General features: G+C 59.7%; 59 protein-coding genes (2 of these 59 running past the window's edge). 27 read left to right on the top strand and 32 right to left on the bottom strand.

Annotated features, from left to right (window positions below; translation table 11 throughout):
- Positions 1 to 568: the start of a PQQ-binding-like beta-propeller repeat protein gene (locus JNM85_11290; protein MBL8088639.1), read on the bottom strand. Its footprint begins 1,481 nt before the window's first position; only the first 568 of its 2,049 coding nucleotides appear in the window; the start codon lies at positions 566 to 568; its stop codon lies off the left edge, out of view.
- A 313-nt stretch (positions 569 to 881) separates the two neighbouring features.
- On the opposite strand from JNM85_11290, the gene JNM85_11285 reads away from it, so the two are divergent.
- Positions 882 to 3,098, top strand: coding sequence for an ABC transporter ATP-binding protein (locus tag JNM85_11285; protein ID MBL8088638.1), 2,217 nt, complete (start codon positions 882 to 884; stop codon positions 3,096 to 3,098).
- Positions 3,098 to 3,571 (top strand): DUF1854 domain-containing protein, encoded by a 474-nt coding sequence (locus JNM85_11280; protein ID MBL8088637.1) that lies wholly within the window; start codon positions 3,098 to 3,100, stop codon positions 3,569 to 3,571. Before JNM85_11285 ends, JNM85_11280 begins: the two co-directional genes overlap by 1 nt.
- Positions 3,572 to 3,580: 9 nt before the next feature.
- Here JNM85_11280 and JNM85_11275 read toward each other — a convergent pair whose 3' ends face one another.
- Genes JNM85_11275 through kdsB form a run of 4 tightly spaced genes read right to left on the bottom strand, consistent with a single transcriptional unit; the run spans position 3,581 to position 5,979 of the window.
- Positions 3,581 to 4,087, bottom strand: coding sequence for a hypothetical protein (locus JNM85_11275; protein ID MBL8088636.1), 507 nt, complete (start codon positions 4,085 to 4,087; stop codon positions 3,581 to 3,583).
- A gap of 12 nt (positions 4,088 to 4,099) precedes the next feature.
- On the bottom strand, positions 4,100 to 4,993 hold the full coding sequence (locus tag JNM85_11270) for an acetylxylan esterase (GenBank protein ID MBL8088635.1): 894 nt from the start codon (positions 4,991 to 4,993) through the stop codon (positions 4,100 to 4,102).
- Entirely contained in the window at positions 4,990 to 5,229 is a 240-nt protein-coding gene (locus JNM85_11265) for an NIL domain-containing protein (protein MBL8088634.1), read from the bottom strand. Before JNM85_11265 ends, JNM85_11270 begins: the two co-directional genes overlap by 4 nt.
- Before the next feature lie 12 nt (positions 5,230 to 5,241).
- Entirely contained in the window at positions 5,242 to 5,979 is a 738-nt protein-coding gene (kdsB, locus tag JNM85_11260) for a 3-deoxy-manno-octulosonate cytidylyltransferase (protein ID MBL8088633.1), read from the bottom strand.
- Between the two features lie 114 nt (positions 5,980 to 6,093).
- On the opposite strand from kdsB, the gene JNM85_11255 reads away from it, so the two are divergent.
- The 5 genes from JNM85_11255 to JNM85_11235 are packed head-to-tail and all read left to right on the top strand — an operon-like array spanning position 6,094 to position 9,490.
- Entirely contained in the window at positions 6,094 to 7,053 is a 960-nt protein-coding gene (locus tag JNM85_11255) for a beta-lactamase family protein (protein ID MBL8088632.1), read from the top strand.
- Positions 7,054 to 7,078: 25 nt separating this feature from the next.
- On the top strand, positions 7,079 to 7,780 hold the full coding sequence (locus tag JNM85_11250) for an ABC transporter ATP-binding protein (protein MBL8088631.1): 702 nt from the start codon (positions 7,079 to 7,081) through the stop codon (positions 7,778 to 7,780).
- 1 nt (position 7,781) lies between these two features.
- A complete protein-coding gene (gene rimI, locus JNM85_11245; protein ID MBL8088630.1) occupies positions 7,782 to 8,261 on the top strand; it encodes a ribosomal protein S18-alanine N-acetyltransferase in 480 nt (159 codons plus the stop codon).
- Complete coding sequence (gene tsaD / locus JNM85_11240) at positions 8,258 to 9,265, top strand: tRNA (adenosine(37)-N6)-threonylcarbamoyltransferase complex transferase subunit TsaD (protein ID MBL8088629.1); 1,008 nt, start codon at positions 8,258 to 8,260, stop codon at positions 9,263 to 9,265. The genes rimI and tsaD overlap by 4 nt, the downstream gene beginning before the upstream one ends.
- 21 nt (positions 9,266 to 9,286) lie before the next feature.
- Positions 9,287 to 9,490, top strand: coding sequence for a hypothetical protein (locus JNM85_11235; protein ID MBL8088628.1), 204 nt, complete (start codon positions 9,287 to 9,289; stop codon positions 9,488 to 9,490).
- On the opposite strand, the gene JNM85_11230 is transcribed toward JNM85_11235, so the two are convergent.
- The 6 genes from JNM85_11230 to JNM85_11205 all read right to left on the bottom strand — a co-directional run bounded on the left by JNM85_11230 (position 9,487) and on the right by JNM85_11205 (position 16,220).
- On the bottom strand, positions 9,487 to 10,380 hold the full coding sequence (locus JNM85_11230) for a tyrosine recombinase (GenBank protein MBL8088627.1): 894 nt from the start codon (positions 10,378 to 10,380) through the stop codon (positions 9,487 to 9,489). The genes JNM85_11235 and JNM85_11230 overlap by 4 nt on opposite strands.
- A complete protein-coding gene (locus JNM85_11225) occupies positions 10,359 to 12,032 on the bottom strand; it encodes a phospholipid carrier-dependent glycosyltransferase (GenBank protein MBL8088626.1) in 1,674 nt (557 codons plus the stop codon). The genes JNM85_11230 and JNM85_11225 overlap by 22 nt, the downstream gene beginning before the upstream one ends.
- A complete protein-coding gene (locus JNM85_11220; protein MBL8088625.1) occupies positions 11,998 to 12,642 on the bottom strand; it encodes a hypothetical protein in 645 nt (214 codons plus the stop codon). Before JNM85_11220 ends, JNM85_11225 begins: the two co-directional genes overlap by 35 nt.
- A complete protein-coding gene (locus JNM85_11215) occupies positions 12,639 to 13,766 on the bottom strand; it encodes an HD domain-containing protein (protein MBL8088624.1) in 1,128 nt (375 codons plus the stop codon). The genes JNM85_11220 and JNM85_11215 overlap by 4 nt, the downstream gene beginning before the upstream one ends.
- A gap of 190 nt (positions 13,767 to 13,956) precedes the next feature.
- On the bottom strand, positions 13,957 to 15,042 hold the full coding sequence (locus JNM85_11210; protein ID MBL8088623.1) for a hypothetical protein: 1,086 nt from the start codon (positions 15,040 to 15,042) through the stop codon (positions 13,957 to 13,959).
- Positions 15,043 to 15,101: 59 nt separating this feature from the next.
- Entirely contained in the window at positions 15,102 to 16,220 is a 1,119-nt protein-coding gene (locus JNM85_11205; protein MBL8088622.1) for an acyl-CoA dehydrogenase family protein, read from the bottom strand.
- Between the two features lie 177 nt (positions 16,221 to 16,397).
- Between JNM85_11205 and JNM85_11200 the strand changes: the two genes are divergently transcribed.
- Positions 16,398 to 17,348 carry a metalloregulator ArsR/SmtB family transcription factor gene (locus tag JNM85_11200; protein ID MBL8088621.1) on the top strand — a complete coding sequence of 317 codons (951 nt, stop codon included), beginning with the start codon at positions 16,398 to 16,400 and terminating at the stop codon, positions 17,346 to 17,348.
- Between the two features lie 12 nt (positions 17,349 to 17,360).
- On the opposite strand, the gene JNM85_11195 is transcribed toward JNM85_11200, so the two are convergent.
- Positions 17,361 to 17,807, bottom strand: coding sequence for a hypothetical protein (locus tag JNM85_11195; protein MBL8088620.1), 447 nt, complete (start codon positions 17,805 to 17,807; stop codon positions 17,361 to 17,363).
- Positions 17,804 to 18,766 (bottom strand): hypothetical protein, encoded by a 963-nt coding sequence (locus tag JNM85_11190; protein MBL8088619.1) that lies wholly within the window; start codon positions 18,764 to 18,766, stop codon positions 17,804 to 17,806. Before JNM85_11190 ends, JNM85_11195 begins: the two co-directional genes overlap by 4 nt.
- Before the next feature lie 137 nt (positions 18,767 to 18,903).
- On the opposite strand from JNM85_11190, the gene JNM85_11185 reads away from it, so the two are divergent.
- From JNM85_11185 to uppS, 5 genes are read left to right on the top strand one after another with little or no spacing between them, the layout of a single operon-like run.
- A complete protein-coding gene (locus JNM85_11185) occupies positions 18,904 to 20,976 on the top strand; it encodes a serine/threonine protein kinase (protein MBL8088618.1) in 2,073 nt (690 codons plus the stop codon).
- 20 nt (positions 20,977 to 20,996) lie between these two features.
- Complete coding sequence (locus JNM85_11180; protein MBL8088617.1) at positions 20,997 to 22,391, top strand: Sapep family Mn(2+)-dependent dipeptidase; 1,395 nt, start codon at positions 20,997 to 20,999, stop codon at positions 22,389 to 22,391.
- A gap of 21 nt (positions 22,392 to 22,412) precedes the next feature.
- The gene (locus JNM85_11175; protein ID MBL8088616.1) at positions 22,413 to 23,147 is read left to right on the top strand and encodes a UMP kinase; all 735 of its coding nucleotides are present in this window, start codon (positions 22,413 to 22,415) and stop codon (positions 23,145 to 23,147) included.
- A gap of 6 nt (positions 23,148 to 23,153) precedes the next feature.
- Positions 23,154 to 23,708 carry a ribosome recycling factor gene (frr, locus tag JNM85_11170; GenBank protein MBL8088615.1) on the top strand — a complete coding sequence of 185 codons (555 nt, stop codon included), beginning with the start codon at positions 23,154 to 23,156 and terminating at the stop codon, positions 23,706 to 23,708.
- 28 nt (positions 23,709 to 23,736) lie between these two features.
- Positions 23,737 to 24,474 (top strand): di-trans,poly-cis-decaprenylcistransferase, encoded by a 738-nt coding sequence (gene uppS, locus JNM85_11165; GenBank protein MBL8088614.1) that lies wholly within the window; start codon positions 23,737 to 23,739, stop codon positions 24,472 to 24,474.
- On the opposite strand, the gene JNM85_11160 is transcribed toward uppS, so the two are convergent.
- Together JNM85_11160 and JNM85_11155 are read right to left on the bottom strand one after the other, a co-directional pair.
- On the bottom strand, positions 24,467 to 25,318 hold the full coding sequence (locus tag JNM85_11160; GenBank protein MBL8088613.1) for an HDOD domain-containing protein: 852 nt from the start codon (positions 25,316 to 25,318) through the stop codon (positions 24,467 to 24,469). The two genes, uppS and JNM85_11160, sit on opposite strands and share 8 nt — an antisense overlap.
- A 60-nt stretch (positions 25,319 to 25,378) precedes the next feature.
- Complete coding sequence (locus JNM85_11155; GenBank protein MBL8088612.1) at positions 25,379 to 26,230, bottom strand: HDOD domain-containing protein; 852 nt, start codon at positions 26,228 to 26,230, stop codon at positions 25,379 to 25,381.
- A 122-nt stretch (positions 26,231 to 26,352) separates the two neighbouring features.
- On the opposite strand from JNM85_11155, the gene JNM85_11150 reads away from it, so the two are divergent.
- From JNM85_11150 to JNM85_11135, 4 genes are read left to right on the top strand one after another with little or no spacing between them, the layout of a single operon-like run.
- Positions 26,353 to 27,426: a J domain-containing protein gene (locus JNM85_11150; protein ID MBL8088611.1), complete on the top strand. Its 1,074-nt coding sequence runs from the start codon at positions 26,353 to 26,355 to the stop codon at positions 27,424 to 27,426.
- Positions 27,423 to 27,827 carry a helix-turn-helix transcriptional regulator gene (locus JNM85_11145; GenBank protein MBL8088610.1) on the top strand — a complete coding sequence of 135 codons (405 nt, stop codon included), beginning with the start codon at positions 27,423 to 27,425 and terminating at the stop codon, positions 27,825 to 27,827. The genes JNM85_11150 and JNM85_11145 overlap by 4 nt, the downstream gene beginning before the upstream one ends.
- 13 nt (positions 27,828 to 27,840) lie before the next feature.
- Complete coding sequence (locus JNM85_11140; protein MBL8088609.1) at positions 27,841 to 28,668, top strand: alpha/beta hydrolase; 828 nt, start codon at positions 27,841 to 27,843, stop codon at positions 28,666 to 28,668.
- Positions 28,656 to 29,300 carry a Type 1 glutamine amidotransferase-like domain-containing protein gene (locus JNM85_11135; protein ID MBL8088608.1) on the top strand — a complete coding sequence of 215 codons (645 nt, stop codon included), beginning with the start codon at positions 28,656 to 28,658 and terminating at the stop codon, positions 29,298 to 29,300. Before JNM85_11140 ends, JNM85_11135 begins: the two co-directional genes overlap by 13 nt.
- Here the strand turns inward: JNM85_11135 and JNM85_11130 are convergent.
- The 11 genes from JNM85_11130 to rpsS form a co-directional block, all read right to left on the bottom strand.
- Complete coding sequence (locus JNM85_11130; GenBank protein MBL8088607.1) at positions 29,297 to 29,455, bottom strand: hypothetical protein; 159 nt, start codon at positions 29,453 to 29,455, stop codon at positions 29,297 to 29,299. The genes JNM85_11135 and JNM85_11130 overlap by 4 nt on opposite strands.
- 97 nt (positions 29,456 to 29,552) lie before the next feature.
- A complete protein-coding gene (locus JNM85_11125) occupies positions 29,553 to 31,484 on the bottom strand; it encodes a hypothetical protein (protein ID MBL8088606.1) in 1,932 nt (643 codons plus the stop codon).
- A gap of 108 nt (positions 31,485 to 31,592) precedes the next feature.
- On the bottom strand, positions 31,593 to 32,177 hold the full coding sequence (gene rplE / locus JNM85_11120) for a 50S ribosomal protein L5 (protein ID MBL8088605.1): 585 nt from the start codon (positions 32,175 to 32,177) through the stop codon (positions 31,593 to 31,595).
- Positions 32,178 to 32,183: 6 nt separating this feature from the next.
- On the bottom strand, positions 32,184 to 32,594 hold the full coding sequence (rplX, locus tag JNM85_11115; protein ID MBL8088604.1) for a 50S ribosomal protein L24: 411 nt from the start codon (positions 32,592 to 32,594) through the stop codon (positions 32,184 to 32,186).
- Positions 32,595 to 32,597: 3 nt separating this feature from the next.
- Positions 32,598 to 32,969, bottom strand: coding sequence for a 50S ribosomal protein L14 (gene rplN, locus JNM85_11110; GenBank protein ID MBL8088603.1), 372 nt, complete (start codon positions 32,967 to 32,969; stop codon positions 32,598 to 32,600).
- A gap of 34 nt (positions 32,970 to 33,003) precedes the next feature.
- Positions 33,004 to 33,276, bottom strand: coding sequence for a 30S ribosomal protein S17 (gene rpsQ / locus JNM85_11105; protein ID MBL8088602.1), 273 nt, complete (start codon positions 33,274 to 33,276; stop codon positions 33,004 to 33,006).
- Positions 33,276 to 33,482, bottom strand: coding sequence for a 50S ribosomal protein L29 (rpmC, locus tag JNM85_11100; GenBank protein MBL8088601.1), 207 nt, complete (start codon positions 33,480 to 33,482; stop codon positions 33,276 to 33,278). Before rpmC ends, rpsQ begins: the two co-directional genes overlap by 1 nt.
- Entirely contained in the window at positions 33,482 to 34,075 is a 594-nt protein-coding gene (gene rplP, locus JNM85_11095) for a 50S ribosomal protein L16 (GenBank protein ID MBL8088600.1), read from the bottom strand. Before rplP ends, rpmC begins: the two co-directional genes overlap by 1 nt.
- The gene (rpsC, locus tag JNM85_11090) at positions 34,062 to 34,868 is read right to left on the bottom strand and encodes a 30S ribosomal protein S3 (protein MBL8088599.1); all 807 of its coding nucleotides are present in this window, start codon (positions 34,866 to 34,868) and stop codon (positions 34,062 to 34,064) included. Before rpsC ends, rplP begins: the two co-directional genes overlap by 14 nt.
- Before the next feature lie 2 nt (positions 34,869 to 34,870).
- Positions 34,871 to 35,431 carry a 50S ribosomal protein L22 gene (gene rplV / locus JNM85_11085; protein MBL8088598.1) on the bottom strand — a complete coding sequence of 187 codons (561 nt, stop codon included), beginning with the start codon at positions 35,429 to 35,431 and terminating at the stop codon, positions 34,871 to 34,873.
- A gap of 56 nt (positions 35,432 to 35,487) precedes the next feature.
- The gene (gene rpsS / locus JNM85_11080; GenBank protein ID MBL8088597.1) at positions 35,488 to 35,775 is read right to left on the bottom strand and encodes a 30S ribosomal protein S19; all 288 of its coding nucleotides are present in this window, start codon (positions 35,773 to 35,775) and stop codon (positions 35,488 to 35,490) included.
- A gap of 311 nt (positions 35,776 to 36,086) precedes the next feature.
- On the opposite strand from rpsS, the gene JNM85_11075 reads away from it, so the two are divergent.
- Positions 36,087 to 36,353 (top strand): hypothetical protein, encoded by a 267-nt coding sequence (locus JNM85_11075; GenBank protein ID MBL8088596.1) that lies wholly within the window; start codon positions 36,087 to 36,089, stop codon positions 36,351 to 36,353.
- An 82-nt stretch (positions 36,354 to 36,435) separates the two neighbouring features.
- On the top strand, positions 36,436 to 37,602 hold the full coding sequence (locus JNM85_11070; GenBank protein MBL8088595.1) for an aminotransferase class I/II-fold pyridoxal phosphate-dependent enzyme: 1,167 nt from the start codon (positions 36,436 to 36,438) through the stop codon (positions 37,600 to 37,602).
- Here JNM85_11070 and JNM85_11065 read toward each other — a convergent pair.
- A complete protein-coding gene (locus JNM85_11065) occupies positions 37,578 to 41,126 on the bottom strand; it encodes a DNA polymerase III subunit alpha (protein ID MBL8088594.1) in 3,549 nt (1,182 codons plus the stop codon). The genes JNM85_11070 and JNM85_11065 overlap by 25 nt on opposite strands.
- A 262-nt stretch (positions 41,127 to 41,388) precedes the next feature.
- Between JNM85_11065 and JNM85_11060 the strand changes: the two genes are divergently transcribed.
- The gene (locus tag JNM85_11060; protein ID MBL8088593.1) at positions 41,389 to 42,543 is read left to right on the top strand and encodes a hypothetical protein; all 1,155 of its coding nucleotides are present in this window, start codon (positions 41,389 to 41,391) and stop codon (positions 42,541 to 42,543) included.
- 70 nt (positions 42,544 to 42,613) lie between these two features.
- Here the strand turns inward: JNM85_11060 and JNM85_11055 are convergent, their stop codons facing one another.
- The 3 genes from JNM85_11055 to JNM85_11045 are packed head-to-tail and all read right to left on the bottom strand — an operon-like array spanning position 42,614 to position 47,225.
- Positions 42,614 to 44,929, bottom strand: a complete 2,316-nt coding sequence (locus tag JNM85_11055) for a S9 family peptidase (GenBank protein MBL8088592.1) — start codon at positions 44,927 to 44,929, stop codon at positions 42,614 to 42,616.
- 46 nt (positions 44,930 to 44,975) lie between these two features.
- Positions 44,976 to 45,965, bottom strand: a complete 990-nt coding sequence (gene corA, locus JNM85_11050) for a magnesium/cobalt transporter CorA (protein MBL8088591.1) — start codon at positions 45,963 to 45,965, stop codon at positions 44,976 to 44,978.
- Positions 45,966 to 45,974: 9 nt separating this feature from the next.
- Positions 45,975 to 47,225 carry an MFS transporter gene (locus JNM85_11045; protein ID MBL8088590.1) on the bottom strand — a complete coding sequence of 417 codons (1,251 nt, stop codon included), beginning with the start codon at positions 47,223 to 47,225 and terminating at the stop codon, positions 45,975 to 45,977.
- A gap of 69 nt (positions 47,226 to 47,294) precedes the next feature.
- On the opposite strand from JNM85_11045, the gene JNM85_11040 reads away from it, so the two are divergent.
- Genes JNM85_11040 through JNM85_11020 form a run of 5 tightly spaced genes read left to right on the top strand, consistent with a single transcriptional unit; the run spans position 47,295 to position 53,603 of the window.
- Entirely contained in the window at positions 47,295 to 48,305 is a 1,011-nt protein-coding gene (locus JNM85_11040) for a C39 family peptidase (GenBank protein ID MBL8088589.1), read from the top strand.
- 57 nt (positions 48,306 to 48,362) lie between these two features.
- Positions 48,363 to 49,979, top strand: a complete 1,617-nt coding sequence (locus JNM85_11035; protein MBL8088588.1) for an efflux RND transporter periplasmic adaptor subunit — start codon at positions 48,363 to 48,365, stop codon at positions 49,977 to 49,979.
- A 1-nt stretch (position 49,980) separates the two neighbouring features.
- Positions 49,981 to 51,210, top strand: a complete 1,230-nt coding sequence (locus tag JNM85_11030; protein MBL8088587.1) for an ABC transporter permease — start codon at positions 49,981 to 49,983, stop codon at positions 51,208 to 51,210.
- 15 nt (positions 51,211 to 51,225) lie between these two features.
- A complete protein-coding gene (locus JNM85_11025; GenBank protein ID MBL8088586.1) occupies positions 51,226 to 52,194 on the top strand; it encodes a glycosyltransferase family 4 protein in 969 nt (322 codons plus the stop codon).
- 23 nt (positions 52,195 to 52,217) lie between these two features.
- On the top strand, positions 52,218 to 53,603 hold the full coding sequence (locus JNM85_11020) for a DUF4382 domain-containing protein (GenBank protein MBL8088585.1): 1,386 nt from the start codon (positions 52,218 to 52,220) through the stop codon (positions 53,601 to 53,603).
- A 32-nt stretch (positions 53,604 to 53,635) separates the two neighbouring features.
- Here the strand turns inward: JNM85_11020 and JNM85_11015 are convergent, their stop codons facing one another.
- Both JNM85_11015 and JNM85_11010 read right to left on the bottom strand, forming a co-directional pair.
- Positions 53,636 to 54,121 carry a DUF1579 family protein gene (locus tag JNM85_11015; protein MBL8088584.1) on the bottom strand — a complete coding sequence of 162 codons (486 nt, stop codon included), beginning with the start codon at positions 54,119 to 54,121 and terminating at the stop codon, positions 53,636 to 53,638.
- Between the two features lie 53 nt (positions 54,122 to 54,174).
- On the bottom strand, positions 54,175 to 55,194 hold the full coding sequence (locus JNM85_11010) for a glycosyltransferase family 4 protein (protein MBL8088583.1): 1,020 nt from the start codon (positions 55,192 to 55,194) through the stop codon (positions 54,175 to 54,177).
- 85 nt (positions 55,195 to 55,279) lie between these two features.
- Between JNM85_11010 and JNM85_11005 the strand changes: the two genes are divergently transcribed.
- Both JNM85_11005 and JNM85_11000 read left to right on the top strand, forming a co-directional pair.
- Positions 55,280 to 55,588, top strand: coding sequence for a hypothetical protein (locus JNM85_11005; protein ID MBL8088582.1), 309 nt, complete (start codon positions 55,280 to 55,282; stop codon positions 55,586 to 55,588).
- Positions 55,589 to 55,608: 20 nt separating this feature from the next.
- On the top strand, positions 55,609 to 55,702 hold the 5' portion of the coding sequence (locus tag JNM85_11000) for an isocitrate/isopropylmalate dehydrogenase family protein (GenBank protein MBL8088581.1). The gene runs 908 nt beyond the window's last position; the window shows 94 of its 1,002 coding nt (coding positions 1-94); its start codon is at positions 55,609 to 55,611; its stop codon lies beyond the right edge, outside the window.

Raw genomic sequence — 55,702 nt, 5'->3', positions numbered from 1 at the left:
GCTCCGCCTCATTGTCGATCATGATCGAGTCGCGCCCGACCCAGTGGTGGGTCGCGAGGATGATGGGAGTACCTGGCTCAACTTTCTCGAGTTCGCCGCGCAGCCACACAAGCTGCTTGGCCTCGAAGTGACCGTAATGCGAAAGTGGGACAGTGCTATCGAGCAGCGCGATGGCGACTCCCTCGTGAAAGATGACGCGCGTCGGGGGACCCAACGGCTCAGAAAACGCCTTCATAGCGAGCGGTGACCAGCGCACGTCGTGGTTCCCGGGGATCTCGTAGATTGGGAAAGACACCTCTTTCTTGAGCGCAGTGTAGTTCTCGTACTCACCGGCCCAACCGTAATCGGTGATATCGCCGCCGTTGATGGCGAACGACTGTGGCGCTGTCGCCATCTCGCGCAGCATCGCCCGGTTCTCTTCGATGTTCCGGTTCAAACTCACGTGCGTATCGCTGAAGTAGTGGAATCCGAAACTGCTCGGGCTGCGGCGTGCAAAACCCAATGTCGGGAGCACCGCCAGGGAAAACCCTGCGCCCAGTACTTCGCGACGACTTGGCCAAAAGCTCATAAATTTCAGCTTACACCCTCGGTGAGTGTTGAAATCGAGACCATGACTGAGGCAGAATGTGCGGATAGGACCCCGATAGGGACAGGGCGATACGCGCCCTAGGTGATCTGAATGATCATGAACCGATTACGCTGACACCACAACCACATTAGACACCGCGAAACTCGTGGACCTCCAACTTGGGAGGCGCATCGTGTCTATCTATGTCAGCCCCTAATCTATCTCTGCAGCTTTCTGGGCCGCGCTATCTCTGGCGGTTGATTGTTGCACCCGTCTTTGTGGACGCGCGCGTCCACCTTCATAAAGGAATTGCATGGAACTCTCAACAGAAAATAGTAAGGAACCTGAACAACGTTCCGCCGTCCTCGATGTCCTCGCAGAGCGCCTCATTGAGCTTGACGCGGACTTCGATGCCGACGGCAACTTTGGTCACCGAACCCTAGTCGTCACGGCGCTGGGCGTTTCGGTATTGGGCAGCGACGGTACCCAGCTTGAGCGGATCGACATGGCGGACATCGCCAGCGCACGGAACGAACCCCTCGTGGGTGGCGGTCGGTTGGAAGTCAAAACGAAGCTCGGGCAGATCCTCCCCATCATCACCTATTCGAACTCGCTGGCAGCTCGGTTCAGCGAGGCTGCGCGTGGTATCGAGCAACTTGCACAGGGCGAGCCGCTTCTCATAAACCTCAAGCGGGAACGCACTCGTTGCGCCAAGTGCAACCGGCTTCTGCCAGAAAAGGACGGCGTGTGCCCGAGCTGCGTGAACCGCGGTCGGACGATGCTCCGCGTCGCCCAGTTTATGAAGCCGTACAAGAAGCAGGCCGTGGGGTTGGCCCTGCTGTCTTTCGGCACGACAATCGTGAACTTGGGACCACCCAAGATCCAAGGCGCACTGATTGACGAAGTCTTCCGTACCCACCGGAACCTGCCGTTCCTGTATCAGATGGTCGGGATATGGCTACTCGTGGTCATCGCGGGCAACGTCATCAACATCACCCGCGACCGTCTGAATGCAAAGCTTGCCGGATGCATCGCGGCAGACATTCGAGCGACGGTCTACCGCGCGATCGAGTTCTTGCAGATCACGTTCTTTGACAAGAAGCAAGTCGGAGCGATCGCTAGCCGCGTCACGAGTGACACCGACCGCGTGTGGGGATTCCTCGTGGAGGGTATGCCCTACTTTCTCCTGAATGGCCTCACGCTCATCGGCGTGTCAGTATTCCTGCTGAGCACGAACCTGACCTTGGGTCTTGCGATCCTTGCGCCCGTCCCCGTCATCATCCTGATCGGTGTGATCTTTTGGCGGCCGATGTCGCAGATGTTCCACCGCGTCGGCCAAAAGTGGGCCCGGTTCTATGTCCACCTGAATGAGTCGCTCCAGGGGATCCGAGTCGTCAAGGCGTTTGCGAAGGAGGATCGGGAGTACTCCAAGTTCCAACAGCGCAACAATGAGCTTCGCGACGCGGGCGTGCGGGCCGATACGCGGTGGTTTACGATCTTCGGCGCGATGATGTTCTGCACCGGCCTTGGCAAGATCATCTGCTGGACAGTCGGCGGCTACATGGTGTACGCGCAGAAGCTCACGCTGGGCCAATTCTGGTCATCCGTCGCGTATCTCGAGCTCGTCTACGGTCCGATCCAGTGGTTCGCAGCGGTCAACAACTGGTTCAGCCGGGCGATGGCTGGCGCAGACCGGATCTTCGAGGTCATCGACATGGAACGGGAGAGTTACCGGCATGAGGTCGCGCGCCAGTACATAGAGGGCGAAGTCCAGTTCCAGAACGTCCGGTTCGGATACGACAAGTCGAATCCTGTGCTCAAGGGGATCACGTTCACCGCCAAGCCGGGTGAAATGATCGGCCTCGTTGGAAAGAGCGGCGCAGGCAAGTCCACCACGATCAACCTGATCTGCCGATTCTACGAACCCGACTCCGGGTCGATCCTGATTGACGGCAAGGACTACCGGGAGTTTGCGCTCCAAGATCTACGCGAGCAGATCGGTATCGTCTTGCAAGAGCCGTTCCTGTTCAACGGGACCATCGCGGAGAACATCGCTTACGGCAAGGCCGGAGCGAGCCTCGACGAGATTATTGAAGCCGCGCGCGCAGCCAACGCGCATAGCTTCATCCTCGCGAAGGCCGATGGCTACGACACGATGGTAGGCGAACGAGGTTCAAAGCTATCCGGAGGCGAGCGTCAGCGCGTGAGCATCGCGCGTGCGATTCTCCACAATCCTCGCATCCTCATCTTGGATGAGGCGACAAGCAGCGTGGACGTCGAAACCGAGAAACAAATCCAAGAGGCAATCACGCACTTGGTGGCCGGGCGAACAACCTTCGCCATCGCCCACCGTCTCTCGACGCTGCGCAACGCGGATCGTCTGGTTGTGCTCGAACGCGGTGAAATTGCCGAGATCGGCACCCACGAGGAGCTCATGGAAAGGAAAGGGGTCTTCTACAACCTAGTGCAGACCCAATCCGCGGTTCAAGAAATCCTTGGCCTTGCTTACAGTGAAACGGAGGGCGCGTAATGAAACAACCAAAGACCCTGAATCTCTTCTACCATCCCGAGGATCGACTCCGGCTCACCATTGAAGACCGGAGTTACCCTACGGTCAAGCCCGTATGGGCGTCTCCCCTGACGCATCCGAACCGGTTCTTGGCCATGCTCGACGGCAAGGACCAGGAGATCGCGACCGTGGCCGATCCAGAATCGCTGACTCCCGAATCGCTCGCGGCAGTGCGGGAAGAGCTCCGCCGGCGCTACTTGACGGCGACGATTTACCGGGTCGTCGATGCCAAGGGCGAATGGGGAGCGACTTACTGGACGGTAGAAACCGACCGCGGAGTACGCGAGTTCATCACGCAAAGCCTCCAGGAGAACGTGCAATGGCTGGAAGAGAACCACCTCCTGCTCACCGACGTGGACGGCAACAAGTTCGAGTTACCCGACGTGTCGAAGATGGACGAGCGCAGCCGCACAATCATTGCTGGGATCCTCTAAGGGTCCCAGCTACTTCGCCACTTTCTTCTTTTCGGGGACCAGCGTCCAAACGGACTTCTTCGCATCCCACGTCAGCCGGTATTTCACGACATCGTTGGTCGGGCGCAGGCACTTCTGGCCGTCGCACGCTTGGTAGCTGATCTCAATCGTAACGTCCGACGGCCTCTTATCCTTGCGCAGGGTGATTGGAGTTCTGAAGATCACCTCGTCAGTGAAGAGAGGCAACTCCTTGCCGACTGTGCCGTCGTACTCCAAGCTCGCTTCCGAGGCAGCCGACTTGCCCAGCTTCAGGCTCGGAGCTTTCACGACGAACGAAGTCGGATAAGGCACGTCCGGGCTGGACTCCATGCCGTAGATGTGCCAACCGCGGGCAATCTCACCGCGAACGTACAGGTGGAGCACATTGGCGTCTTTCTTGTCCGGCTGCAGCGCCGCCATCCAGGTGATGACCTTCTCAGTCTGGGCGGCGGCCATGCTTGCGAGCAATGCAGCGATGCAAATCGATAGGGTTCGCATGCGCTTAGGATACTAGAGATGCGCTAAAAGCCAATCTCGGTTGTTGCCGATCATCTCCGGGTGCCAGTCGTGCCCCCAATCGTAAATTACGTGACGATGCTCACCGGGCAGTGCTGCCACGATGGCCTCGACCGTCTCCGGACGTACCGAGGGATCCTTGAGCCCCGCCGAGACGAGCGTGGGGACTTTGCATCGCGACGCCTGGTGTACCGTGTCGAAGTAGCTAAGGGTGTGCCGAACTTTTTCGGGCCCGAGCGGTTCCCTTTCCATGAAGTCGACAAGTTCCTTCAGCGGATACCGGTACGCGTTGCGACCAAGCGCGGTCGTCATTGACCCCAAGAACGGCATGTCGGCCGCGACCGCTTTGATCACCGGCGAATGTGCACCTGCCCAGATGGCGAGCCCAGCGCCTTGGCTCATTCCCATCGCCGCAACTTTGTCCTCATCCGTCTCGATCTGAGCCTGAAGCACACGCGCTCCAACCATCACGTGCTGGACGAGCGTCTTGAACACAAAAGTCTGGGGCGAGCCTGCTCCCTCGGCGAAGTAACCCCGCGCGGGAACGTATTTCTCCTGGTGAAAGGCGTCTTCTCCATGAAGGTTGAAGCTGAGCGACGTGAACCCCTCGCGCGTGCCGTATGAGTTCGGTAACAGCGACTCGCGCCCATACGGCGGAATCCAAACGAATCCGGGGAGGCGACGCGCCCCCTCGGGGTAAGCAAACCATCCCGAAATGCGGCGGTTTCCTACACTTGTGAACTCAAGACGCTCGACGACGAAACCATCGAGCGGAAAGTCCTTGCGCAGAGAGCGATGATAGTCCAGCCGCACACTTTGGGCTTCGTGCGCGACCTCAGCCCAGAACTCGTCAAAGTCCTCGGGCATGGTCGAGAAGAGTTGACTCATGCACCGACGGCGCGCTGCTGGGCTTCGATGTGCAGCCCGGTAGTCATCAGCCATGCGGTCGCGCGATGGATCTCCTCAATCGGACCGGTCAACTGCACATGAACCCAACCGTAGTCGGTGTCCACATTCGCCTTCACGATGTTCACCTGGACGCGGAACTCCTGGCCGAGCTGCCACAGCCAAGGTCGGCTAACAGCTTCTTGACGCGCAGTGATGGTGAGATCGACGGTATTCATGTGCTCGTTATTTTAGCCCGAACGGCGACGTCGCCCGGCGAGGATCTTCCGCACTTCTGCCGCTTGCTCGGGCGTGTCGATCGCTAACTCGCTTGCGGCCCCCTCGGACATCATGATTCGGACGCCATTCTCAAGGAACCGCAATTGCTCCAAGCCCTCCGCAAACTCAAGTGGGGAAACGGGCCACGCCGCGAACGACTGAAGCGCCAGCTTACGATACGCATAAATGCCCACGTGCTTCTTGACTTCGAGGGGGCGCGGATTCCTGGCGAAGGGTATGGCGTGGCGACTGAAGTACAGAGCGAACCCATTCTGATCGGTAACGACCTTCACCACTGCTGGGTTGTCCACGTCTTGGTGCGCGCACCGGGTGTAGATGCTCCCCATGGCGATGGTGGCATCCCGCAAAAGCGGTTGTGCGCACGTCTTGATAGTCTCGGGACTGATCAATGGCTCGTCACCTTGAACGTTGACGTACACCTCCGCATGGACCGCGTGAGAAACTTCCGCAAGTCGGTCAGTGCCGCTCGGATGATCGGCCCGGGTGCGAATCGCCTCGGCTCCGAAATTTGCGCAAGCCTTAAGAATCGCGTCGTCGGGTGTTGCGACGACCACGCGCTCGGCCACTCCGCTTGACATGGCCGCCTCCCAGACCCACTGGACCATCGGCTTGCCCTGCAGGTCCACGAGGGGCTTCCCGGGAAATCGAGTCGAGTCCATCCGACTCGGAATGACGATACAGCAGTCCATCTAGCCGTAAGACTACACTTTCCGGCACGACCGTGCGTCTGAAATGTGATGTTCAAGAAGATTTGCGTGGTCACCGTAGCCACTTGCCTAGTATTGATCTCCCATGGACAATCTTTGCGCGAAGACGTACAGAGTTATCTGGACGACATTATCCAGACTCGCCAAGCCCCGGGCGTCGTCGTCGCCATCGCCAAAGACGGAAAACCGCTTCTGTCGGCCACCGCGGGTGTCGCCGATGTCTCGACGCGCAAGCCGATGACCAGAGAAACCCCGTTCGCCCTTGGCGAGTTGTCGTTTATGTTCGCATCGACTGCAGCGCTGGCTGCCGTCGATCAAGGACGGATGAAGCTCGACGCCCCTTTGGAGTTTGCGTCGCCGCTCACCCTTCGCAACGTGCTCTCGAGGTCCTGCGGCGTGGACGATTTCTTCGCTGATGAGACCTATCTGGAGCCTGACGCAAACTTCGATTCGATCTGGAAGGCTGTGCGGCCCAAGTCTCTGGTTCCCAAGGATGAGACCAGCTCGACCAACGGGCTCCTGCTCACCGAAGCACTTAGGCGCGGCAGCAATCGCACTTTTGAGGACGCCGTGAGGACCCTCGTGCTGAAACCGCTGGGCATGAACAGCGCAGCTTATGGGAAGCGCGACGGTAATGCACGAGGCTACGAAGCAAGCTCGTCAGGATTCACTCCCGTCGAACCGCACCTCAGCGCGTACTACCCCTTCGCTGGATATCACCTCTCCGCTACCGCCGACGATCTTCTGAAGTTCGACGCGGCCATTGTGAAGCAGAGTCTGCTGAAAGTCGCGACGTGGAAGATCGCTTGCCGTCCCGTGTCGCTCAACGGCGTGCTCACCGCATCGGGACTGGGCCTCACGGTCTACACCGACGAGGACGGTACTACGCTCGGAAGCGAAGGCGGATCCGATGCCGGCGTCACTTGTTTCTACCGTCGCATGCCGAGCGGGCTTGGTATCGTGGTGATGGCCAACGCCGCCGACCTTGACGTTCAGACTATCGCGCAAGACCTCGATCAGCTGGTGATCAATGCGTTGGAAGTCGACGGAGGTTAGACCGGGTACCCTCTGACGCGACATCATGCTGACCGTCCGGGATCTGAACGTCTATTACGGAGCCATCCACGCGCTGAAGAGTGTCAATCTCGACGTCAATGCGGGCGAGATCGTCAGCATCATTGGATCCAACGGCGCGGGTAAGAGCACGCTCCTCCGATCGATCAGCGGCATGATTCGTGCGCGGTCAGGTTCGATCCAATTCATGGATCAGCCCCTGATTGGCGAGGACGCGGACGCGATCGTCAAGCGCGGCATCGGTCACTCTCCCGAGGGTCGGCGCATCTTCACCAACATGACGGTTCTCGAAAACCTCCAGCTTGGCGCGTTCATCCGCACCGATGATGAGACCGAGAAGGATATGGACGCAGTCATGGTTCGCTTTCCCCGCATCCGCGAACGGCTCCGCCAGAGCGCGGGCACCCTGAGCGGTGGCGAACAGCAAATGCTTGCCATTGGCAGAGCGCTCATGTCGCGCCCCAAGATGCTCTTGCTGGACGAACCCAGTCTTGGACTCGCTCCGAACCTCGTCGCGGAGATCTTCCGCATCGTTTTGGACATCAACAAAGAGGGCACCACAGTATTGCTCGTCGAGCAGAACGCCCACCGCGCCTTGGAGATCGCCCACCGCGCCTACGTGCTTGAGACGGGATCGGTGGTCCTCAGCGACACTGGCAAGGCTTTGCTTACGAATCCGAAGGTCAAAGAGGCGTATCTGGGCGGCTGAGATGAAGCCTGATCTCAAGACGATACGGTTTACGCGGCTTCTGACCGAGCACATTCCCGCGATCTTGGAAATCGAGCAGCGCGTGAATGGGGCAGCGTGGTCCGAGCAATCGTTCAAGAATGAACTCGATCAGGCTGCCTCGTCGTTCTTGGTCGCGCTGCTCGATGGCAAGCTCGTAGCCTACGGCGGTTGCTGGCACGTCGTCGACGAAGCTCATGTCACCACCATCGCGGTTGACCCTAACCATCGCCGGCTTGGCATTGGCGAACGGCTGATGGTGGCACTGTTGGAGACTGCGTGCGATGCCGGAATGACCTGCTCGACCCTCGAAGTACGGGCCAGCAACACGGCCGCCATCGCGATGTACGAAAAACTGGGGTTCCGCCAGGCAGCCGTGCGCAAGGGTTACTATCCCGACAACCGGGAGAATGCGATTGTCATGTGGCTCCATGGTCTAGGCCATTGGGAGACGCCCAGTTGATTTCAACCTACCCTGGTGTTGTCCTCGGCATCGAATCGAGCTGCGACGAAACCTCTCTTGCGCTCCTGGAAGGCACCCGGGTACGTGGGTTGCACATTGCGAGTCAGGTGGACATGCACGCCAAGTGGGGCGGGGTCGTACCCGAAGCGGCCGCGCGCGCTCACGTGGAAGCGCTGCTGCCGGGACTGGCCGAGTGCCTAGAGCAAGCCAAGCTTTCACTGGCAGAAGTCAGAGCCATTGCGGTGACCAATCGCCCAGGTTTGATAGGAGCTCTCTCCGTCGGAGTCTCGGCTGCCAAGGCTCTCTCGTTTGGCCTCGCAGTGCCTCTCATCGGCATACACCACCTCGAAGGACACATTCTCAGCCCCTACCTGACTTCCCCCGACTTCCCGTTCCCCCACCTCTGCCTCATCGCCAGCGGAGGTCATACCGAGCTTGTTCGGGTGAACGCGCCGGGCAAGCAGACGCTACTCGGTCAAACGCTGGATGATGCCGCGGGCGAAGCGTTCGACAAGTGCGCTCGTTTGCTCGGACTGGGCTATCCCGGGGGGCGCGCCGTCGAAGAGTGCGCACGCCAGGGCGATCCGAGGCGGTACCGACTTCCCCGGGGTGTCCCCAACCAGCCGTTCAACTTCAGCTTTAGTGGGCTCAAAACAGCGGTGATGCGCACGGTACAGACCGAAGGCGACCGGCTCAACCCGGCCGATCTTGCTGCCTCGCTGCAAGCGGCCGTGGTTGACGCACTCGTGACCAAAGCGGTCCGCGCCTGTGAGCAGGAATCGTTGAGCGCGCTCACGCTCGTCGGCGGGGTCGCTGCGAATACACCTCTACGGGAGACTCTACGCCGCGAAGCCGAGCGCGCCGGGGTCGTGTTCGCGACTCCGGAGCCGATCTACTGCACCGACAACGCCGCCATGATCGCACTTGCGGGATCCGTCAGATTGGCTGGCGGCGAGGTCAGCGATTTCACCCTCGATGTTTTTCCTAATGCTGACCTACCCTGACTGGATCGCGTAGAGTGCACTATGGTCGATCCGTGCCCGGTCAAGATGTGTCTGTGCGCCGGAATCAGTTTCAAGGCCCTCAAGGCGGAAAAGATTGAGAGCGTGGATGACGCCCGCGAGCGATTCGGCTGTGCCCAAGGGTGCGGCATGTGCGAGGTGTACATCGAGATGATGCTCGAATCGGGCAAGACGGAATTCCCAATTCTCCGCGCGCATCAGTTTTAAGGTCGAGGGTGAGCCTTGGCGTATTTGCGCCGGACCTCGTCCATATCAAGTTGCGTGTAGATCTGCGTCGTCGAGATCGACTCGTGCCCGAGCAACTCTTGCACGGCGCGCAGATCGGCTCCGCCTTTCAACAGGTGCACCGCGTAGGTATGACGTAGGTCATGCGGCGAAACCGGGGGAAGTCCCGCCCGCACGCTGAGCCGCTCAAGATTAGCAAATGCGGTTGTGCGGCGCATTTGCAACCCACGATCGCTAAGCAGTACCTCCTCGCGGGGCTTTTTCACGAGACGCGGACGGGCATCGCGCAGGTACCGCTCGATCCACTCCAGCGTCTCCCCTGGGATCGGAATCAGCCGCGTCTTGTTTCGCTTACCGTGAACTCTTAGGGTCACGCTTTCGCGGTCAATTGCGCTGATCGGAAGCGTCACGGCTTCCGATATTCGCAGCCCCGCGCCGTACAGGAGTTCGAGTAGAGCTCGATCGCGCAAACCGCTCGGGGTCGAAAGATCGGCGGACTCCAAGAGTCGGTTGCAGTCGTCCACGCTGAGTGCTTTGGGCACCGGTCGACGGTTTTTCCGCTGGCCAGTCTCGGGCATCTCGATGGCGATCCCGCGACGTCGCTGGAGGTACTTTAGCAGCGAGCGGAGCGCGCTCAGGCGGCGGGCGGCCGTGGTTGGGGCGAGCGGCGCACCGAGCGACCGCTCGAACTGCAAGATCCTCGCTGCATCCAAATCGGCCCACCGCTCCAGACCCGCCGTCTCGAACAGTTGCGCAGCGATGGTCAGGTCGTTGCGGTACGCGAGGATGGTGTTCTCGCTCACCCCCCTCTCGTGGCGAAACTCGTCCAGAAACTCCTCGATGACGAGGTTTAGGTCTTCGTTCGCTTCCAAATCCGCACCGTGGGATGGGTGTACTCCATGTCGTGCACCGACGGCTTCGCCGGGCCAAACACTCGGTAAGGCGTGTACTGCTCGGCGAGCCGCTTCATGAACCGCTCGGCCCGATTCCACTCGGCCTCAGGACTCTTATCAATGCCAGCGTTCCAAATCCGCTCGACGTCCTCCAGCTCGAAACTGCTGATCACGATGAAATCGGGGGCGACTTCATCGATGAGTTCGGGGGCCCAAGGCTTGCGGGCGTCAAGCCCGTCGGGAGGGATGTACTGCACAACCTTGGGATTGTTCGTTTGGCTTTGAAACTCCAATCGACTCGCGAAGGGGATCGGCCTTGGTGCGGCGGAGGTTGGCCACAAAGTCGGCGTGTAGAACCAGGCATCCGAAACGATCCCCACGGTCTTCCCTACTCCTTCCTTGCGCAAGAGACCTGCTGCTGCGTCTCGCGGGTCCTCGCCCTGCATCCACACCGTCTCGGCCGCCGCACCTGCAAGTCCCCCAGAACCGAACCCCGCCAGAGCGAGGAAGCTGAGCGGGACCAAGGTGACTCGGAGCTTCCCACCCGCGACATGGGCATGATGCACGAGCCAACCGAGCCCTATGCTCAGCAGCGGAATGAGCGGAAAGACATACCGCATGAACTTGACTTCGGCTCGGCCGATGAGGATGTAGTAAGCGAGTCCGAAGAGCACGAGCGCTAGCGCCCCCGGTACTCGCTTGATGCACATCCAGATCAGTCCGGCCCCGCCCATGAGTACCGCGATCCCGCCCAATCCCATCAGAAGGTTGGTGAAGTGCATCTCGAAGCCGCTCGGGGTGGCCATGAAGACGAGACCGTGGCCGGTGCTGGTGTGGGCCATCTCGTACTTGAAGTCCACCTTGAACTTCGAAAAGTTGAGGATCAACCCGGGAGTGCCGATGAAGAAGCCCGCCATGCACGTCGCCAGCGCCGTTCCGAGGGTCTTCCACCGGACCGTTGGAGCGAGCGTCCAAGCCATGAGCCCCAGCGCCAGCAGCCCCAATATTCCGGTGTACTTGGTCCCCGCGCTGAGCCCAACGAGCAGCCCAGCCCACACTGCCGTTCGGTTCGGAGACGGGTCGATGCCGTCGATTGGATAGCACCATCTGAGCGCATAGACGAGTCCGGCCATGAGCAAAAAGACGGCGAGCATATCCACCGTTTGGAACCGGGAATGGACAACCAGGGCCGGAGAAAACGCAATACTGAGGCCTCCAACAGCGGCACCGATGGCACCCACACCCATGCGTCGCAGTGCCACCACCACCAGCCAGGCCAGACCTGCGCCGGCGAGTGCGCTGATCACGCGCCCGGCTAGGTGTGCGTTGCGGTCGGTCGCGTCCGGTGCGGCGTATGCAGCAACCACCTTGCTCGCGAAGTTCAGCGTCGTGAGATAAAGCGTTCCATAATTGTAGAAGCCAGGATCCAGCTTCCCTTCGGCGAGGTTGATCTGCCGCGCGTACGCGAGGATGATCGGTTCATCAGGATGCAGGCTGAACTGCTTGGTGGCGTCAGGCAACCCCCACTGGATTCCCATCAAGCGGATGAGTAGCGCGACAGCAAAGACCGCCGGCCCGATCCACCGCAGCCACTGGCTAACTGAGGGCGAGGTCTCGGGCTGTTCCGACATAGTGCTCGGATAGTACCGCTTGCAACGCTCGCACCACGGCAGGGTCGTAAAGCTGCCCCTGTTGGCTTGCGATGTGATCTCGGGCGAAGACACTCCCTGCCGCGCGCTCTTGCATCAGGTAGCCCGTGACGACGTTCAAAATCCGGCTCTGCACCGGCGCATCCTTCATCTGCCGGTACGGGGTGTGGTGATGTCGGACGATCGGCGCAAGGTAACTCAGATTCGGAACCAGGTCTAGCAGGCTTGCCCCGACCTCTGCGTGCCGCTCGAAAGACGCCGTCTCGGAGTCGGACCACTGCGCCGGGTTCTTTTCGTTGATCAGGACGTACGGCACCGAGCACAAGCCTAGATCGCGCAACGCTGCCGACCACTCCAGCGCCTGCAAGTCGCGCTTGGACAGCTTCATCTCTGCCCCCAAAGCCAGCGCAAGCTCGGTGACCTGGGTGGTCATGTCGACGTACTGCGGGAACCGCAGTTCCAATGCGCGATTGAGGGCAGCGAACGACGATCGGTACCGTTCGTCCAGTTCGCGAGGAAGGCCAATTCGGATGTACCAACCCAAACCAAGGACGCTCAGCACGCACAGCCCCAACACGACGCTGACGATCATGCTTCACCTCCCAACAGCACATCTCGAAACGCAATCACGACACGGCGATCGAACTGGGTGCCCGCGCAACGATCTAGCTCAGCAAGGGCGCCTTGCAGGTCCATCGGGTCGCGGTAGCTACGCTTCTCACCGGGCATGCCCCCACCAACCATGGCGTCAAACGCGTCCGTCACAGCGATGATTTTGCTTTCAATGGGGATCTCTGCATCGGGCAATCGCTGGGGATAACCTCCGCCGTCCGGACGTTCGTGGTGGCTACGGATCCACGGCACCAACGGGAGGAAATGATCGCATTCCCCGAGAATCAGCGCTCCATACTCAGCGTGCTTCTTGACATGCTCAAACTCCTCCTCTGTGAGCTTGCCGGGCTTCTCTAAGACTTGCTCGTCGATCGCAATCTTTCCGATGTCGTGGAGGATCGCCGCCTCGCGGACTTGATGTGCGCGCCGCGCTGAGAGACCCAGTTTGAGCGCGACTTTCTCGGCGAGTGAAGCGACGCGCTCCAGGTGCCCGTGGGAGTACGGATGCGCACGCTGCAGCATGAGCATTAGCGCGATGACGGTCTCAAAGGTGTGATCGATGCTGCGCGCTTTCAGGTCCATAGCGGCCCGAAGCATCAGGACCGGAATAAGCATGAACGGCAGGAGGAAGTTCGCTCCCGTCTCGATCGCCGCCGCCACGCCGAGTCCCAAAAGTAAAAGCAGCCCGACCGCTGCGACCATCGAAACCGCGTCGCGAGTCACCAGTCCACGGACGTCCCGCCACGACTCGCCCTGCGCTACCGCCACCAGCAAAATGTTGGTCAATGAGTAGATTGCGCCAAAAACCGTCACTTCGCTCATGATCGAGCCTCCAGCCCCGCCCGAAGCCGCCACCTGAACAAGGCCCGCCACGCCAGCGCTCGTCGCGCTCACGAGCGCGTTCAAGAAGAACTGACTGGTGTGGATCCGATGGCGCTGGACTAACCAGAATCCGATGGCGGCGATGCTGAAGGCCAGAAAGTCGATCGCAATTGCAGTGAGCGGACCCGCCGTGGCCGACAGAGCCGCGAGAAATGGAAGGGTCACGGTGATGCGCAGGTTCCAGCGGCTGAGGTGAATCGGGATGAGCTCCGACGCAATCATGCACCCTGCTAGAAATGCTAGTAGAAGCGGTGAGACGACCCCGCCCGACGGTGTTAGCCATAAAGCCACGATGCTCGCACTGGCGGCAAATCCTATCGCCAAGTGTAGATAGAGTGTTCGTCGGGCACGCATAGAAAAGGGGAGTGACCCGCCCGTAAAGACGGTATCGCTCCCCAATTCGCCGCGCAAATTACTTGCGCTTGGGCTTGGAAGCTGGTTTCGATGGCTTGGCAGCAGGAATCGCGGTTGCCGAGACGAAGTCAAGGGTGGTGTCGCCCTTCAGCCGACCTTCAGCCGACGCCTGACCCGGTGTCAAGGTCGACCACATGGCCCACTCACCCTCAGAGCGAGCGCGGGTCTTTATCGGTGAGAGAGTCACTGGGTCCAAGTAGAAGTCCACATTGGCATTCAATTTTAACGGGACCTTAGTAATGGGGATCTCGTCGCCATTGCTGAACTGGCCCTTGAAGAAGCCAGCGATGTCCGAATTCACTTTGAGTTCCGCCGTGACCCACTGGTACGACTTCCCTTCGAATGTGGTCATGCCCCTGTAGGTGTAGTTGTAGTCCAGCCTCTGCATGGCGGCCTTCTTTGACCCTCGCAGCGGTTGCGGAGAATAACCCACGGTCTTCTTCCAAGTCTCCCCGACGGAGACGGGGTCAAACGGGAAGCTCGGCGCGAGATCGAGGGAACTGTCGAAGCTGCCGGTGAACGACGCCAGACGATAGATTTCCGAAATGTACGGTGCAAAGTAGACGATCAACTCCGGCTGAACTGCGGACGCTGCCGACGTGGACCGAATCCACTCGCTACTCTCGGGTGTTGATTCCTCTGGCTTCTTTTTAGGCTCCGGCTTCTTGGGGGTCTCGTCCACCATCCCGAGCACTTCGTTCACGGGCGAAACCGTCATTCGCAGGATCCAATCCAGCTTGACGTTCACCCGCCTTTCATCGCTGAGCGCGGTCTCACCCACGACTGCCGTGATCGTCGGTCGGCGGTAGAGGACCGTCGCGATCCCATCGGGCTTGCGCTGCAGCACATCGATCATGAACGTGTACTCGGTACCCGAGACCTCAGGCATGAACGTGTCCATCGAGTAGTCGCGTTCCTCGCTGAACAGCTTGCTCACGAGCTTGTAAGTCAGCCGCTTACCCTGGGGATACACCCGCTCAAGCGTGACCTTCTCGGCCGGCTTGGGAGCGACCTCAGGTCCGGCGACCGGCGGCGCGGTCTGCGACAAAATGGCGGTGGTGAGAATGATGGATGCAATCGACATGGTGCGGTGTGTTCCCTATAAGTCCTATGATGTTGAACGGCGCAAAAGTTCCGGTGACTCTACTTCAAGACGGTCTTGCTGATGACCAGACGCTGGATTTCGCTGCACCCTTCACCGATCTCGGTGAGCTTGGCATCTCGCCACAGCTTCTCGACCAGAAACATCTGCGTCATGCCTCGGCCACCGTGAATTTGGATTGCGCGGTTGGTGATGCGATTCGCCGCTTCGCTCGCGAAGAGCTTGGCGATCGAGGAGATCTTCACGACGTTCTCACCACGATCAAACATCATCGCGCCCTTGTGAAGAAGCAGACGTGCGGCCTCAAGGTCCACTTCGCCGTCCGCCAGCATGTTCTGCACGCTCTGCATATCGCAAAGCCGTCGGTTGAACTGCTCGCGCTGCTTGGAGTATTCGATCGCCAGTTCCTGAGCCTTCTCGGCGATCCCCACAGCCATGGCGGCGATGCCCAAACGACCACGATAAAGCAGCGAAATCGCCTGCTCGAACGAACAGGGCGTGTGCCATGCGACGGCGTCCTTGAGCGAAAAACGTACAGTGTTCGAAGCGCTGACGCCAACCGTGTGGATCCGTTCTTCGAGCGTGAAGCCTGGTTGATCGGTCTCCATGAGGAAGGCCGAAAGTTCAGTCTCGCTGGTGCGCGCGACCATGACGATCAGATTGGCGTTGCCACCGTTCGTGATGAACATCTTCTGACCGTTCAAGTGGTAGAAGCCAGGCCGATCGGCGATCGGATTCGCGACCGTCCGAACTCGCCGGGCATCACTGCCTGCGTCGGGCTCGGTCAATCCCCACGCGAGCTTGATGTCGCCCTTGACGATCCCGGGCAAATACTTGTCTTGCTGCTCCTTTGTCCCGAAGGTCGCGATGTGGCCGACGCAAAGGGCATTGATCGCGGCGATATTCATCGACAGCGCGGGGTCGCCTTTGGCGAGTTCCCGGCACGCTTCCACGTAAGCGGCGCACGAGAGCCCCATGCCGCCTTTCTCTTTCTCCAGCGTCATGCTCAGAAGACCGAGCGCGCCCAGTCGATTCCAAATGGCCGGGTCAAAGCCTGCATTCTTTTCCCATTCGCGCGTGACGGGCAAGACCTCTTCGGCAACAAAGTTTCGGACCCGACCAATAAATGAGGCCTCTTCTGGGCAAAGTTCAAACAGCATCGTTCGATAGTTCTCCTAGTGAATCTCCGCTATTGTACTACCTGGCTCACATGCCCGCGGCTGAACACCGGTACGCACGAATATGAATATTCTTGCGGGAAGTCTGAAATATCACCGTATACTCTCCCGTAGATGCTGTTATCACTGTCGAGTGATACATCCTGAGGACTGCATCGAGTGAAAGACCTTATTCGAGAGATTGCCGAACCTTCCAAGCGCGTGCTGCTCGCGGAGTTGCACAACGGCCCCCGCAATGTCTCGGAGCTCGTTTCGACGACGGGGCTTAAACAGCCAAATATCAGCAATCACCTGGCAAAAATGCGAGCCAAGGGGTTCGTCCGCGCGACCAAGCTCGGTCGCCAGGTTTATTACTCACTCGCCAGCGGCGACATCGCCAATTCGCTCCAGATTCTCCTCAGCCGCGAAGCAGAGCTCGCCGAAGAGCCGTTTCCGCTGCACGAGGTCGCGGTTGAGTTTGCCAAGCTCGCAGTCCACGGCAACGAAGAGCGCTGTTCCGCTCTCATCCACCGCCTGAATCGCCAGGGGGTTGACCTCAGCCGTATCTACAGCGAGGTTCTGGCCACAAGCATGCAACACGTCGGGCGATGGTATGAAGTTCAGGCCGTCGATGTTGCCGAGGAGCACCTTGCCAGCGCGATCACCGAGCGGATGATGACCCAGCTGATGCAGTTCGCCAGCCCGCTTCGCGATGGTGCGCGTGTGGCCGTCCTGGGTTGTGTCCCAGAAAACCAGCACGCAATCGGAATCCGAATGCTCAGCGACATGCTGCGCATGCACGGGTGGCGAACCATCTACTTGGGAGCTAACGTGCCGGCCGAGTCTTTCATCAGCGCAAGCCGTGAACACAAACCCGATGTGATCATGATCTCCTGCGCCAGGATTGATGGCTTCCCGCACTGCCAAGACCTCATTCAAAAGCTTCGCGCTTCGGACATCCAGAAGCGGTTCCTGATCGGTCTCGGCGGACGGGCGGTGAACGAGAATCCAGATCTGTTCCGCGAACTGAACCCGCACTTCATGGCCCAATCGCTGGCCGAGTTTCTGGAAGAGGTTCTCCCGAACCTCGCCCTGCCCTCACCGGTAGGCAGCGCGACAACCGACGACTGAACTAGCTGCGACTCACTTCGCGTTGGCCGATTCCAAGGACTTCAGAAGATTCTCCCACATCGTCTTGGCCGCCCCGGTGGCCGTCTTCAACTTCTCTTCCACCGTGGCTTTGACCTGAGCAGCTGATTCCGGGCTCTGCTTTGCGAGCGCGGCAAGAACTGGAGCGGCGGTGGCCTGGACCTTCTCGTCTGCAGACGCGACCGAAGAGTGAACAAACGCCCAGCCATCTTGCGCCGTTGCCTGCGCCGAGGAAAGCTGCGCCGCCAAACGGTCGCCTTCACTCTTCCAGCGCCCCACGTCGGCTTGGAACTGCTTGACCTTCTCGGTCATGGCTCCCGCTTCCTCTTTGGCCTGCTCAATCTTGTGTTGAGCGTCGGCCAGCGGCTTCGTATCCACCGCGACCTCGCCGCAACCGGCGAGCGCCAGGCACGACGTGCAAAGTGTGATCCAAAATTTCATCGGGTACCTCCAAAGAGCTGTTGCAGAAGCTTGAGCGACCAAGTCCGCAAATACGCGGTCGTGGATTGGAGCGCAGGCTTCACGGCAACTTGCGCCCCTTCATAAGCTCCGCGTGCTCGGTCCCACCAAGTCACTTCTCCCGATCGGTCTGGCACCTCCTCGGTGCCTTTGGCCGCAGGTTTCGAAAGCTGGACATCCAGAGTCGTGGTGAGCTTTCGAGAGAACTTGGTTCCTGTCTTCAGAACTGTCCCGGCGCTCGAGGCTACCGCAGTGACCTTGACTGCGCGGAAAACCCCCAGCTTGGGGTCGAACGTCGCCTTGCCGGATCCTTCCACTCGGGTCGTTACTTCGTTGACGGCTTCCGCCTTGTCTTTTACACTCTGGAGCGAGTCGTCTTCGAGGACCGTGTAAGTCTGACCCACGCTGATGACGATCACGACCTTGTCCGCGGTTGCGGACTCGACCGTACACTTGTAGGTTACGTCACTGCCCCCGAAGTCCCGAGAATACGTCCACGATTCTCCAACCTTCTTTGACTCGGGAGAGAACTCCACCGGGATGTACGTCAACTCGGGGAACCGCTTGACGTCGAGTCCGGGAAGTTTGATGGGAACGTTGACGTTGGGCGCGTCGGTTGTCAGTGTCTTGCCCAGCGGCGAAGTCGTGATGGTCGTTTTGGGAAAGTAGCCCTGCACCGACTCCACGCCGAGCGGGAGGGGCGCGTCATTGAACTTGATTTCCGCGGCGCTGATTTCGCTCTGTACCTTGAACTCTTCTGCCTTGTCGGACTTCAGGACCGTCACTGGCACCGTCATCGCCACCTCCACCTTGCCTTCGTTCCCGCCGAAAATGGGGAGGAAGCCATCGAACTGCACCGCCATCTTGTATTCCAAGGGGACGGTCGGCGAGAACCCGTAGGCAAACGGGCTCAGCGCGGCGGCTAAGAGCAGGCTCGTCATAGTCTCTCTGATTTTACGTCTCTCGCCCCGGAGCGTTGCGCACTTTCCCGTGCGCGGGGCGTCAAGATGAAAGAATGCGCGGCCCCGAGCCCTTGCCAGGAGGAACCTTACTGAACTCGCGCTACGAGGTCGTGCGAGTGTTGGGACAAGGCAGCTTTGGCATTACTTACCTGGCGCGGGACACCGCACGTGGCGACTCTTGCGCAATCAAAGAGATGGCCCCTACCGCCTGCCAGCGGCAACCCGATGGGCAACTTGATTTCTCGGGCGTTGGCTCGACCGCCGCCCAGCGCCTCCGGCAGCAGTTCCTTCGCGAAGCGAAGACCGTGCGCAGCCTCAACATCCGAGGCGTCCCCCGAGTGCGCGACGCATTCAATGAAAACGGCACGGCCTACTTTGTTTCGGACTACATCGAAGGGGTTCGAAGCTTGGCCGCGCTGCTGACCTCCAACCACCAGTTCCGAGCTGATGCGGTCGAGGAGTTTGGTCGAAAGGCGTGTGCGATTCTCAGTCCGCTGCACGCGTTATCGGTGCTCCACCGCGATATCAAGCCGTCGAACCTGCTGCTGACCCCCGCGGGCGAAGTGGTCCTCATTGACTTCGGCGCAGCCCGCGAATTTCATGCGGGCGAGACGCAAGATCGGACCGTGTTCTTTACGCCCAACTACGCTCCGCTCGAACAACTGAGCGAGCGAGGGCGACACGGACCGGCAACTGACCTGTACGGGCTCTGCGCGACCCTGTATCACATGCTGTTGGGAGTTGCGCCGCCCGCGGCAACAGAACGAGTGAACGGCACGCCGCTCGACGAAGACGGGCTGGAGACTGTCGATGCACCCAACCGGCTCATCCAAGCCATCCGCTCAGGCCTCGCAGTCAAGTTCGACCAGCGGCCGGGCACGGTCGCCGAGTGGCTGGATCTACTCGGAGGCGCGAGTTTCGACGATGACGCACTGAGCCTGGAAGAGCTCGACCGACGCGCCATGCTTCTCCGATCACTCCGGCCCGGCAAGCGAGCGTGTCCAGCCTGCCCCGGCGTCCTGGAGCAACCCAAACCGCTAAAGGTTGGCCAGTGCTTCGTGTGCCGGCGCGGGACTGTCCGAGTTCGGAAGATCTATCAGCGCTTGTGCCCCAGTTGCAAGACGGGATACCTCAGGACGCTGCGTTTCGAGGGTGAGCCGCCCTACTGCCCTGCATGCCAAGGCGGCCCTCTGCGGCGCACAGGACTCCTAAAGAAACGCTGGACGTGCGACACGTGTGCGGTCGCGTGGATTCAGACCCGCGATGGGATTGTGAAAGACGGGCACGACGCCGTCGCACCCTGGTCCGAGTGGGTGATCGCGGCAGGACGGTCGGCTGTCCTGGAGCGATGCGATTCTTGTAGCGGCCAGTTCGATCATCTGCCGGACGGACGTTGGAGACAGTGCGCGCCCAAAGTGACCCGCGATGGCTTCCACGAGCTCTATCCGGACGAATGGGCCATGGTCGCCAGCGGGTATGAACCCGGCCAGGGGAATGCAGAGTGCGACCAATGCGGCGCGGACTACTTCGTCGAGACGGGGGCAACGACGCTGCTCACCGCCCACGAAGACCCCTACCATATCGGCCAGATGTACCAAAGCGTGAAGCTCGACCCAGAGTCGATGCGTTGGGTGGGCGTCGGCAAAACGAGCGGAAACGCCGGCCTAGTCTGCTCGCTGTGCCCCACGGAGTTCGACTTTGAGGGGGATGTGCTCGCGTTGGTGCGGTCGAATCACGAGCGTCTGCGGAGACATGTTGACGCCGAGTTTGCGCTCGAAGACTGGCATCGTATTGCTCATGGCTTGCCTCTGGTCGGGAACGAAGCAGAGCTCGACGAAGCGATGCGGGATCGTGCCCGGGCCGAATATCGGTCGGGCCTGCTTCAGATTTCCTCTCGCGAGGACGAGGCCCTCTGGCGAGGACCGGCCGTTTGGGAGAACCGCACAGGGACCCTACTCGTCGGTACAACCCGACTGAGCCTCGGAGGGACCCTCCGTAAGCGGAGGATCGAACTTGCCGAGTTGCTGTCCATCGGGGCCAAGGGCGACCTCCTCTCATTCGAGGAGCGGGACGGCACCGTCTGGGATGTGACCCTGACCCCGATCGAGCTAACCGTCCGGTTGCAGTCGGGATCGCTCAGCATCGAGCTGCGGGCAACCGATCTTGCCGCCCGCATTCGCGCGCGCTGACCTTTCGGTATTCTTCGGGCATGACCGATCCGGTGGTAACCAAACTACATGCATGGCTCAAGGAACACGAGTCTGAGCTCCTCGCTGACTACCAGACAATGCTCCGGTTTCCTAGCATCGAAGGGCCCGCTGAGCCCAATGCTCCGTTTGGCCGAGCTAACCGTGACGCACTCGATTTCGCGCTCGCCAAAGCCAACGAGTGGGGGATGAAGACGACGGACCTTGAAGGCTTCTGCGGATTCGCGGAGTTCGGGTCCGGTGAGCGCATGGTCGGAGTCTTTGGTCACCTGGATGTGGTCCCAGTAGGCCCCGGATGGAAGTTTGAGCCCTTCGATGCGACGATCCACGAGGGCTACGTGTACGCGCGCGGTGCGACCGACGACAAGGGGCCTACAATGGCCGCGTTCTATGCCGCTCGTGCGCTGCAAGTTTCTTTCCCCGAGATCGGTTCACGCATCCGGATCGTCTTCGGTTGCGACGAGGAGAGCGGTTTCGAGTGCATCCACCGCTACACCCGCACCGAGGAGTCTCCGACGTTCGGCATCGCTCCAGATGCGGGTTGGCCCCTGATCCATGCCGAAAAGGGGATCACGAGCCTTGTTGTCCGCGTTCCGAAGATTCGCGGAGACATGGAGCTCCTTGAGCTCACCGGGGGTCAGCGTCCGAACATCGTGATCGACTCGGGCACCGCGAAGGTACGGGTTTCTGCGGGTGCGCGAGCGCACGTCGAAGCGAAAATCGCCGACGGCTGGGACCGCAACATTGCGACCCGCTGGGACGGTGACGTACTCTCCATCGATGCCGTTGGCAAGGCTGCGCACGGTTCGTGGCCGTTCGGCGGTGACAATGCGATCATTCGAATTCTGCGGTTCCTCATGGACATCGCCCCGCTGAGCGTGCAAGAGGCCTTTGTGGAGATGTTCGAGCTCACCTATTTGGGTGGCGAAGGCCTCGGCATTGATGGCCGCGACGACATCAGCTACCTGACCTGTAATCTCGGCGTGGTCACGACCGAGGAGACGGCCATCGACATGCTCTTTAACATCCGATACCCGGTCACTTGGAAGGGCGAAGACCTCTTCGCAAAGACTCGGACCCATTTGGCGACGCTCGCGCTGGGTGCGGAACTGGTCAGCACCACTGACAGCACGCCTTTGTACTTCCCACTTGATCATCCACTCGTCAAGACGGTTTGTGAGGTTTACGTTGAGGAGACCGGCGACACCTCGCGCAAGCCTGGTGTCATGGGTGGAGGGACTTATGCCCGAGCCGTCCCGAACGCGGTGGCCATCGGAACCGGTTGGCTGGGAGACGGTGAGGCGCACCAGACCGACGAGCGCTGCGCCGTGGAATCGCTGTTCAAAATGAGTCGAATCTACGCCCACATCCTGTACCGCCTCGCGACTCTGCCCTAAGTTAAGATACACTTGCCAGCGATGAGCACTCCTACCAGCGAACCCCGCTATCGACGAGTTCTATTGAAGATCAGTGGGGAGGCGCTGGCAGGGGCTGGCGAAACCGGCATCGACCCGGCAACCCTGAATGACGTGGCTGCCGAAATCGTCAGTGCCCACAACCTCGGGGTCCAGACCGCCGTCGTCGTGGGAGGTGGCAACATCATCCGCGGTGGCATCTTCAGCGAGAAGGGTCAGATCGACCGGACATCTGCCGACCAAATGGGGATGATGGGCACCGTGATCAACGCTTTGGCCCTCCAATCTGCGATTGAGCGACTCGGAGTAGCCGTGCGTGTACAGAGCGCGATCGCGGTCAACCAGGTCGCGGAGTCGTTCATCAAGCGCAGGGCGGTACGCCACCTGGAAAAGGGGCGGGTCGTTGTCTTTGCCGCTGGAACGGGGAACCCGTTCTTCAGTACGGATACGGCGTCCGCCCTCCGGGCCCTGGAGATCGGGGCGGACGTGCTGATCAAGGCCACCAAGGTCGATGGAATCTATGACAAGGATCCGCGCAAGCATGACGATGCCGTGCGATATTCGACGGTTGGATACACCGAAGTACTTGCTAAACGACTTGCCGTCATGGATCAGACCGCCTTCACGCTGTGCCGCGAGAACTCGATGCCCATCATCGTGTTAGACTTGAATCAAGAAGGATCGATCCGCCAGGCGCTTATGGGCGAACCGGTGGGTACCCTCGTAGACGGAGAGTAAATAGCCATGGAAGAATTTTTCAGCGACGCCGAGCGGCGAATGAAGCACGCAATTGAGGTCATGGTACATGACTTTTCGACCATTCGCACGGGACGCGCGAGCCCGCTCGTGCTTGAGCGAGTCCACGTGGAGTACTACGGTACCGAGACGCCAATCAACCAGATCGCGAGCGTCTCTACGCCCGATCCGCGGCAGTTGTTGATTTCGCCGTACGAGAAGAACATGATTCCGGTTATCGAGAAGGCGATCCTCAAGAGCGATTTGGGCATCACTCCGACGTCGGACAGCGCTGGCATCCGATTGAACTTTCCGCAGATGACCGAAGAGCGCCGCAAGGAATTGGTAAAGCAGGTGAACGCCCGCGCGGAACAGGCCATCATTGCCATCCGCAACGTGCGTCGTGATGCGAACGAGCACGCGAAGAAGCAGCAGAAGGACCAGCATCTGAGCGAGGACGACTTGAAGAGCTTCGAGACGAAAATCCAGAAGCTCACAGATAAGATGGTCGAAGAAGCTCACGGCGCACAAAAGAAAAAAGAAGCCGAGTTGATGGAAGTCTAAGTAAAGACACCTTATGGCGACGACGGTGATGAATTCGATCCAGCAGCAGGCCGTTCAGATTGGGATCAACCTGGAAGCACTCCCTGCGCACGTGGCGGTGATCATGGACGGGAACGGTCGCTGGGCAAACTCACGCGGGATGGGACGACTCATCGGCCACCGCGAAGGATACAAGACGCTGCGTGGCGTGCTGCTGGATGCCAGCGAACTCGGGATCAAGTACCTCACCGTTTACGCCTTCTCGGCCGAGAACTGGCGTCGCCCTGAGGAGGAGGTGCGCGGCTTGATGCAACTCATCGAGCAAGCCGCACGCAACGAACTCCGCGTGATGCACCGAAACAATGTCCGCGTCCGGGTGGCGGGCCGCATCGACGAGGTCCCTGCGACGCTCCGGGAAGCCCTCGTGAACGGAATGGAGACGACGGCGCAGAACACCGGAATCACGTTTACACTAGCCATCAATTACGGCGGGCGTGCAGAAATCGTGGACGCGGTTCGAGATATCGTCGCATCCGGTGTAGAACCGGAGACAGTCACCGAAGAGCTTATCGCTGCGCACCTGTACAATCCAGACATCCCCGAACCGGACCTAATGATTCGGACCGCGGGTGAGATGCGGTGGAGCAACTTCCTGCTTTGGCAGGCGGCCTACTCGGAGCTGTGTGTGACTCCTGTGCCGTGGCCAGAGTTTGGTGCGGAACAGCTCCTTCAAGCCGTCGCTGAGTACCAGAAGCGAACCCGGAAGTTCGGGGGCCTCGTCACCTGATCCCGAATTCCTGCTCCGCGCGCATGACCTCTTCGACCACCTTCGCCGAGATGGCGTCCATGTCCTCTTGGCTGAGGTTGACCGTTAGCTGCGCGACGACATCCAGCTCCGGTGGAAGGATCGTGAGGCCAATGTTGAACCCCACATTGTAGGCGAGCACGTCCGCGAGCGTGATGATGCACGTCGATTCAAATTCCTCTCCGTCAAGCCCTGGATTGTGGTGGAACTGCATCGCGTTTCCGACGACCCGCGGGAGCTTCCACATCTCGGCGAGCTTTTTGCCTGCATCGCAGTGATCCCAACCCAAAACACGGCGCTCGGCTTCGGCAAGTGAGCACTGATCGCGCTTGGCGAGGATAAGGGCGGCTCGGCAGTGCGCGAAGGCGAAGCGCTCGATCACGAGCATTCCCAGGTCGTGCATGAGTCCAGCGACAAAGAGCTCATCGGGCTTGCCAATCTTCGACTGTCGACTGATCTCGCGAGCCGCTACTGCAACCGCATAGCTGTGGCGCCAGTATTCAAGCTTCTCGTAGGCGCTCTCGCCCGACTCCTCGAAGACGGACTGCTGGAACGAGATTCCTAGGACAATCCGCTTGATTTCCGCCGAGCCCAGCAGCTGAATGGCACGAGCGATACTTTGAACGTCTTGCCCACCGTACTGGGCCGTCTGGACGACTTTCAGAACCTTGGCCGTGATGGCAGGATCAGCCTCCATCAGCCGTTCAAGACTCCCGGCGGAATACGATCCTGAGTCAATTTGCTTCAGGATCGACATTGCCACGTGCGGAATGCTCGGCAAGTTCTCTGTCCGAGCAAGTCGCAGCTCTAAGCTTTCAACGTTCACCGGTGTATAAATCGGTCCGCCAGGCGACAATTCTTACCTGGTGAATACAGTTATTGCGATCTACGCCGCATGATTCAGATACTTACCAGTTACGCATTGGGTGGCCAGTTTCATGAGTTCCATCGACTCTTCTTCGGAAAGACCAACAATGTCCGCCGCCAACTCATCGACGACCCCGCTCAGCCAAGGAGCATGGTGGTGAATTCCCGCCTTCAGGGCCAGAGCGTCGGCAATGGAAACGATGCTGGTCTCAATCAGAAACTCTTGCTCTATCGCCGGAAGACCGGCCGACCGTATCGCAGAGACAGTACGACGGCTCATGCCTCGCTCCTCCGCCACAACTGCGCTGATGGCATAGTGATCCCAACCCCATTCGTCCCGCTCGATGGCGTCAAGCGCGAGACCGGTCTCCTCAGACTTGGCGGAGATAATGTCCAACATGTGAGGTCGGTAACGTTCAAGGAGAAGGAGCCCCGCATCATGGAACAGGCCCGCCGCGTACAGCTCGTCCGGGTCCGCATCGCCACGGGTCGTGGCCATTTGTCGTGCGATCAATGCCACCGCATATGAATGCTTCGAATAGTGCACGGTTCGGCGCTCGACACGCTCATCCGCTGACTCGAACGCCTGTCGGAACGCCTCCAGTTGGAAGATGGTCCGTCGAACGCCTTCAAGCCCCATGTGTTCGACTGCCTTGCGCACAGTGATCGGAGGTGCCGGTCGTCCGGGCGAAGTCAAGACGACCCGCAGGAGCTTCGAAGCCAAGCTGACGTCCTGCTCAAACAGGGTTACAAACTGCTCGAGGGTTGCCTTTCGGTTATAGCAAAGCTCGACTCCCCAACGACACACGTCTTCGTGAATGGGTAGATTCTCGCTGCGCTTCGCCAGCAACTCGATTCTCGACAACTCCATGCGCTTCCAGGCCCTACCCAGATGGTCGGTAAGTGATGGCAAGTTGCATAGGTCAAAAGTGCCTGCGAACCATCTGCCCGACTTGAGTGTTATATACTCATGTAGTTGAGCTTAAGAACATCATGAAACCCGACCTTTACGCCACCTTGGGACTGTCACGCGGAGCGGACGACAAGGCCATAAAAACGGCCTACCGCAAACTCGCTCGTAAGTATCATCCCGACCTCAACCCCAATGACAAGGCGGCAGAGGCGAAGTTCAAGCAGGTCAGTGAAGCCTACGAAGTGCTGAGCGACCCGAAGAAGCGCGAGCTCTACGACCGATACGGCTCCGACTGGGATCGGGTCAAACAGGCCCAAGACCAAGGAGCCCCAACCGACTTCGGGTTTGGGGGAGCGGGCGGGTTCGGAGGCGACTTCGGCAGCATCTTTGAGCAGTTTTTCGGCGGTGGCGGCGCGGCGCATTCTCCGCGTCCACGTAGCGTCGAGCCCCAAGACGTCCAGCAGTCGATTGAACTCACCTTGGAAGAGATAGATTCCGGCACCAAACGTACGCTGGTCTTCCAAGTGAACGATGCGTGCAAGAGTTGTGACGGCACAGGCTACGTCCGGCTGAGGTCACCGAGAACCTGCGGAGCATGCCGGGGCACGGGGCATGTTTCGGGGGTCTTCGGCATGAGCCAAGCATGCCCAGAATGCGATGGCACCGGGAACAGTACCCTGGAGCGCTGCCCGACTTGCCGAGGTACTCAAACCCTGCCAACCACGCGTCGGGTCGAGGTCTCGATTCCTGCGGGCATGCAAAGCGGTAAGAAGCTCCGCGTGAAGGGCCGAGGTTCGGCGGGGGCGAACGGCCGGACGGGCGACCTGTATGTCAGCGTGATCGAACTCCCCCACTCCACGTTTCATCGAAAGGGCGAGGAGCTAGAGACGGAAGTTTCCGTTCCCTTTGCCCGCGCAGCGCTCGGCGGCGAGATACGCGTTCCAACCCTGAGCGGAACGGTGAGCATGCAGGTACCCGAATGCACCCAGAACGGCCAGACTTTTCGCTTGCAGGGCAAGGGGATCACGCAGTTGGGTGACAAAGGCCGCGGCAATCTGCTGGTCCGAGTGAAGATTTCCGTGCCAAAGACCATATCAGCCGAAGAGCGTGCGATCATCGAGAAGCTCGCCGCCGCCCAGGAGGTGACCGCATGAACCGCGACCGCCAGCAGCCGGTGTACATGATCGGGGTCGCGGCCCAGCTCTGCGGTGTGCACCCGCAGACTTTACGGCAGTACGAGCGGCTCGGGCTGGTCGTCCCCGCGCGAGTCGGGGCGAAGAACCGGCTCTTCAGCGAGCAAGACATCCATCGGGTCCGGCGCATCCAGCGGCTGACACAGGAAATGGGAGTCAACCTCGCGGGCGTGGAAATCATTCTCAAACTCCTCGACGACGTTGAGGAAATGCGTTCGGACATGGAGTCGCAAATGGACGATTTTCGCCGAACGGCAGAAGAGAGAATCGCGAACCTGCTTCAGAACAGCAACTTGCCGATCCGCCGCGACGAGCAACTCTTACCAACGCCCCACCTGCAGTGGCGAAAGCCGGACATTTAACGTAGAATTGGGCATGCTCGCGACACTGCTCAGCCTCACTCTCCTCGCGCAAGCTCCGGAGACGATCACATACTCCAAGATTGACGGGGTCGACCTGCAAATGGATGTCTATCGGCCGGCTGCGACCGCAGCGAAAACGCCTGCGTTTGCCGTCGTGGTGATCCACGGTGGAGCTTGGATGGGCGGCAATCGCGTCGACATGCGCGATCTCTGCACCGCGCTTACCAAACAAGGGTTCGTGGCAGCCAGCGTGAGCTATCGCCTAGCACCCAAGTTCAAGTACCCGACGATGATCCAGGACGTCCAGACGGCCGTCCGGTACCTCCGGGCAAACTCCAAGGCGCTCAACATCCGTCGCGACAAAATTGGGGCCGCCGGAGCTAGTGCGGGAGGCCAACTGTCGCTTATGCTCGGCAGCACCGAGTCCCGCATGCGAACCAGTCGCGAAGCCACGAACCAATCGAGCAAGGTCCAAGTGGTTCTTAATCTCTTTGGGCCGGTCGACATGACAATCGCGCAAGACTACGGCCGTGCACTTGACCCCGTCTTTTCGGCGGTTCTCGGAAAACCGCGAGCCGAAGCTGCTGCGCTGATCAAGGCGGCGAGCCCGTACTATTCTTTCACTCGCGAGTCTGCCCCAACGTTCACCATCCACGGGGATAAGGACCCGCTCGTTCCCGTGAACCAAGCCAAAGTTCTGGAGGCGAAGCTCACCGAGCTCAACGTCCCCCATGAGACGCGTATCGTGCCGGGCATGGCGCACGGGATCGATATGAAAGTCCCTGGGACAGGGAAGGCGCTCCAGGACGGGATTGACTACCTACGCAAATGGTTGCGATAGCCGCAGGCGTGCTGCTACTCGCGGGAGGCGGGACGACGCCTGACGAGGTCGTCGAGCGTTTCCTACATGAGATCGGCGGAAAGAACCAGCGCATCGTTGTCCTGGGACAAACGCGCGAGGACCCCAAGCGAGCGCAGTCTTCGGTGGAGTTGCTGAAAGAGCACGGCGCAACGAACGTCTCGCTTTGCGATTCGACGACCTTCGACCGTCACTCACTGAAGGCCCTAGAGCAGGATTGGGCTAGCGTCCGTGGCTTCTGGGTGCCGGGCGGTGACCAGGAACAGTTCATGACTCGGTTCGGCCGCAGGTGGGCGCGCAGCTACTTCCAACGACGCCTAAGCGAAGGGGTCGTGTTCTTCGGGACAAGCGCGGGATCAATGATCTGCAGCGATACGATGATCGCCTACAGCGACCACGCGGGCGCGCCGGTGCTCCAGCAAGGGCTTGGACTCACCCGGCTCATGATCGACACCCACTACCGGGAGCGCAAGCGCCATTCGCGGCTCAAGTCTGCGTTCGAGCAGACCCTTTCGGCTTCCGGCGCGGTGGGCATAGAGACCGGTGAGTGGGTCGTTATCTCTGGGGATCGCGTGATCGAAAGCCACGGGACACCCGAAGTTTTCACGCGCTAGTCTTCGATAGGATCGTCAGTGCTGTTCAAGCGTTCGTTCTGCCGACGCCAACACTCAAGCACAAGCGTTTCCTGCTCGTCGCGACGCGCCTGATCATCGTGATCCAAGTCCCGTGCGGGCACATTGCCCGGTCTCTGGTCCCATCGATAGCTCATGAAGCCTCTCCTCCCAGGCGGGCTCAAGCGAGCCCCCGCAGGAGTTACACCACATTTGGAACGGAGATCCCCCGGTGATGTTCCCGTATCTTCGGACTTAGCGCTGAGCCACCGCTTGGTGGCCCGACTGCAAGAATGCGGTGAACGATTCGGGCGTCAGATCGCTCCCCGCGTGCAAAGCGACGACCTGCTCGGTCTTCGGATCGAGGATCACGTAGATCGGCAGCGTGGTTTGCTTGGTGAGCTTAACTTGCAAGTGAAAGTTCGCCTCGTCCTTGCCTATCCGGTCTGTATAGAGCTTGACGCGGGTGTAACGTTCCAGTTCTTCCCTCACCTTGCCATCTGGGAAAATGTTTTGCTCAACCCAACGGCAGTTCGTGCATGTCACGCCGGTGAAATCGATGAAAACGAGCCCGTTCTTTGCCGAAGCCGAAGCCAGCGAGCCCTTATAGTCCTCCGACCACTCGAGCTCTCCCGCGACCATTGTGCCCTTCTTGCCAGGGTACGGGTCGGGCGGCATGAACGAACCTAGAGTGCCCAGATGGGCTCCCTGGATGCCCGCAAGGAACCACACTGCACACGCGGCGCTTCCAACCGCAACTGCGCGCCGCACCCACCCGATCTTCTGTGCGCTCGAGTCATGCGCCATATGGATCCAGCCCGCCAGATACAACGCGGCGAGGACCATGATGGTAGACCAGATCGAAAGGAACGCCGGCCGGGTGAGAAGCCCCCACTGGTAGACCAAATCAACGTTCGAGATAAACTTAAGCGCGGCGGCGAGTTCCAGGAATCCCATGAACGCCTTGACGGTGGCAAGCCATGAGCCCGACTTGGGCAACTTTGCCAACCACTGCGGGAACAGTGCTAGGAGGAAAAACGGAATTGCAAAGGCGCTACTGAATGCAAGCATCCCCAGGGCCGGATACAAAAGGTCGCCTTGGGTCGCCGCGATCAGGACCGTTCCCACGAACGGGACGGTACAAGTGAACGTGGTCAGACTGAACGTTACCCCCATGAGAATTGGGCCGAGCAAGCCACCCTTGGAGCCGCCAGAGCTAAACCGATTCACCAGTCCGCTTGGCAGCGCGAGCTCGAAGATGCCAAACAAACTCAACGCCAACACGATGAAGAGACCTGCCAAGAACAGGTTCACCACGGGATTGGTCGCCAGCTTTTGGATGCCACTAGCTCCGAAAAGCAGCGTCATCGCTAGCCCAACGATCGTGAACGACGAGATGATGCCAAGGCTATAGGCCGCTGCGCCTCGTACTTGCGAGCGGCCGTCCCCGCCGGTCGATTTGATGAAGTAGTTGACCGTGATCGGGATCATCGGGAAGACGCACGGGGTGAGGAGCGCCAGCAACCCAGCGCCAAACGCCACGGCCATGAAAGCCAGCAGCCCTTCCCTCTTGGCCTTGTCCACCGGGGAGGCGTCTGACTTGGGAGCGGCTGTCGGCTTCTCAGCGGCGTGGCTCATCGAAGTGTTGCCCGGCTGGTCGGGAATCGCGGTGCTCGCCGCATCGAACTCCGGTCGTATCGGGCCACCTGCGGGGATGAGCGCTACGTTGAGCGATTCTTGCGTGGGGCGGAGACAGCTCGTGGCATCGCACGCCTGGTACAAGATGTCGATCTTGAAACTCTGCGACCCCTTTGCGTCAGCACCCAGTTGGAACGGCATCGCAAACCGGACCTGCCCAGAGTGGTACTTGATGTCGAGTTTGAAGTTGGCGTCGAACCGGTCAGCCGGCTTCGGTTCTAAAACCTTGCCAGCGGCGGCAACTTTGGCATCCCCCGGGGCAAGCGTGAGCTTCGTCGGGATTGGCCCCTCGTCACCGTAGGGCTGGAAAGCGTAGATCTTCCACCCTTCCTTGATGTCGGCGGTAACCACAACCCGCCCGAACTCGCCGGGACGCAGGTCTTGCGGTTCGACCATCGCGCTCCAATTGACCACCACGGGCTGAGCTAGGGAAAGAGCTGACAGCGCCAGTACGGTCAGCATGAGGAGAAGGTGGCGAATTCGAAGCATGCGTCCACTAAGTATGCTCGATCGGCGCATTCGGTTCCATAGGACAAAGCAACTGGCCCGTACTTCAACAAGAAGTACGGGCCAGTTTAACGAAGCGAGAAGCCTCGCTTACTTGTCGCGAAGCGGAAGGCCCATAGCCTTCAGGAATACGCGCGCTTCGTCGTCAGTCTTGGCCGTGGTGCAGATGATCACGTCCATGCCTCGGATTTTGTCAAACGTATCGTACGAGATCTCCGGGAACACGAGCTGCTCCTTCAGACCGAGGGCATAGTTGCCACGGCCGTCGAAGCTGTTCGCAGACAGACCTTGGAAGTCTCGGATACGCGGGAGAACCACGGTGCACAGCTTGTCCAGCCAGTGCAGCGCGCGATCGCCGCGCAATGTCACTTTGCAGCCGATCTTGTATCCTTCGCGGAGCTTGAAGTTAGAAACGGCTTGTCGAGCTACGGTCACGATGGGCTTTTGACCCGTAATGATCTGCATATCTCGCATGCAGTTCTCAAGACCCTTGTCATCACCGGCCTTGACGGCCATGTTAAGCACGATCTTGTCGAGCTTTGGCAACTCCATCGGCGACTTGTAGTTGAACTGTTCCGTCAGCTTGGCGGTCACCTGCTCGCGATACACCTTTTTCAGGCGCGGCGCCGGCAATGCGCCAGTCGGCGTCTTCTCGGGGGCGGATTTCTTAGCCATTCGTCGTTAGTCCTTCTTAACAATGTTGGGGGTATCGACGATCGTCTTGCCATCGCTCTTCGAGTAGCGGACGATCTTCTCACCTTCGACCCGGCGGCCCACGCGGCTTGCTTTACCCGCATTGTCCAGAACCATGACATTGCTGACATGGATCGGTGCAGGAAGCGCGATGCGTGCGCCTCGCTCGCCTTGCGAGCGCGGCTTTCGGTGCTTGATGACGCGGTTGAGGGGGATTGGCTGGTCGGCGTTCTCCGGGTTCTCCTGGAGCACGATCACCTTCTGCTCTTTCGGGCTGACGGCGGCGACGAAGCCGGTCTTGCCCTTATCCTTACCGCTGATGATCACAACCTTATCGCCGGTTCGAATCTTCAGCTTGGTGTGCTTGGCCAATTCCTTGATTTCTTTCTTCGTAGGCATGAGTTAAAGCACCTCCGGTGCGAGCGACACGATCTTCATGAAGTTCGCGTCTCGCAGTTCGCGTGCGACCGGGCCAAAGATTCGGGTTCCGCGCGGCTCCATGTTGTTCGGGTTGATGACGACGCAGGCGTTGTCATCGAATCGAAGCATGGATCCGTCGGCCCGTCGAATCGCTTTGCGCGTGCGGACGATTACGGCCTTAACCACTTCGCCCTTCTTGACCGGCATGTTGGGGGTTGCAGACTTGACCGAACCCACAATGAGGTCACCCACGCCGCCGTATCGGGGCTGAGATCCCTTGAGCACGCGAATACACATGATTTCGCGGGCACCGGAGTTGTCTGCTACCTTGAGTCGAGAAAATTGCTGTACCATTTTTGCTTTTCCTTAAGCGGGAATGTCCGGCCGTTTACTTGACCTTTTCGATGATGCGAGTCACGCGCCAGTGCTTGTCGCGGCTGATCGGGCGAGTCTCCATGATCTCTACCGTATCCCCTTCATCGACCTTCTGGCCCAGTGCTGCGTCATCGACGTGCGCCTTGAAGCGCTCGGACTTAAGAACCGTCTTTCCGTACAGCGGGTGCTGAACGCGTCGCTCGACCTTGACGACGACAGTCTTTTCCATCTTGGCGCTAACGACGAGACCTTGGCGGATCTTGCGGCGATTGCGTACTTCACTCATTAGGCGTTCCCTCGCTTCTTCTCTTCGATGATCGTCAAGATGCGCGCGATGTTGTGTCGTCGAACCTTGAGGCTCGACACATCGGTCATCTGGCGGAACACCAAGTCACGTCGCGCCTTGTAAAGCTCTGCTCGCTCCTTGGCCAGCATCTCTTCAAGTTCGGGCACGCTCTTATCACGCATCTCAGCGGCTTTCGTGTCTTTCATTATTCGTTGTCCCCCGTTGCGGTCTGCGTCGCAGGCGCGCCTGCTTCGGCGGCTTCGAGATCAGCAGCAGTCACCTTCTTTGGTCCGTAATGGACCTCACCGCGCTTCGCTCGAATCTCCTTCTTGCGAGCCGCGACAGCGAGTGCGTGCTCCTTGCCGGCTTCCAGGGGGGCGCCGTTCTCATAGTCAGCCTTGGTAACAAACTTGCAGCGGATGGGCATCTTCATGATGGCCAAGCGCATGGCTTCCTTTGCCACATCTTCCGTCGGGCCAGCCATTTCGAACATCACGCGTCCGGGCTTGACAACGGCCACCCATCCTTCGACGGGAGCTTTGCCCTTACCCATGCGCTGCTCAAGCGGCTTCTTGGTGTACGACTTATCGGGGAAGATGCGGATCCAGACCTTACCACCACGTCGAATGTGGCGGGTCATGGCGATACGAGCGGCTTCAATCTGTCGGCTCGTAATCCAGCCACACTCCAGCGCAATGATGGCGAAGTCGCCGAAGTCGAGGAAGTTTCCTCGCGTGGCGATGCCGCACATGCGTCCGCGGTGCATCTTTCGGTGCTTAACTCGTTTAGGCATCAACATTTGCGGGTTTCTCCTCTGTTGCTTGTGGTGCGGGCTGCGGAGTGGCGAGCGCTTCGGCCTGGCCCGGGGCGACTGCCTCTCGGGTTCGGCGCGGTCGAGCGCTCATCTCGGCTTCCTCTGCACGGCGGGCCATTTCGGCGCGCTGCTTATCGGGAAGGACTTCGCCCTTATAGACCCAGACCTTCACGCCGACTGATCCGTAGATGGTGAACGCGGTCGCGGTGCCGTAGTCGATGTCCGCTCGGAGCGTGTGCAGGGGGATCTTGCCGACCTTGTCCTGCTCGCGGCGAGCGATGTCCGAACCGTTGAGTCGGCCCGAGACCTGGACCTTGATTCCGCGACCGTTCATTCGGACGCATCGGGTCATGGCCTGGCGCATGGCTCGACGGTGGCTTACGCGCTTCTCAAGTTGAATTGCGATGTTCTCGGCGATCAGCTGAGCATCGAGCTCGGGCTGTCGAACTTCCGAAACGTTCACCTGGACAACCGAAGTGGGATCGTCGCGGCGAACCATTCGGTTCAAGTTGTCGCTAAGCTCGTCGATACCCTTACCGCCGCGGCCAATGATCGCGCCCGGTCGCGAAGTGAAGATGTTCACCTTGATCCGGTTTGCAGCGCGCTCAATTTCGACGCGGCTCACGTTTCCGATGCCGAGTCGCTTGCGCAGTGCCGTGCGGATTCGGTGATCCTGCTCCAGCGCTACCGAGTAGCCCTTCTTGTCATAGAACCAATGGCTGTCATGCCCTCGGATGACGCCGATACGAAAACCAACTGGATGAATTTTCTGACCCATCGTTATTCCGCCTTCTCGCCTTCGGCATCGGCGACGGGCGCTTCTGGCGCGGCTTCTGCCTCGGTCACGACCGGAGCTTCTGCTTCGGTCTTCACTTCTTCCTCAACCGCTGGAGTCTCTTCCGCAGCCGGTGCAGACGCCTTCGGCTCTGCCTTCTTCGACTTCTTCGGAGCCTCGAACTTCGGTCTTGGCTTCGCCTTGGTACCGTGCGGCTTCACTTCGGCGGCTGGCTCGAAATCTTCCAGCACGACGGTGATGTGCGAGGTCTTCTTCAGGATGCGATTTCCGCGACCCTGGGCTCGCTGACTGACTCGCTTCATGCGAGGGCCCTCGTCGATGCTGATGCGAGCAATCCGCAGAGCGTCGGCTTGTGCGCCGTTGTTCTCGATTGCGTTAGCGATCGCGCTGACCAAAACCTTGCGGAGGAGCTTCGCACCCTTGCTCGGGTGGTACTGAAGCTTGTGGGCGCTCATGACCGCCGGTCCACCCTTGATCTCGTTTGCGACGAGTCGGACCTTGCGGGGCTGCACCTTAACGTATTTTGCAACTGCTCTAACTTCCATGATTCTTTTCACTGCGTGGTAGGCGAAGGAGAACCCTCACCGGACACCGGTTGTCCTTATCGCAGCTTCACTCCTCGGTCGGGGATTCCGGTTGCGTGACCCTTGTAGGTGCGGGTCGGGGCAAACTCGCCCAGCTTGTGGCCGATCATGTTCTCCGTCACAAAGACGGGCACGTGCTTGCGGCCGTCGTGAACAGCGATCGTATGACCGATCATGTCAGGAATGATGGTCGAGCGCCTCGACCAAGTTTTGATGAGTTTCTTTTCTCCAGCGGCATTCATCGCGTCCACCTTCTTTACGAGGTGGTCATCGACGAAGAACCCCTTCTTAATACTTCTTGCCATTGTCTGTGTTCTTTCTCCGGATAGTTGTTCAACGGTCGAAACGTCTGATTCTTGGGCTCCGTCTCTAGAGACAAAGTCGCACTGAATCGGACGCGTCGAACGCAAGTGAACGGTAGCCGTTCTGCGATCAGCCCATAGGCACACGCAGAGAGCACGTCGTCACCGACGCAACAAGGGAGGATACCCGAGCCACCTCGTCAGGTTCAATCCCCCAGGGTCAGAATTTTCGGAGTGGTACCCAGTTGCAAATCGCCCGCGCCGTGGTGCATAATTTGTGTTCGCGCCCCAGGTGCGTCAAAAGGAATTGGATCATGGCGAAGATTTGTCAAGTTAGCGGAAAGAAGGCGAACAGTGCTCAGCACTGCCGCCACCGACACTCGGCGTGGAAATTCCGCGCGCCGCACAAGCCGCGATTCCAAAAGCCCAACCTTCAGACCGTCACCATCAAGACCCCCCACGGCAAGGTCCGGTTGACGATCGCAACTTCGGTCATGAAGTCGCAGATGTTCGCCGCCGTCGTGGCCGGCATCCGACCGATCCCGAAGGCCTGGCTTGCCAAGGCAACTTACGGCGTCTAAGCCTCGACCCGATCCCAGTTTGAGAGACCCGAGCGATAGCGCTCGGGTCTCTTTTTGCAGCGTTCAGTAAACTCGGGCGGTCATGTTAGACTCCCGCAGCGATGAGTGGATCCTTCAGCACGAAGGTGAGTCCGTGCACCATCTCGGTGCCGTTACACCACCGATCTTTCAGACGTCAACTTTCGTGCACGAGTCCGTCGCAGCGTGGCAGGCGGTCACGGACCCCGCCGACCCGCTCGCGCCATACGTCTATAGCAGGCTGACGAACCCCACGCTTGCCGTTGTCGAGGCAAAGCTCGCCGCCTTGGAAGGGACCGAATCTGCGCGGCTAGTCGGCAGCGGAATGGCGGCCATGAGCTCGGCGATTCTCCACTGCGTCAATGCCGGCGACCATATCGTGTCAATCGACACGGGTTACGGGCCTACGATGCGTTTCCTGAAGGAGTACTTGGGTACCAAGTTCGGTATCACCACGACCTTTGTGGACGGTTCGAATACCGAAGCCATTCTCGCGGCGGTCCAGCCGAACACGCGCCTGATTTACCTCGAAACCCCTTCAAGCCTCTTCTTTCAGGTTCAAAACATCCCGCGCATCACAGCTTTCGCTCGCCAGCGCGGCATCCTGACAATGATCGACTCGACCTTCAGCGCGGGCATCCGGTGGAAGCCAGCCGCCCTGGGTGTAGACCTTGTGTGTCACACCGCCAGCAAGTTTTTCGGCGGGCACAGCGACGTCGTCGGGGGCGTCATCGCTGGCTCGCGCGCGCACCTGGACGCAATCCTGGTGAACGAGATTGAGCTACTGGGCAACATCATGTCGCCGTTCGTCGGCTGGCTCGTGCTACGAGGCATGCGAACGCTGAAAGTGCGGCTGGAACACCACGCGCAGACCGCCACCGAGGTCGCCAGTTGGCTTGGCACGCGACCCGAGATCGACCAAGTCATCCATGTCGGTTCGCCCAGTCACCCGCAAGCTGCACTAGCGCAGCAACTTGGCCTCCAGCCCGGAGCGCTTATTTCGTTCACTGTGCACCAAACCGATCGGGCCAAGGTTCACGCTTTTGTGGACCGGCTCAAGGTCTTCCAGATCGGTGTCAGTTGGGGCGGCTTTGAGAGCTTGGCGGTCACGATGACGGCTCAGCCGATGGCCTGGTCGGAACCCAGAGAGCTCGTGCGGATCTATTGCGGACTAGAGTCAGCCCAAGATCTGATCAGCGACCTCAATCAGGCGCTGGTCGCGCTCGCGTAGCTGTCTTCGGCCACGAGATTTGCAAGCATCATGTGCTTTGGCGCACGCTCGATCTCGCAGGAGAAGCAAGCGCGGACGGCATTGACAAACGTATCATCGCCACTCACTCGCGCCCGGAGTTCCACCGGCAGATAGTCGTTCGAATCGCCGGTGACAACCAAACACTGGTAAGCACCCGGATGCTTCGTCACGACATGGGCGAAGTCCCGCATCTGAGTTCGGGTTGCGCGCAGGATCCGGACCGTCATGCTCCCCTCAAGGGTGTCGTCGTCGTCGATGGACGTTGCCTGCTCCACAACCTCAAGCTCACCGATCTCTTCCACCCGAATCTCGATGGTCTTTTCACCACCACCCATGCGCTCGCGGTGGCTGACCACCCCACGGACGACGACGACCCGATCCTTCTCGATCACGTGCGTGAACTTGGAGAAGGTCGCCGGAAAGACCGTCGCCGCGACCTGACCGGTAAAATCCTCCACCACCAGGGACGCCATTTTCTCGCCCCGGCTCTTGGTGATCACCGTGCGCAGGCCTGCGATGACGCCCGCGATCCGAACGGATGCGCCGTCCTCTGCCTCCTCGATGCTCGCGCAAGAGTGGGTGGCCGCGGTCCGTAAAGATCGATCGAGCCCACGGAGTGGGTGGTCCGAAATGTAGATCCCCATGACTTCCTTCTCGTCGCTAAGGGTCTTGGTCCGACCAAAGGGCTCTTTCTCTGGGAGCACCGGATAGTGCGGCTCGTCCGTGGCTTGCTCTGAGGTACCGCCAAACAGCGAATCCTGCCCCGCCTGACGCATACGCACCGCTTGATCGGCGAACACGAGCGCGCCGTCAACGTACGCTAAGAGCTTGGCGCGGTTTTTGTCGATGTCGTTGAGGGCACCGGCCTTGATGAGCGCCTCCAGCGCAGTTCGATTCAGGCCAGCCTCCTTTACGCGCTCGCAAAATTCGTATAGGTGAGTGAAAGGTCCCTTGGCTCGCTCCTCGATGATTCCCGCGACGAGCCCCTCGCCGACGCCCTTGATGGCAGCGAGACCGAACCGGATCGCGTTGTGGGTTTCTTTCGACTTCTTGGAAGCCTGGATCGGCTCGATGCTGAAGTCAGACTGAGATTGATTGACGCTGGGCGGAAGGACACGGATATCCATCTTTCGGCATTCTTCGATGCACGCCGTGACCCGGTCCTCCTTGCTCTGATAGACCGCGAGCAGCGCGGTCATGTACTCCACCGGATAGTTCGCTTTGAGGTACGCGGTCTGGTAGGCGATCATCGCGTAGCAAATGGCGTGCGCTTTGTTGAACGCGTAACCCGCGAACGGGAGCAGCAGCTCCCAAACCGTCTCCGCCGCCGCGGTCTCAACGCCGCGCTCTGCGCAACCTTCCAAGAACTCGACTTTCATCGAGTCCATCGCGTCCTTGTCCTTCTTTCCCATCGCCCTGCGGAGGATGTCGGCCTTCCCGAGGCTGAATCCGGCGAGTGCCTGCACCAGCTTCAGAACCTGATCCTGATAGACAATGACGCCATACGTTTCTTCCAAGACCGGGCGCATCCGCTCGTCGATGAACTTCATCGGTTTACGACCGAACTTGCAATCCACAAACGTCGAGATGTGCTCCATCGGACCGGGTCGATAGAGCGCGACCATGGCTGCGAGTTCACGGACGTTTTGCGGCTTGAGCTCGATGATGTTGCGGCGCATGCCGCCGGATTCAAGTTGGAAGACACCGACGGTGTCCCCTCGACTGAGCATCTCGTAAGTCTTCTGGTCGTCCAGAGGGAAGTTTCGCCAGTCCAAGCGGCCGAGCTCAGGGCGAGTCGCCTGCAGATTCTCGACCGCTCGCGACAGCACGGTGAGGTTCGAGAGTCCCAAGAAGTCCATCTTGAGCAATCCGATTTTCTCCAGGATCCCCATTTCAAACGCGGTGACCGTCTGGCCGTCGTTGCCGCGATACAGAGGGATGTAATCGGTAAGTGGGCCGCGCGAGATGACAACGCCGGCGGCGTGGACACCAGGGTGCCGAGCAATCCCCTCGATGTCCTTCGCGACGTCCACAAGCTGCTGATACCGCGGGCTAGATTGGACGATCTGGCGGAACTCCGCGCTGGATTCGGCGGCCTTCTGAAGCGTCATTCCCGGGACGTTTTGGATTGTCTTGCAAAGCTTGTCGGTTTCTATCGGGGCGTAACCAAGAACCCGGCCCGCATCCTTGATCGCCGCCTTCGCGCCAAGAGTCCCGAATGTGATGATCTGCGCGGTCTGCTCTTTGCCGAATCGCTCGACCACGTATCGGATAACCTCTTCACGCCGGGCGTCCTCGAAGTCCAAGTCGATATCGGGCATCGAGACGCGCTCAGGGTTGAGGAACCGTTCGAAAGTCAGGTCGTACTCGATCGGGTCGACGTCCGTGATTCCCACGGAGTACGACACAAGCGAGCCTGCGGCCGAACCTCTCGCGCCGAAGGCAATTCCTTGCTTGCGCGCGTAGTCGGTGAACTCCTGTACCAACAAGATGTAGTCTTCGTAGCCGGTCCGCTCGATCACTCCGAGCTCGTAGTTCAGGCGCGCCATGGTCTGCTCGTCCAAATCCTTGGCGCGGTCGCGCAAGCCTCGTTCGCACTGCTGGCGAAGGTACTCCGAGCTCGAGACCCCGTCGGGGATGTTCGGCTGTGGCATGGGGGCACGTGACTGCCCAAGCTCGACATCACACATGTCCGCGATGTGGCCTGTGTTCGTCAGCGCTTCCAGATTGTCCGGAAAGAGAGCGGCCATTTCGTCAGTCGATTTGAGATAGAACTCGTCCGTTTCGAACTTCAGGCGCTTCTCATCCGAGACAAGCGAACCCGTGCCAATGCAGAGAAGCACGTCGTGTGCTCGGTTCGAGTCGCGACACAGGTAGTGGGCATCGTTAGTAGCGATGACGGGCAGGTCAAGTTCCTTGGCGATCCGGAGTAGGTCCGGCTTGATGCGTGCTTGCTCCATGAGCCGGTGATCCTGAAGCTCGATAAAGAAGCTGTCCTGGTCAAAGATCTCTTTGTAGAAGCCAGCGCGCTTTTGGGCTTCATCGTACTGCCCCTTCAGCAGAAACTGGCAGACTTCCGAACCCAGGCAGGCGCTCGTGCCGATAAGTCCCTTGGCGTGCTGGGCAAGCAAGTCGTGGTCGATGCGCGGCTTGTAGTAAAACCCTTCGAGCGCAGCCACCGTGTGGAGCTTGCAGAGGTTTCGGTATCCGTCGGCATCTTTGGCCAGAAGCAAGAGATGGAAGGTTTGGTTCTCTTCGCGCCCGGCTTTGTTCAGCCGTCCGTTCGGAGCGACGTACGCCTCCATCCCGATCAGCGGCTTGATTCCCTTCTTCTGGCACTCGGCGTAGAACTCGACCACCCCGAACATCACGCCATGGTCAGTGATCGCGAGCGCACTCTGCCCCAGTTCCTTGGCCCGCGCCACCATTTCCGGGATACGGTTAGCCCCGTCGAGCAGGCTGTACTCGGTGTGGTTATGGATATGGCAGAACGATTCGCACATACGAAGGGGGATGGGGAGAAACTCCCGCGTCTATTTTGACGGATCGCTCCGGTCGAACGATGCGCGCATGACCGCGGTGATTGATTCCCCAGCAAAACTACTGGATTTGGGTGATAGATTGGCCAGTTTGACCTTCAAAGCCCGAGTTGTGAATACGAATTCCACCTTCAAATTTGAGAATTCTGAAGTATTCTTGAGAAGTACAAGTCGTCCCTTGGGTCGGCTACTGAATTCACACAGGAAAACCACAGGAGGAACCATTATGCGACGCAGCATTACTCTCATTGCCGGATTGGCAACACTCACAGTTTCCGCATTTGCACAGCCTTTCTATCTTCGAGGCGGTTTCGATGGATGGCAGGCTAACGTTCTGCTCAACGAAACGTTCGCAGGATCGAACATCTTCGAGGGATCGGCAACGGGTCTCGTCCCAGGCACCGACTTCGAGTTCAAGGCCGCTCAGGCAGGCTGGGACGGCCCCGAGGCTCCGGTATTCGGCGGCAACGCTCGATCTCGAGTCAACCAGAACGGCACGCTGAACGTTCGCTTCTACAACATCGACACTCCGAACGATGGCTGGGAGCCGAACACTCGCCGTCTCGGCATCCTGAACTCGAACTTCGAGGTCTCGCCGGGAACGTGGGTTCCTTCGCCCTACATCCTCGTCGGCAACTTGGTCAACCCGAACTGGTCGCGACCGGGCGTCCCGACCGTCATCGGTGGCGATGGCGTCCGACGCGCGTCGCTCCAGATGGTTAACAACACTGAAGTCGAAGGCAAGTTCGCCGGTGGCAACGTCACGGCAAACCCCAACGACATCGACTGGTCGTACAACGTGGGCGAGCTCTTCGCTTGCAACACGAACAACATCAAGTACACCCCTTCGGTGGCTGGTCTCCACACGTGGGAGCTCGACCTGGCGGGCGGTCGATACCGAACGGTTCAGGCCTTCAGCAAGACGATCAGCGGCACTCTTGACCTCGACGGTTTCACCGGCGATCCTTCCTCGCGCATCTTCACGGTGGAAGTTCGACATGGCGGGACCAACGCGGTGATCGAGACCATCCGAGTCAAGCCCGACGCAGGCGGTGGCTTCACGATCGGTACGGTTGCAAGCGTGACTGCAGTTAACCTTCACATCAAGGGCAACCAATGGCTCTCCCGCAACAAGCTGGACGTCACCGCCAATAACGGAGCGAACACGGTCGGCACGATCACCATGATCAACGGCGACATCAACGACGATAACGCGATCGACTTCTTCGATTACCTTATCCTCAGCGGTGCCTACGAGACTTCGGCAGGCGAATCGCTGTACGATGCCAACCCGTACGCTGACCTGAATGGTGACGGAACGATCGACTTCTTCGACTTCCTGATCCTGAACGCCAACTACGAGAAGGAACCGGATCTCTGAACTTAGAAGTCTAAGTCCACTTCATCGGGAATTGGCCCCGATCTGAATCTTCAGATCGGGGCCGTTCCTTTTACTTCCGCTCCCAGTGCTTGAGAATGAAGGCGAGGTACATCAGGTGCCGATCACGATTACTCATGTCGCCTCCCATGCCGTGGCCACCCGTCGGGTCAAGGCCCAGCTCAACCAGAGGTCCCTTCCCTGCACGCAGAAGCTCCTGATAGACCTTCACCGTATCCTGGAAGAGGACGTTGGTGTCCTCCATGCCGTGCAGCAGGAACAGCGGCGAGCGCAGCCCCTTCACCATCTTTGTCAAAGAGAACGCGTCGGCGGGCTTTGGATCGCCAATGGGGCTCCGAGTTATGGTGTTGCCTGTGTACCAGTTGTTGTAGTTTTGCCACTGGGTGGGGCCAGCACCGGCGATGCCCAGCGTGAACACGTCAGGAGCCGTATAGAGGCACATTTGGGTCTGGAAGCCGCCGAAGGACCAACCATTGATCCCGACCCGTTCGCGATCCACACCGTAGGTGGCGTCCAGGTACTTCACCGCGTCCGAGAGGTCTTCGACTTGGGGCACGCCTGGATTGTTGAAGTTGGCCTTGCCAAAGGCCGCCCCGTAGCCCGAGGAGCCGCGCGGATCGACCGTCGCCGTGATATAGCCCAACTCCAGGGTCAGGTACTGCGCAAACGCGTAAGCAGTCGAGTTGAAGTCGCCATTCTGCACCGAGTTGTCGGTCCCGAGTGGACCGCCGTACACATACATGAACAGAGGTCGCTTCTCGCCCGGCTTCATTCCTGGCGGAAGCATCACATAGCCGTGTACCGTTTGCCCGTTGCGATTCTTGAAATCGAACAGGGACGGCTGGAGCTTGTTGTACTTCTCGGCGAACCCGTCACGGTGACTCTTGGTGAGTACCTTTTCGGCTGCACCTTCCTCGGTCTTTCGCACCACGAGTTCGCGAGGCTGATTCCAAGTTGCGCGGATCATGGCCACGCTGCCGCCATCCAGTGAAAGGCTCATGGCGCTGTAGCGTGCGACTTCGGCTGCCAGCGGGGTCACCTTTCCCGTCGCAACATCGACCTTCTCCAACCGCCCGTTTGCGGGATTGACGCTCGAAGAACGGACGAAGAGCGTCTTGCCGTCCTTGGAGAGCCCCACAGGAATGACTTCAAAATCGCCGGTGGTGAGCTGCTGTGCTCCCTGGCTGATGGGATCGACGATCCACGCGTGCCGGTACCCGCTGTTCTCCAACATCGCGATGACCCGCCCGTCAGGAATGTAGAACGGACTCACCATCCCCGCGGTGTTCTCCTCTCCGTCCTGCTTGGTCTGGTAGACCGTGGCGACCTTCTTGGTGCCGGTGTCCGCGACTTGGAACTTCACATCCTTCGTGTTCCGGGAGTAAGTCGAGAAGACGAGCTTCTTCGAGTCTGCGCTCCAGGGCTTGCCGTCCATGCTCATCACCATAAGGTCGTCCCCACCCTTGTAGGCGAATACCTCCCATGGCTTCTCGTCTGAACTCGGCCCCAGATCGACTACGTACACGTAATTCTCAAATCGGAACGGATCGTCCGCCACATCGCGCTGGGTCCGCTGCGCCTGCGCAAATCGATCGCGATAGGTGATGTAGTCCACCTGACGTCCGCCGGGAAGCGGTCTACCGGCCTCAAGGGCGACCTTGGTTTCGTCGGGCGAGAGTGCGTAGCCGCCCACGCTCATGTTGTTCGGGAGTTCTGGATTGAGCTGCTCGATGGCGACGCTGTCGAACCTCGCGCGGTAGATGCCGTCGTCCCGGCGGAAGTAGAAGGTGCCCGGCTTCTCACTGTACACCGGCTGCGCTTCCTGATCGCGAGTCTTCGTGATACGGGTCGGAAGCTTGTCGGCAACCTTCCAACGGTACAAGTCCCCTTTGTAGGTGAACATGAACTCGTCGCTCGTCTTGGACCAAGCCGTCGGGGAGAAGGCACCGTAGCTCGGCTGCCGATCGCCGCGACGCGCGCGGGCTTCGGCTTCCTCTTTGCGCTTCTGGAGGGCGTCGCGCCACTCAGCGTCCCCGAGCGTCAGCAGTTTGTCCTGCTCGACCTTCTCCTGTCGGTACCGCACCATCGCTTGCGGGATGTCCTTGTCGAACGGCTGCATGATCTCCATCGAGGTCAGGCGACGAGCCTTTCCCTCCTTGGCGTCGTACAGCCACAGGTCGGCCACGGGCTCTTCGTAAGCATTCCAGGTGTAGGTCAAGTAGCGGCCGTCTTCCGACCACGACATGTTCTGCGGCATCTTCCCGAACCACGATTGGCGCGGAAAAAGGTCGTCAAAGTTGATGTTCTTGTTGGTGGGGGCGAGGCTCGTTGAGCCGACGGCCAAGGCGGCGAGGATGGAGGTCACCATGCGGAGTATTTACCGCAATGGACTGCGAAAGTGTGCCCAAATCGTTCTACAGCCAACCGATCCGGCGAAAGATCCACAGTTCGAAGGCCACGATCACGGCCATGCTCCCGAGAACGAGTGGATACCCATACCGCCAGTGGAGCTCGGGCATCGAGTCGAAATTCATCCCGTAGATGCCGCTGATGAGCGAGATCGACATGAGGATCGTACTCACCACCGTGAGCACCTTCATGATTTGGTTCATGTTATTCGAGATCACGCCAAGCCGAGCGTCGAGCAGATCTCCGAGCAGATCGCGGTTCATGTCTACTCGCTCGATCAGACGAAGTGCGTGGTCGTACAGATCTTGAAAGAGCGGCTTGTCGTCCATGGGGATCGTCGTGATATCCCTGCGCAAGAGCGAGTTGACGATATCTCGCAGCGGTGTCGCGTTCCGCCTGAGGTCGAGCATTCTGCGCTTGAAGACGAGCATCTCTTGGCTGCTAGGAGGTTCGTCCGAAAAGATTCGCGTCTCCATCGCGTCAATGTCGTCTTCGAGTCGGTCCAGCACGGGATAGTAGTCGTCGACGACTTCGTCGATCAGATTAGCCAAGAGTTGAGAGGGACGATCCCCTACTTGCTCAGGATACTGGTGCCAGCGCTCGAACCAGCGATCAAGCGACTTTGACCGGCGACCGCTGATCGTGATCATGAGTTCATTGGTCAGCCGGACCCCGATGGCTTGGTAACGCTCGGGCAATGCCTCGGTGCTCACCTTGCGGACACACAGGAACAAGTCCCCCTCAGACTCTTGAAAGGTCGAGACCTCGTTTACCAGGACGTGGTCGATCGCGGAGGCATCGAGTCCGAAGAGTGCGGTTAGATCGGCGCGTGCGCGCTCGGGATCGGACACCACAAGATTGATCCACACCACCGCCCCCGGCGTCGCGACCATTTTGTCGATGTCTTCTGGGACCACCGGTTTGCAGCCGTCGCCATGAAGCCTGCAACTCGCTTGGTACTCGTACCCGTCGCCGTGGTGAAGCTCGCCTAACACCCGCCTAGTTTACGCCGGAGTCTGATCTGCAATGGTTTCGTAGAAGTCGAGATCGCGAGCATAGGTCTCCGGGAGCTTCCACACTGCGAGTACTCCCAGCACCAGCACCCCAATTCCGAGCGCCACCGTCGATCCGATGAACCCCATGTTCGGCGTGAGTGCGTTGCGCAGCATGGTGAGCGGGATTACCATGCCCCGCACGAAACTAGGAGCGGTGATAGCGACGGTGCCGCGGAGGTTCGTGCCAAAGACCTCACCCGCCGTAGTCACGAACACCGCCCAGTAGCCTGCCCCCACTCCGGCGATGAACATAAGCCAGTAGAACAGGGTCGCATCCCGAGCGACGAGGATGATCGTGGCGATGGCGACCGTCATCAACGCAAAGGCAGAAATGAACGCCCAGCGGCGGCTCTTCCAAACTTGGCTCAGACCGCCGAAGAGAACGTCTCCGACGGTCAGGCCAATCGCCGAGATCATGATGATCTCAGGGGCACTTCGGGCGGGATCGATGCCGAGCCCTTTCTGCAGCTCGGGACTGAAGACCATGAACAGCCCGGCGAAGTACCAAACCGGCAGGCCGCAAAAAATCGTTGCCAAGTACCGCTTGAACTGTTCCCAACTCGATACCAACCCCAAGAGGTCGCCCCGTCGCACATCATCGCGCTCTGCGAGCTTGGCGAACATGCCCGATTCGTAGACGCCGATGCGTAGGAGTAGCAGCGCGAGCCCCATACCTCCGCCGATCCAGTAGCTGATTCGCCAATCAAACATCTTGCCGAACATCGCCGCGGCGACCGAGCCCGCGACGCCCACGGTAGCGACGAGCGTTGTGGCCCAACCACGATGCTCTTTGCTGACGAGTTCGCTCACGAGCGCGATGCCTGCGCCCAACTCACCCGCCAAACCGATGCCGGCAACGAATCGGCATGCTGCGTACTGAGGAATCGAGTGGACAAACCCGTTCGCGATGTTGGCAGCTGAGTACAGGAGGATGGATCCAAAAAGCACGGTCAGCCGTCCGCGCTTATCTGCGAGAATCCCGAAGAAGATCGCGCCGAGAACGAACCCACCCATCTGCCAGTTGAGCAGTGCCTCGCCAAGCGCTTTGATCTGAGCATCCGTCTGGAACCCCAACGCCTGAAGGCTCGACTTCCGCAAGATCGAGTACAGCCACAGGTCGTACACGTCGACAAAGTAGCCGAGTGCGGCGGCGGCGATCACCAAGACGGTGCTCGCTCGCTTGGAGTTAGCGCTACGCATATCGTTTGGGACGCAAGATTCCGCACCAAAGGATGCGATGGCTCCGGAAACTTCCGTACACTGTGGTGCATGCTGCACCCGCTCATGCTCGTCGGCGCTACGGCCCCAGCGACCGCATTCCAGTCGTTCCATGTTCAGAGCGACGCGATCGTCATCGAGCAACGAATCAAGACGACAAGCCCGTTTGACGATGTGGTTCTATCGCTGACCGCCCGCGCGAAGGACCAGAGCTTGGTCCGCCTCGAAGTCAGGGCCATCGCGTCCGGCCGCGCGACGAAGTTCTACAGCTTGGGCGAATGGAGCGAGTGGGAACCGCTACGCCGCAGCATCGACAGCCAAGGCGACGCCGACGGGACGGTCTACACCGACACCTTGGTGCTCAAACAACCCGCGACCGAGTTCGAAATCCGTATCACCCGCCAGCCGGGCACGAACGGCGAACTTCCGATCGTGGAGGGATTTGACGTCTCGTTCGTAAACTCCAAGTCCAGGCGTCCGGCCGGGAAGCCGCGCATCTCGGCATGGGATCGGCTCATCCCCGTCGTCAAACGCAATCAGGGCGACTACGAGAATGGCGGCGTCCTGTGCAGCCCGACCACGCTTTCCATGTTGATCAGCTATTGGAGTGAAGAAGCGTTCGCCCCGCGCTGGTTCAAAGACGTCCCCGAAGTGCAGGCTGGCGTCTATGACCAGGTCTGGAAGGGCACGGGCAATTGGACCTTCAACGCCGCCTACGCCGCGTCGCTCGGTCTGCGCAGCTACGTCACCAGACTGAACAACTTGAGTGAGCTCGAAGCTTGGATCGAAGCCGGATTTCCTGTGGGATGCAGCGTCAGCTACGGATTCTTGAAGGGGCTCGGACAGCGCGAGGACAACGATGGCCATCTGGTCGCGCTGGTCGGATTCACCCCCAGTGGAGATGCGATTATCAATGACCCGGGCCGCCGCGCGCAAGAGCGCCACATCATCCCGCGTCGCGACTTCGATGACGCCTGGAACACCAGCGGACGCGCCGTGTACCTGGTCTATCCGCACGGTTCGAAAGTGCCTCGGGTCCGCGGAGCGGCCTGGGATCAGTAGGCCTTTGGACTGACCCTGGGCAAGCGACGGCTGCAATAGACAAAAATAGGAGCACTGATGAAGCGAACTCTCTTTGTCGTTGCTGGCATTCTTGGCGTTGTAATCCTTTTCGGCGTGATGGCACTCAATGGTGCCAAGAGGGCCAAGGAGGCCGCGGCCCTAAAGGGCAAAGAAGGCCACACCGTCGCGCGCGGCGATATCCGGGTCCAAGTAATCGAAACCGGCACGATCGACGCGCTCCTGGCCGTCGAGGTGAAGAGCCAGGTGTCCGGCCGGCTGGCCAAGCTCCTCGTGAAGGAAGGCGACCTTGTGACGAAGGGGCAGCTGATCGCGGTGATCGACCCACAGGAGACTCGCAACCGGGTCGAAGGCGAGCTCGCACAGCTCCGCGGCGCACAAAGCTCGGTTAAGCGGAGCTCCATCGAGATGGAGCAACGACGCGTGACGGCAGCAGCGGCTTACGACCGTGCAAAGCTGCGCGTCGCGCAGCTGGAGTCTGAGTTGAAAATCCAGCCAACGCTCACGAAGAGCGCGATCTCTCAAGCAGAGGCCTCGTACAAGTCGGCCCTGCAGGCACGCGACGAACTCGTCAAGGTACGCCAACCGAATGAGCGCGCTGCCGTTGAATCGGCACTCCAAGACGCCATGGCCAGCCGGGACAATGCCCAGAGCGAGCTAGCCCGTCGCAAGACGCAGTACGACAAAGGGTACATCAGCCTCCGCGATTACCAGGACGCACAGCTGAACGAGTCGCTGTCGCAGAACAAAGTGGTGAACGCCCAGGCACGATATGATCGACTCAAGCAAGAGGAGCAGCTTGCGCTAGCCCGTGCCGAAGAGACCATCAAGCAGAGCCGAGCCGAGCTTGATCGCGCCAACGCGAATCGCATTCAAGATTCCACCAAGCGTCAGGACTACCAGACCGCCCTTGCGAGCCTGCGCGATGCACAGGCGGCGCTGCGTGACCCCGAAGCCATGGCTCAGAGCGTACGGCAGTCGCAGGCGACCGCCGAGCAAATCCAGAATTCCCTCCGCGAGTCACAGCGACTCCTCGGCGAGACCGAGATTCGCAGCCCCATCGACGGGATCGTTACGAAAAAGCTGGTGCAAGAGGGCGAACTCGTCACCAGCATCGGCGGTTTCAGTAGCGGCAGCCCGATCGTCAAAATCGAAGATCGGCACCAGATGCTGGTTCGACTCGACATCAATGAGATCGACGTCGCGCGACTGAAGCTGAAGATGGGTGCAAAGATCACCGTGGACGCGGTCCCAAACAGTGAGTTCACCGGCGTCGTGACCAAACTCGCCCCAACGAGCAACGATCCAGCGGCTGGAGCAAGCAGCGCCGTCGTGAAGTACAAGGTCGAGATCACATTTGACAAGGTCGATGACCGATTGAAGTCCGGCATGAACGCCAAGTGCACGGTTACAACCCTTGAGCGCAAGAACGTCGTCGTGTGCCCGATCGAGTACGTCGGCAAGGACGACAAGGGACGGTTCGTGATGCTCGCCGCAAAGGATGCCAAGGGCAAACCAGTTCGCAAAGACGTGACCGTGGGTGCCGAGAGCGGTGCCCAACTCGAAGTCCTCTCGGGGCTAAAGGGCGGCGAGTCCCTGGTCAAGCCGGATTACAAGGGCCCCGAACGGCTCGGGGCGTTCTCGGGCGGAGACTGACATGAACTTCCTTGAGAGCTTCCGAATTGCCCTCGGCATGCTACGGCTGCACAAGTTGCGTGCATTCCTTACCATGCTTGGAGTGATCATCGGTGTGATGAGTGTGACGATCATCGTCATGATCTCAAACGGGTTTCAAAGCTACATCAAGTCTCAGTTTGCAAAGATCGGCTCGGACACCCTCTTCCTGACGTTTGAGCCCTGGAGGCTGAAGGATGCCGATCGTCAAGGATCGATCGAGGGGTTGAAGCTCGATGACATCAAGTACATCACTGATCGCGTTCCCGAAATCGAAGTCGCCTCAGGCTTCCGAGAAGCTGGCCGCCAAGATGTCACCTTCGGTGAGAAGAAGTCGAAATCGGTACGGATAAACGCCTCCGATGCAGAATTCACAACACTGAACCGGGTGACACTCCTGTCGGGCAGGTTCTTGAACCGCGCGGACCTGGATGCCCGAGCGAACGTTGCCGTCATCAGCGAAGACGTCTCGAAAGAACTCTTTGGGGGCGCAAGTCCCATCGGCAACCGGATCGGAATGAACGGCATCTCGCTGGAGGTCGTGGGCGTCAGCGAACCGCTTGAGCTGATGGGAGACCGCAACACCAAGACCGTCTTCATGCCGCTCACGACCGCAAACCAAAAGTGGATTGGCGGCGACAGCGTGGATGCGATCCTCATGCGCCCGAAGGATGGCTACGATCCCAACAAGGTCATGGACAAAATTTGGCGACTCCTGATGGCGAGGACCGGGAACAAGGCCGTCTACTCGCTCGATTCGAGCGCCAACGTGATGAAGGTCTTCCAGGGGATCATCGGCGTGGCGGGAGCGCTCCTCGCGGGAATCGCGGCGCTGTCCCTGCTCGTCGGCGGCATCGGCATCATGAACATCATGCTCGTCTCGGTGACGGAGCGCACGCGCGAGATTGGTCTGCGCAAGGCGGTCGGCGCAAAGCGATCGGCTGTGTTGCTCCAGTTCCTGATCGAGGCGGGAACGCTCAGTCTGATCGGTGGTCTCATCGGGATGTCGATCGCATGGCTCATGGGCCAGGGTGTGACGGCGCTGACCGTCGCAAAGGGGTTCCCCAGCAAGGACGGTTTGGCGCTGCCATTCCCGTTGGTTGCCGCCATCGGGGCGAGCATGTTCTCCGCGGCGATTGGAGTGGTGTTCGGCTTCTTCCCTGCCGTCAGTGCGGCCAAGCTCGACCCCATCGTCGCGCTTCGCACTGAATAAGCGCAAAATAGCGGCATGACCGAGCGTCCGCTGCAGATTGCCCTCGTAGGGTTCGGCTTGTTACCCATCCCGCCCACGGGGTGGGGGGCTGTGGAGAGCATTCTCTGGGAAATGCACGAACGGCTCACTGCGCGCGGACATACGGTCCACATCGTGAACGAACGAAAGCGAAAGGCGTTCCGAGCGTTGATGAACCTGCCGAAGCTCGATTTCATCCATTGCCATAACGACCGCGCGGTTAGCCGGGTGATGGCGGCGGGCATCCTCAAGCGGGCCAGAGTCATTGCTACTTCGCACCACGCTTGGCATTGGGGGGCTCTTCCAAACGACTCGCGCCGCTTACTGCGCATGACAAGCTACGCGCCATTCCAACTGCCGCTGACCGATCGGTGCGGACATGAAATCCGGCGAAAAAACCCGTTTGCAAAGATTGCGGTGCAGCCCAACGGTTGCGAGGTAAGCCAGTTCCGATTTCAGCCATCGGGAAATTGCCGCGCTATTTGCGTTGGGCGTATTGAGAGCCGCAAACGACAGGATTGGATCGTCCGTGCACTTGCCGAAAGCAAAGTGGAGTGCGATTTCGTCGGTCCCATCCGCGATGCGCTTTTGCCGGACGGTAGGAACTACTTGGGAGAGTGGACCCGTGAGCAGCTTCGCGAACGACTTACGGAGTACTCGGCACTCGTCCTCGTATCCACTGCCGAAGGTCAACCGCTGGTCGTCCCAGAAGCGCTGGCCGCCGGACTGTCCGTGGTCGTCACCCGGCCGGCCGCAGAAAACCTGGATCTCAGCAAACCGTTCGTGCATCTCTTAGAGCAGGAAGGCGACCTGCAACCCACGATCGAGAGAGCGATTCAGGGCCAAGACACCCTCCGGCAGGACGCCCGGAAGTATGCTGAGGGCACATTCGACTGGGAGATTTTGATGGACCGGTACGAACGCCAGCTTCAACTATGGCGTAGCGGCAGGGGGTCCAGTTCGTAAGTACAGAGTAAGGGAATACACGTATGAAGAAACTGATTCTGATTTGGGCATTGGTGTCCGCCCTCCTGATTGCAGGGTGCGGCGGAGGAGGAGGCTCCTCAAGCGGTGGAGGCGGCGGTGGCGGCAGCACCACGGGCAGATTGAACGCATTTATCACTGACAGCATGTCGGACTACGCCCAAGTATGGGTGACCATCAACAAGGTCGAACTTGTGAAGAGCGACGCGACTCGTGTGACGGTTTTGGGAGGCGCTGCCCCGCTGACAGTGAACCTGACCACCCTGCACGACGGCACGGGCGGGCTCTTCAAGATGCTCAACAGCCTTGACATCCCCAAGACCACCTACACTGGGCTTGTATTCACCGTCAACAAGGCGCTCGTCGTCTTTCCAAACGGCGCAACTACTGGGCAGAATCGCAGCTTCCCGAACTCGCTTGATGCAGGCGCGGGGACCTCAGCGATACCCGTCAACTTTGCCTCAGCGACCTCGCTGGGGAACGATGACAATCTGATCATCGACTTCGACCTCGCGAACTGGAACGATGACGGCACGGTCGTCACCCCAGTCCTTGCGAAGAAGGACGATAACTCCGTTTCCGATCCAGCGAGACACGCTGGCGAAGACTACAAGGGCACCGTCTCGAACCTGACGTCCGGCGGATTCACGCTCACCTTCGCAGGGGGCGGCGCGTTCGCGGTCACAATCAGCGCCGCTACAGAGATCTTCTCGGACAATGGGACACCCAATGTCGCGCTCAGCAACGGAGCCATCGTCGAAGTTCGCGGTACCTACTCCACGACCTCGCGCGCATTGGTCGCCACATCGATCAAGCTCGACGACTCCCTGGACCCGGACGTTAAGGTTCATGGAATTCCGGTGGACTTTGATGACTCAACCGGACGCATCACCGTCGAGATTAGTGAAGCCAGAGGGTTCTTCCCGACTGCCGATAGCATCGTGATTCAGCCGGCCACGGGGGCGAAGTACTTGAACGACGCCGGGGCGCCCATCACCGCAATTGAGTTCGCAGAATTGATGTTCTTGGGCGAACTCGAAGCCGAAGGGAGCGTCTCGGGTGGCGTCTTCACCGCAACGAAGCTCAAGCTGGACGACATCGCCGATGACGACGGTGGCGGGCAAAATGAAGCACGTGGCTTAGCCAGCGACGCGAACCTCGACGCGGGCACCTTCCGAATCCGGCTGAACGAGTGGTTCGGCTTCGCCGGAATGATGAACCAACTAGTGACCGTTCAGACGAGCGCATCGACGATCTTCGAAGATGGCGACGGCAACGAGCTGACGGATGCTGAGTTCTTCGACGCGATCACCTCGACCAGCGAGATCAAGGTCAAGGGCACGTACAACGGCATGACCTTCACCGCAACCCGAGCGATCTTCAAGGACTGAGACTCGCCAACACGAGCGGGGCCGCCGGAAGTTCAGCCTCCGGCGGCTTTTTTCACGCGTTTGTAGTCCAGCTCCCATTGGGTCTCCCAGCTTTTGCCCGAGTCTCCCGAGTGCTGCCAATCCCAGTGAAATCCGTCCGCGGTGATCTTTGAGAAGACCATGCGCATCCGCGTCCCCTTGGCGCTTACTTCCGCGGGGATATTGTTCTGGACAAACATAAATCCCTCTTTCGTTGCTTCTCCCTCGAACGTCAGGTACGCGCCAGAGTTGTCCACCCACGTCTGGAACCACTTCTTCTTGCGTACATCGTAGACGGACCAACTCGATCCAGTGAAACCGTCCGACTCAAAGGTCTCTTGGACGACCTTGCCACCTTGGACCCGCACAATGACGTTCTTGGCTTTGGTCTCGGTGTACTCCTCCTTGCCGGGGGCGTTGCGCATCCGTCCGGTCAGCTGCCATTCACCGAACCAAAAATCCAGCTGCTTGGACGGGTCGACCTCCGCAGAGAGAAGCACCGATGAGATAACCGCTGCAAGAACCATGCAAGGCGATACGAGCGGTCCATGCGCTAAGGTTTCATCGTTTCTGCGATGGTCCGCCACCGCACCGCATGGACGGCCAGGGCGTTTTCGCGCTCGACCCGCTGACGGCCCGCTTGGCCGACGCTGGCCGCCACTTCTGGCTGTGCAACCGATTCAGCGAGGGCCGCATGGAGCGCCGCTCGGTCGCCCGGCGAGAAGACCCATCCGTGCACCCCGTCACTGACCATATCGCCGAGCCCCCCCACCGATGTGCACAGCACGGGCAAACCGCTCGCCTGAGCCTCCAGGACCGCCAGTGGGCTACAGTCTGCGTGGGTGGGAAACACAAAGGCATCGGCGTTTGCGTATCGCGCCAGAAGCTCAGGAGATTGCGGTCCGACGCCGATGTGGCGGAGCACGTTCGGCGGTAGCTGTTCTGGGGCACCAGGGCTCACGATATCGAACTGGAGCTCCGAAAACTGCGCTGCCACAGCAAGGAGGTCTTCCCCCCCCTTGCGCTTGAAGTCACCTCCAACAAAGAGCACTCGGCGCACTTGTGACCGCGGCGGCTGCGCGGGAAAAAGGCCCGTGTCCATGGGCGGCCCAATCGTGGCGCACTCCACGACCTGGTAGTCCTGCTCGAAGCCAGCCGAGCACCAGCGCGACATGCCGACGAAGTGAGCGCCGTGCGCTGCCAGCCGTCGCATCTGACGCTCTCGGTTGCGCAGCTTCGCCTCCGGACGATTGAATCGGTAGAGATCGTTCAGCTGGCGGTGGCTCGCATCGCCGTAGATCATCGTTTGCGCAGCGCTCCTTAACGGCAAAAAGCCTGCTTCCCCATTGCTTGCCACGATCACCCGATCGACCCGGCCAGCAAGCGACCGGACAGCACGGCGCATCGCGAGCTGCTTGGCGAAGGTTCGGAATCCCCGTCGCAGGTACGGATTGCCAAAATCCTCGGGGTTGGCGAAAATGACGGAGTCGAAAGCCGAGGGCAGGCACGTTGCCCACCGTGCGCGGACAACCCTCCATCCCAGCGCGTCCGTGCAGCACACCCCACATCGCATCGAACCCACCATACCCGGCCTTTTGACAGGGTCCGGGTCGAAACCCCATAATGGAGCCTGAAATGAAACGAAGGAGCACCCGCCCATGATGACCCTACACGGAGTCGATGTCTACATCTGGACCGAGACCAATGAGACCCCCGAGATCACCAAGGAGTTCGGTTCGCTGAAGCTCACTCTGATCTCCAACAGAGGTACCCGCGTGTACCCGGGTCCGGCCCCCGATATCGCCCTTTTGAACTGGCCCCGATGCCGGTACGAATCCGATACTGAAGTCACAGACGCACAGATCCAGACGGTGCTGAACGAGCTGACCGCCTCCGGCTACCGCTGGACCAAGGCTCAGAAGCTCTTCCGCGAGGATGGCAACAACCTCTACAGCCAGCCCTACTAACCTAAGGAGAACAGATTCAAATGGCTCATAAAGTAGCACTCATTCGCGGAGATGGAACGGGTCCGGAACTCGTCGCCGCAGTTGAAAAGATCTTCCAGGCCGCTAACGTCAACA

The organism is Chthonomonas sp. (genome assembly GCA_016788115.1).
In the GTDB taxonomy this organism is placed as follows: domain Bacteria; phylum Armatimonadota; class Fimbriimonadia; order Fimbriimonadales; family Fimbriimonadaceae; genus UBA2391.
Note: the sequence above shows the minus strand (reverse complement) of the source record. Positions and strands in the feature narration are given on the sequence as shown.

Excerpts from the sequence above, each read along its gene's own strand:
- JNM85_11285 (MBL8088638.1), top strand. The coding sequence starts at position 882 with ATGGAACTCTCAACAGAAAATAGTAAGGAACCTGAACAACGTTCCGCC.
- JNM85_11280 (MBL8088637.1), top strand. The coding sequence starts at position 3,098 with ATGAAACAACCAAAGACCCTGAATCTCTTCTACCATCCCGAGGATCGA.
- JNM85_11275 (MBL8088636.1), bottom strand. The coding sequence starts at position 4,087 with ATGCGAACCCTATCGATTTGCATCGCTGCATTGCTCGCAAGCATGGCC.
- JNM85_11270 (MBL8088635.1), bottom strand. The coding sequence starts at position 4,993 with ATGAGTCAACTCTTCTCGACCATGCCCGAGGACTTTGACGAGTTCTGG.
- JNM85_11265 (MBL8088634.1), bottom strand. The coding sequence starts at position 5,229 with ATGAATACCGTCGATCTCACCATCACTGCGCGTCAAGAAGCTGTTAGC.
- kdsB (MBL8088633.1), bottom strand. The coding sequence starts at position 5,979 with ATGGACTGCTGTATCGTCATTCCGAGTCGGATGGACTCGACTCGATTT.
- JNM85_11250 (MBL8088631.1), top strand. The coding sequence starts at position 7,079 with ATGCTGACCGTCCGGGATCTGAACGTCTATTACGGAGCCATCCACGCG.
- rimI (MBL8088630.1), top strand. The coding sequence starts at position 7,782 with ATGAAGCCTGATCTCAAGACGATACGGTTTACGCGGCTTCTGACCGAG.
- JNM85_11235 (MBL8088628.1), top strand. The coding sequence starts at position 9,287 with ATGGTCGATCCGTGCCCGGTCAAGATGTGTCTGTGCGCCGGAATCAGT.
- JNM85_11225 (MBL8088626.1), bottom strand. The coding sequence starts at position 12,032 with ATGTCGGAACAGCCCGAGACCTCGCCCTCAGTTAGCCAGTGGCTGCGG.
- JNM85_11220 (MBL8088625.1), bottom strand. The coding sequence starts at position 12,642 with ATGATCGTCAGCGTCGTGTTGGGGCTGTGCGTGCTGAGCGTCCTTGGT.
- JNM85_11215 (MBL8088624.1), bottom strand. The coding sequence starts at position 13,766 with ATGATTGCGTCGGAGCTCATCCCGATTCACCTCAGCCGCTGGAACCTG.
- JNM85_11210 (MBL8088623.1), bottom strand. The coding sequence starts at position 15,042 with ATGTCGATTGCATCCATCATTCTCACCACCGCCATTTTGTCGCAGACC.
- JNM85_11205 (MBL8088622.1), bottom strand. The coding sequence starts at position 16,220 with ATGCTGTTTGAACTTTGCCCAGAAGAGGCCTCATTTATTGGTCGGGTC.
- JNM85_11195 (MBL8088620.1), bottom strand. The coding sequence starts at position 17,807 with ATGAAATTTTGGATCACACTTTGCACGTCGTGCCTGGCGCTCGCCGGT.
- JNM85_11190 (MBL8088619.1), bottom strand. The coding sequence starts at position 18,766 with ATGACGAGCCTGCTCTTAGCCGCCGCGCTGAGCCCGTTTGCCTACGGG.
- JNM85_11180 (MBL8088617.1), top strand. The coding sequence starts at position 20,997 with ATGACCGATCCGGTGGTAACCAAACTACATGCATGGCTCAAGGAACAC.
- JNM85_11175 (MBL8088616.1), top strand. The coding sequence starts at position 22,413 with ATGAGCACTCCTACCAGCGAACCCCGCTATCGACGAGTTCTATTGAAG.
- frr (MBL8088615.1), top strand. The coding sequence starts at position 23,154 with ATGGAAGAATTTTTCAGCGACGCCGAGCGGCGAATGAAGCACGCAATT.
- uppS (MBL8088614.1), top strand. The coding sequence starts at position 23,737 with ATGAATTCGATCCAGCAGCAGGCCGTTCAGATTGGGATCAACCTGGAA.
- JNM85_11155 (MBL8088612.1), bottom strand. The coding sequence starts at position 26,230 with ATGGAGTTGTCGAGAATCGAGTTGCTGGCGAAGCGCAGCGAGAATCTA.
- JNM85_11150 (MBL8088611.1), top strand. The coding sequence starts at position 26,353 with ATGAAACCCGACCTTTACGCCACCTTGGGACTGTCACGCGGAGCGGAC.
- JNM85_11145 (MBL8088610.1), top strand. The coding sequence starts at position 27,423 with ATGAACCGCGACCGCCAGCAGCCGGTGTACATGATCGGGGTCGCGGCC.
- JNM85_11140 (MBL8088609.1), top strand. The coding sequence starts at position 27,841 with ATGCTCGCGACACTGCTCAGCCTCACTCTCCTCGCGCAAGCTCCGGAG.
- JNM85_11135 (MBL8088608.1), top strand. The coding sequence starts at position 28,656 with ATGGTTGCGATAGCCGCAGGCGTGCTGCTACTCGCGGGAGGCGGGACG.
- JNM85_11130 (MBL8088607.1), bottom strand. The coding sequence starts at position 29,455 with ATGAGCTATCGATGGGACCAGAGACCGGGCAATGTGCCCGCACGGGAC.
- JNM85_11125 (MBL8088606.1), bottom strand. The coding sequence starts at position 31,484 with ATGCTTCGAATTCGCCACCTTCTCCTCATGCTGACCGTACTGGCGCTG.
- rplE (MBL8088605.1), bottom strand. The coding sequence starts at position 32,177 with ATGGCTAAGAAATCCGCCCCCGAGAAGACGCCGACTGGCGCATTGCCG.
- rplX (MBL8088604.1), bottom strand. The coding sequence starts at position 32,594 with ATGCCTACGAAGAAAGAAATCAAGGAATTGGCCAAGCACACCAAGCTG.
- rplN (MBL8088603.1), bottom strand. The coding sequence starts at position 32,969 with ATGGTACAGCAATTTTCTCGACTCAAGGTAGCAGACAACTCCGGTGCC.
- rpsQ (MBL8088602.1), bottom strand. The coding sequence starts at position 33,276 with ATGAGTGAAGTACGCAATCGCCGCAAGATCCGCCAAGGTCTCGTCGTT.
- rpmC (MBL8088601.1), bottom strand. The coding sequence starts at position 33,482 with ATGAAAGACACGAAAGCCGCTGAGATGCGTGATAAGAGCGTGCCCGAA.
- rplP (MBL8088600.1), bottom strand. The coding sequence starts at position 34,075 with ATGTTGATGCCTAAACGAGTTAAGCACCGAAAGATGCACCGCGGACGC.
- rpsC (MBL8088599.1), bottom strand. The coding sequence starts at position 34,868 with ATGGGTCAGAAAATTCATCCAGTTGGTTTTCGTATCGGCGTCATCCGA.
- rplV (MBL8088598.1), bottom strand. The coding sequence starts at position 35,431 with ATGGAAGTTAGAGCAGTTGCAAAATACGTTAAGGTGCAGCCCCGCAAG.
- rpsS (MBL8088597.1), bottom strand. The coding sequence starts at position 35,775 with ATGGCAAGAAGTATTAAGAAGGGGTTCTTCGTCGATGACCACCTCGTA.
- JNM85_11075 (MBL8088596.1), top strand. The coding sequence starts at position 36,087 with ATGGCGAAGATTTGTCAAGTTAGCGGAAAGAAGGCGAACAGTGCTCAG.
- JNM85_11070 (MBL8088595.1), top strand. The coding sequence starts at position 36,436 with ATGTTAGACTCCCGCAGCGATGAGTGGATCCTTCAGCACGAAGGTGAG.
- JNM85_11065 (MBL8088594.1), bottom strand. The coding sequence starts at position 41,126 with ATGTGCGAATCGTTCTGCCATATCCATAACCACACCGAGTACAGCCTG.
- JNM85_11060 (MBL8088593.1), top strand. The coding sequence starts at position 41,389 with ATGCGACGCAGCATTACTCTCATTGCCGGATTGGCAACACTCACAGTT.
- JNM85_11055 (MBL8088592.1), bottom strand. The coding sequence starts at position 44,929 with ATGGTGACCTCCATCCTCGCCGCCTTGGCCGTCGGCTCAACGAGCCTC.
- JNM85_11045 (MBL8088590.1), bottom strand. The coding sequence starts at position 47,225 with ATGCGTAGCGCTAACTCCAAGCGAGCGAGCACCGTCTTGGTGATCGCC.
- JNM85_11040 (MBL8088589.1), top strand. The coding sequence starts at position 47,295 with ATGCTGCACCCGCTCATGCTCGTCGGCGCTACGGCCCCAGCGACCGCA.
- JNM85_11035 (MBL8088588.1), top strand. The coding sequence starts at position 48,363 with ATGAAGCGAACTCTCTTTGTCGTTGCTGGCATTCTTGGCGTTGTAATC.
- JNM85_11030 (MBL8088587.1), top strand. The coding sequence starts at position 49,981 with ATGAACTTCCTTGAGAGCTTCCGAATTGCCCTCGGCATGCTACGGCTG.
- JNM85_11025 (MBL8088586.1), top strand. The coding sequence starts at position 51,226 with ATGACCGAGCGTCCGCTGCAGATTGCCCTCGTAGGGTTCGGCTTGTTA.
- JNM85_11020 (MBL8088585.1), top strand. The coding sequence starts at position 52,218 with ATGAAGAAACTGATTCTGATTTGGGCATTGGTGTCCGCCCTCCTGATT.
- JNM85_11010 (MBL8088583.1), bottom strand. The coding sequence starts at position 55,194 with ATGCGATGTGGGGTGTGCTGCACGGACGCGCTGGGATGGAGGGTTGTC.
- JNM85_11005 (MBL8088582.1), top strand. The coding sequence starts at position 55,280 with ATGATGACCCTACACGGAGTCGATGTCTACATCTGGACCGAGACCAAT.